At 53.8% G+C, this 56,654-nt stretch carries 57 protein-coding genes and 1 pseudogene (2 of these 58 cut by a window edge); 38 read left to right on the forward strand and 20 right to left on the reverse strand.

What is annotated here, in order from left to right; genetic code table 11:
- A protein-coding gene (locus ACSF8W_RS16410) for an AbgT family transporter (RefSeq protein ID WP_500848285.1) crosses the window boundary here: on the reverse strand, positions 1–1,362 show its 5' portion. It extends 240 nt beyond the left edge of the window; 1,362 of the gene's 1,602 nt are visible here — the first part of the coding sequence; its start codon is at positions 1,360–1,362; its stop codon lies off the left edge, out of view.
- A gap of 345 nt (positions 1,363–1,707) precedes the next feature.
- On the opposite strand from ACSF8W_RS16410, the gene ACSF8W_RS16415 reads away from it, so the two are divergent.
- Together ACSF8W_RS16415 and ACSF8W_RS16420 are read left to right on the forward strand one after the other, a co-directional pair.
- Positions 1,708–2,433, forward strand: a complete 726-nt coding sequence (locus ACSF8W_RS16415; protein ID WP_500848286.1) for an SDR family oxidoreductase — start codon at positions 1,708–1,710, stop codon at positions 2,431–2,433.
- Positions 2,434–2,584: 151 nt separating this feature from the next.
- Positions 2,585–3,589, forward strand: coding sequence for an acyltransferase (locus ACSF8W_RS16420; RefSeq protein ID WP_500848436.1), 1,005 nt, complete (start codon positions 2,585–2,587; stop codon positions 3,587–3,589).
- Positions 3,590–3,602: 13 nt separating this feature from the next.
- Here ACSF8W_RS16420 and ACSF8W_RS16425 read toward each other — a convergent pair whose 3' ends face one another.
- On the reverse strand, positions 3,603–3,935 hold the full coding sequence (locus ACSF8W_RS16425; protein WP_500848287.1) for a DUF2500 domain-containing protein: 333 nt from the start codon (positions 3,933–3,935) through the stop codon (positions 3,603–3,605).
- Positions 3,936–4,193: 258 nt separating this feature from the next.
- Here ACSF8W_RS16425 and ACSF8W_RS16430 point away from each other — a divergent pair, with 258 nt between their 5' ends.
- The 3 genes from ACSF8W_RS16430 (at position 4,194) to ACSF8W_RS16440 (ending at position 6,212) form a co-directional block, all read left to right on the forward strand.
- The gene (locus ACSF8W_RS16430) at positions 4,194–4,559 is read left to right on the forward strand and encodes a DUF4145 domain-containing protein (RefSeq protein WP_500848288.1); all 366 of its coding nucleotides are present in this window, start codon (positions 4,194–4,196) and stop codon (positions 4,557–4,559) included.
- A 953-nt stretch (positions 4,560–5,512) separates the two neighbouring features.
- A complete protein-coding gene (locus tag ACSF8W_RS16435; RefSeq protein WP_500848289.1) occupies positions 5,513–5,833 on the forward strand; it encodes a putative signal transducing protein in 321 nt (106 codons plus the stop codon).
- Positions 5,834–5,957: 124 nt separating this feature from the next.
- A complete protein-coding gene (locus ACSF8W_RS16440; RefSeq protein ID WP_500848290.1) occupies positions 5,958–6,212 on the forward strand; it encodes a YecH family metal-binding protein in 255 nt (84 codons plus the stop codon).
- Positions 6,213–6,286: 74 nt separating this feature from the next.
- Here ACSF8W_RS16440 and ACSF8W_RS16445 read toward each other — a convergent pair whose 3' ends face one another.
- Positions 6,287–6,553, reverse strand: coding sequence for a DUF1145 domain-containing protein (locus ACSF8W_RS16445; protein WP_500848291.1), 267 nt, complete (start codon positions 6,551–6,553; stop codon positions 6,287–6,289).
- A complete protein-coding gene (rsmD, locus tag ACSF8W_RS16450) occupies positions 6,550–7,155 on the reverse strand; it encodes a 16S rRNA (guanine(966)-N(2))-methyltransferase RsmD (protein WP_500848292.1) in 606 nt (201 codons plus the stop codon). Before rsmD ends, ACSF8W_RS16445 begins: the two co-directional genes overlap by 4 nt.
- A gap of 144 nt (positions 7,156–7,299) precedes the next feature.
- Here rsmD and ftsY point away from each other — a divergent pair, with 144 nt between their 5' ends.
- The 9 genes from ftsY (at position 7,300) to glpD (ending at position 17,405) form a co-directional block, all read left to right on the forward strand.
- On the forward strand, positions 7,300–8,625 hold the full coding sequence (gene ftsY / locus ACSF8W_RS16455) for a signal recognition particle-docking protein FtsY (RefSeq protein WP_500848293.1): 1,326 nt from the start codon (positions 7,300–7,302) through the stop codon (positions 8,623–8,625).
- A 3-nt stretch (positions 8,626–8,628) separates the two neighbouring features.
- A complete protein-coding gene (ftsE, locus tag ACSF8W_RS16460) occupies positions 8,629–9,297 on the forward strand; it encodes a cell division ATP-binding protein FtsE (RefSeq protein ID WP_428475877.1) in 669 nt (222 codons plus the stop codon).
- Positions 9,287–10,213 carry a permease-like cell division protein FtsX gene (gene ftsX, locus ACSF8W_RS16465; protein ID WP_500848294.1) on the forward strand — a complete coding sequence of 309 codons (927 nt, stop codon included), beginning with the start codon at positions 9,287–9,289 and terminating at the stop codon, positions 10,211–10,213. Before ftsE ends, ftsX begins: the two co-directional genes overlap by 11 nt.
- Positions 10,214–10,335: 122 nt before the next feature.
- Positions 10,336–11,196 carry an RNA polymerase sigma factor RpoH gene (rpoH, locus tag ACSF8W_RS16470; RefSeq protein WP_500848295.1) on the forward strand — a complete coding sequence of 287 codons (861 nt, stop codon included), beginning with the start codon at positions 10,336–10,338 and terminating at the stop codon, positions 11,194–11,196.
- 483 nt (positions 11,197–11,679) lie between these two features.
- Positions 11,680–12,009: a thiosulfate sulfurtransferase GlpE gene (glpE, locus tag ACSF8W_RS16475; protein WP_500848296.1), complete on the forward strand. Its 330-nt coding sequence runs from the start codon at positions 11,680–11,682 to the stop codon at positions 12,007–12,009.
- Between the two features lie 142 nt (positions 12,010–12,151).
- Complete coding sequence (gene glpG / locus ACSF8W_RS16480) at positions 12,152–12,991, forward strand: rhomboid family intramembrane serine protease GlpG (RefSeq protein WP_500848297.1); 840 nt, start codon at positions 12,152–12,154, stop codon at positions 12,989–12,991.
- Between the two features lie 290 nt (positions 12,992–13,281).
- A complete protein-coding gene (gene glpT / locus ACSF8W_RS16485) occupies positions 13,282–14,652 on the forward strand; it encodes a glycerol-3-phosphate transporter (RefSeq protein ID WP_500848298.1) in 1,371 nt (456 codons plus the stop codon).
- A 186-nt stretch (positions 14,653–14,838) separates the two neighbouring features.
- Complete coding sequence (locus ACSF8W_RS16490; protein ID WP_500848299.1) at positions 14,839–15,606, forward strand: DeoR/GlpR family transcriptional regulator; 768 nt, start codon at positions 14,839–14,841, stop codon at positions 15,604–15,606.
- Positions 15,607–15,872: 266 nt separating this feature from the next.
- Positions 15,873–17,405, forward strand: a complete 1,533-nt coding sequence (gene glpD, locus ACSF8W_RS16495; RefSeq protein WP_500848300.1) for a glycerol-3-phosphate dehydrogenase — start codon at positions 15,873–15,875, stop codon at positions 17,403–17,405.
- A gap of 139 nt (positions 17,406–17,544) precedes the next feature.
- On the opposite strand, the gene ACSF8W_RS16500 is transcribed toward glpD, so the two are convergent.
- Positions 17,545–17,958 carry a flagellar basal body-associated protein FliL gene (locus ACSF8W_RS16500; RefSeq protein ID WP_500848301.1) on the reverse strand — a complete coding sequence of 138 codons (414 nt, stop codon included), beginning with the start codon at positions 17,956–17,958 and terminating at the stop codon, positions 17,545–17,547.
- A gap of 171 nt (positions 17,959–18,129) precedes the next feature.
- Between ACSF8W_RS16500 and ACSF8W_RS16505 the strand changes: the two genes are divergently transcribed.
- Together ACSF8W_RS16505 and ubiA are read left to right on the forward strand one after the other, a co-directional pair.
- Entirely contained in the window at positions 18,130–18,675 is a 546-nt protein-coding gene (locus ACSF8W_RS16505) for a chorismate lyase (protein ID WP_500848302.1), read from the forward strand.
- Positions 18,672–19,526, forward strand: a complete 855-nt coding sequence (ubiA, locus tag ACSF8W_RS16510) for a 4-hydroxybenzoate octaprenyltransferase (RefSeq protein WP_428475886.1) — start codon at positions 18,672–18,674, stop codon at positions 19,524–19,526. Before ACSF8W_RS16505 ends, ubiA begins: the two co-directional genes overlap by 4 nt.
- A gap of 101 nt (positions 19,527–19,627) precedes the next feature.
- Here ubiA and plsB read toward each other — a convergent pair whose 3' ends face one another.
- Entirely contained in the window at positions 19,628–22,078 is a 2,451-nt protein-coding gene (plsB, locus tag ACSF8W_RS16515; protein ID WP_500848303.1) for a glycerol-3-phosphate 1-O-acyltransferase PlsB, read from the reverse strand.
- A gap of 291 nt (positions 22,079–22,369) precedes the next feature.
- Between plsB and lexA the strand changes: the two genes are divergently transcribed.
- From lexA to ACSF8W_RS16545, 6 genes are all read left to right on the forward strand, one after another.
- Positions 22,370–22,990: a transcriptional repressor LexA gene (gene lexA, locus ACSF8W_RS16520; protein WP_500848304.1), complete on the forward strand. Its 621-nt coding sequence runs from the start codon at positions 22,370–22,372 to the stop codon at positions 22,988–22,990.
- Positions 22,991–23,067: 77 nt separating this feature from the next.
- Positions 23,068–23,868, forward strand: coding sequence for a class I SAM-dependent methyltransferase (locus tag ACSF8W_RS16525; protein ID WP_500848305.1), 801 nt, complete (start codon positions 23,068–23,070; stop codon positions 23,866–23,868).
- Positions 23,869–24,273: 405 nt separating this feature from the next.
- A complete protein-coding gene (gene coxB, locus ACSF8W_RS16530) occupies positions 24,274–25,368 on the forward strand; it encodes a cytochrome c oxidase subunit II (RefSeq protein ID WP_500848306.1) in 1,095 nt (364 codons plus the stop codon).
- Between the two features lie 15 nt (positions 25,369–25,383).
- Positions 25,384–27,039, forward strand: coding sequence for a cytochrome c oxidase subunit I (gene ctaD, locus ACSF8W_RS16535; protein ID WP_500848307.1), 1,656 nt, complete (start codon positions 25,384–25,386; stop codon positions 27,037–27,039).
- A 9-nt stretch (positions 27,040–27,048) separates the two neighbouring features.
- Positions 27,049–27,633 (forward strand): cytochrome c oxidase assembly protein, encoded by a 585-nt coding sequence (locus ACSF8W_RS16540; protein WP_500848308.1) that lies wholly within the window; start codon positions 27,049–27,051, stop codon positions 27,631–27,633.
- A 9-nt stretch (positions 27,634–27,642) separates the two neighbouring features.
- Entirely contained in the window at positions 27,643–28,545 is a 903-nt protein-coding gene (locus ACSF8W_RS16545) for a cytochrome c oxidase subunit 3 (RefSeq protein WP_500848309.1), read from the forward strand.
- Positions 28,546–28,701: 156 nt separating this feature from the next.
- On the opposite strand, the gene ACSF8W_RS16550 is transcribed toward ACSF8W_RS16545, so the two are convergent.
- Complete coding sequence (locus ACSF8W_RS16550; protein ID WP_500848310.1) at positions 28,702–28,926, reverse strand: DUF2909 family protein; 225 nt, start codon at positions 28,924–28,926, stop codon at positions 28,702–28,704.
- 88 nt (positions 28,927–29,014) lie between these two features.
- On the opposite strand from ACSF8W_RS16550, the gene ACSF8W_RS16555 reads away from it, so the two are divergent.
- From ACSF8W_RS16555 to ACSF8W_RS16580, 6 genes are all read left to right on the forward strand, one after another.
- Positions 29,015–29,692, forward strand: coding sequence for an SURF1 family protein (locus ACSF8W_RS16555; RefSeq protein ID WP_500848311.1), 678 nt, complete (start codon positions 29,015–29,017; stop codon positions 29,690–29,692).
- A complete protein-coding gene (locus tag ACSF8W_RS16560) occupies positions 29,689–30,234 on the forward strand; it encodes a redox-active disulfide-containing membrane protein (RefSeq protein ID WP_500848312.1) in 546 nt (181 codons plus the stop codon). Before ACSF8W_RS16555 ends, ACSF8W_RS16560 begins: the two co-directional genes overlap by 4 nt.
- Positions 30,235–30,294: 60 nt before the next feature.
- Positions 30,295–31,368, forward strand: a complete 1,074-nt coding sequence (locus tag ACSF8W_RS16565) for a COX15/CtaA family protein (RefSeq protein ID WP_500848313.1) — start codon at positions 30,295–30,297, stop codon at positions 31,366–31,368.
- Between the two features lie 70 nt (positions 31,369–31,438).
- Entirely contained in the window at positions 31,439–32,380 is a 942-nt protein-coding gene (cyoE, locus tag ACSF8W_RS16570; RefSeq protein WP_500848437.1) for a heme o synthase, read from the forward strand.
- Between the two features lie 136 nt (positions 32,381–32,516).
- Positions 32,517–33,866, forward strand: coding sequence for an MATE family efflux transporter DinF (gene dinF, locus ACSF8W_RS16575; RefSeq protein ID WP_500848314.1), 1,350 nt, complete (start codon positions 32,517–32,519; stop codon positions 33,864–33,866).
- A 104-nt stretch (positions 33,867–33,970) separates the two neighbouring features.
- Positions 33,971–34,363 carry a 3D domain-containing protein gene (locus tag ACSF8W_RS16580; RefSeq protein WP_500848315.1) on the forward strand — a complete coding sequence of 131 codons (393 nt, stop codon included), beginning with the start codon at positions 33,971–33,973 and terminating at the stop codon, positions 34,361–34,363.
- A 168-nt stretch (positions 34,364–34,531) separates the two neighbouring features.
- On the opposite strand, the gene nfuA is transcribed toward ACSF8W_RS16580, so the two are convergent.
- Positions 34,532–35,110, reverse strand: coding sequence for a Fe-S biogenesis protein NfuA (gene nfuA, locus ACSF8W_RS16585; RefSeq protein WP_500848438.1), 579 nt, complete (start codon positions 35,108–35,110; stop codon positions 34,532–34,534).
- 95 nt (positions 35,111–35,205) lie between these two features.
- A complete protein-coding gene (locus ACSF8W_RS16590) occupies positions 35,206–35,928 on the reverse strand; it encodes a ComF family protein (protein ID WP_500848316.1) in 723 nt (240 codons plus the stop codon).
- Between the two features lie 35 nt (positions 35,929–35,963).
- On the opposite strand from ACSF8W_RS16590, the gene bioH reads away from it, so the two are divergent.
- From bioH to ACSF8W_RS16605, 3 genes are all read left to right on the forward strand, one after another.
- Positions 35,964–36,731 carry a pimeloyl-ACP methyl ester esterase BioH gene (gene bioH, locus ACSF8W_RS16595; RefSeq protein ID WP_500848317.1) on the forward strand — a complete coding sequence of 256 codons (768 nt, stop codon included), beginning with the start codon at positions 35,964–35,966 and terminating at the stop codon, positions 36,729–36,731.
- Positions 36,732–36,884: 153 nt separating this feature from the next.
- Positions 36,885–37,259, forward strand: coding sequence for a hypothetical protein (locus ACSF8W_RS16600; RefSeq protein WP_500848318.1), 375 nt, complete (start codon positions 36,885–36,887; stop codon positions 37,257–37,259).
- A 62-nt stretch (positions 37,260–37,321) separates the two neighbouring features.
- Positions 37,322–37,780 (forward strand): ATP-dependent Lon protease, encoded by a 459-nt coding sequence (locus ACSF8W_RS16605; RefSeq protein ID WP_500848319.1) that lies wholly within the window; start codon positions 37,322–37,324, stop codon positions 37,778–37,780.
- A gap of 351 nt (positions 37,781–38,131) precedes the next feature.
- Here ACSF8W_RS16605 and ACSF8W_RS16610 read toward each other — a convergent pair whose 3' ends face one another.
- Both ACSF8W_RS16610 and greB read right to left on the reverse strand, forming a co-directional pair.
- Positions 38,132–40,465, reverse strand: a complete 2,334-nt coding sequence (locus ACSF8W_RS16610) for a Tex family protein (protein ID WP_500848320.1) — start codon at positions 40,463–40,465, stop codon at positions 38,132–38,134.
- 121 nt (positions 40,466–40,586) lie between these two features.
- Positions 40,587–41,069: a transcription elongation factor GreB gene (greB, locus tag ACSF8W_RS16615; protein ID WP_500848321.1), complete on the reverse strand. Its 483-nt coding sequence runs from the start codon at positions 41,067–41,069 to the stop codon at positions 40,587–40,589.
- Positions 41,070–41,381: 312 nt separating this feature from the next.
- Between greB and ompR the strand changes: the two genes are divergently transcribed.
- Positions 41,382–42,101, forward strand: a complete 720-nt coding sequence (ompR, locus tag ACSF8W_RS16620; protein WP_047875558.1) for an osmolarity response regulator transcription factor OmpR — start codon at positions 41,382–41,384, stop codon at positions 42,099–42,101.
- 3 nt (positions 42,102–42,104) lie between these two features.
- Positions 42,105–43,454, forward strand: coding sequence for a two-component system sensor histidine kinase EnvZ (gene envZ, locus ACSF8W_RS16625; RefSeq protein WP_500848322.1), 1,350 nt, complete (start codon positions 42,105–42,107; stop codon positions 43,452–43,454).
- 145 nt (positions 43,455–43,599) lie between these two features.
- On the opposite strand, the gene ACSF8W_RS16630 is transcribed toward envZ, so the two are convergent.
- Entirely contained in the window at positions 43,600–44,970 is a 1,371-nt protein-coding gene (locus tag ACSF8W_RS16630; RefSeq protein ID WP_500848323.1) for a uracil-xanthine permease family protein, read from the reverse strand.
- Between the two features lie 122 nt (positions 44,971–45,092).
- On the opposite strand from ACSF8W_RS16630, the gene ACSF8W_RS16635 reads away from it, so the two are divergent.
- Positions 45,093–45,278, forward strand: a complete 186-nt coding sequence (locus ACSF8W_RS16635; RefSeq protein ID WP_500848324.1) for a hypothetical protein — start codon at positions 45,093–45,095, stop codon at positions 45,276–45,278.
- On the opposite strand, the gene recG is transcribed toward ACSF8W_RS16635, so the two are convergent.
- The 5 genes from recG to gmk all read right to left on the reverse strand — a co-directional run bounded on the left by recG (position 45,263) and on the right by gmk (position 51,249).
- A complete protein-coding gene (gene recG / locus ACSF8W_RS16640; protein ID WP_500848325.1) occupies positions 45,263–47,359 on the reverse strand; it encodes an ATP-dependent DNA helicase RecG in 2,097 nt (698 codons plus the stop codon). The two genes, ACSF8W_RS16635 and recG, sit on opposite strands and share 16 nt — an antisense overlap.
- An 18-nt stretch (positions 47,360–47,377) precedes the next feature.
- Positions 47,378–48,091 carry a tRNA (guanosine(18)-2'-O)-methyltransferase TrmH gene (gene trmH, locus ACSF8W_RS16645; protein ID WP_500848326.1) on the reverse strand — a complete coding sequence of 238 codons (714 nt, stop codon included), beginning with the start codon at positions 48,089–48,091 and terminating at the stop codon, positions 47,378–47,380.
- 80 nt (positions 48,092–48,171) lie between these two features.
- Positions 48,172–50,274, reverse strand: a complete 2,103-nt coding sequence (spoT, locus tag ACSF8W_RS16650) for a bifunctional GTP diphosphokinase/guanosine-3',5'-bis pyrophosphate 3'-pyrophosphohydrolase (protein ID WP_428475912.1) — start codon at positions 50,272–50,274, stop codon at positions 48,172–48,174.
- 18 nt (positions 50,275–50,292) lie between these two features.
- A complete protein-coding gene (rpoZ, locus tag ACSF8W_RS16655) occupies positions 50,293–50,571 on the reverse strand; it encodes a DNA-directed RNA polymerase subunit omega (protein WP_428475913.1) in 279 nt (92 codons plus the stop codon).
- Between the two features lie 51 nt (positions 50,572–50,622).
- Positions 50,623–51,249: a guanylate kinase gene (gmk, locus tag ACSF8W_RS16660; protein ID WP_500848327.1), complete on the reverse strand. Its 627-nt coding sequence runs from the start codon at positions 51,247–51,249 to the stop codon at positions 50,623–50,625.
- A gap of 350 nt (positions 51,250–51,599) precedes the next feature.
- Here gmk and ACSF8W_RS16665 point away from each other — a divergent pair, with 350 nt between their 5' ends.
- Positions 51,600–52,232, forward strand: coding sequence for a hypothetical protein (locus ACSF8W_RS16665; protein WP_500848328.1), 633 nt, complete (start codon positions 51,600–51,602; stop codon positions 52,230–52,232).
- 7 nt (positions 52,233–52,239) lie between these two features.
- Here the strand turns inward: ACSF8W_RS16665 and ACSF8W_RS16670 are convergent, their stop codons facing one another.
- On the reverse strand, positions 52,240–53,106 hold the full coding sequence (locus tag ACSF8W_RS16670) for a YicC/YloC family endoribonuclease (RefSeq protein WP_500848329.1): 867 nt from the start codon (positions 53,104–53,106) through the stop codon (positions 52,240–52,242).
- A gap of 239 nt (positions 53,107–53,345) precedes the next feature.
- Here ACSF8W_RS16670 and ACSF8W_RS16675 point away from each other — a divergent pair.
- The 3 genes and pseudogenes from ACSF8W_RS16675 to pyrE form a co-directional block, all read left to right on the forward strand.
- Positions 53,346–53,669, forward strand: a pseudogene (locus ACSF8W_RS16675) (DUF4156 domain-containing protein); the annotation flags it as partial.
- Positions 53,670–53,920: 251 nt separating this feature from the next.
- Positions 53,921–54,637 carry a ribonuclease PH gene (gene rph / locus ACSF8W_RS16680; protein ID WP_500848330.1) on the forward strand — a complete coding sequence of 239 codons (717 nt, stop codon included), beginning with the start codon at positions 53,921–53,923 and terminating at the stop codon, positions 54,635–54,637.
- A 107-nt stretch (positions 54,638–54,744) separates the two neighbouring features.
- Complete coding sequence (gene pyrE, locus ACSF8W_RS16685; protein ID WP_500848331.1) at positions 54,745–55,386, forward strand: orotate phosphoribosyltransferase; 642 nt, start codon at positions 54,745–54,747, stop codon at positions 55,384–55,386.
- A gap of 145 nt (positions 55,387–55,531) precedes the next feature.
- On the opposite strand, the gene slmA is transcribed toward pyrE, so the two are convergent.
- Positions 55,532–56,122 (reverse strand): nucleoid occlusion factor SlmA, encoded by a 591-nt coding sequence (slmA, locus tag ACSF8W_RS16690; protein ID WP_500848332.1) that lies wholly within the window; start codon positions 56,120–56,122, stop codon positions 55,532–55,534.
- A gap of 172 nt (positions 56,123–56,294) precedes the next feature.
- A protein-coding gene (gene coaBC, locus ACSF8W_RS16695) for a bifunctional phosphopantothenoylcysteine decarboxylase/phosphopantothenate--cysteine ligase CoaBC (protein ID WP_500848333.1) crosses the window boundary here: on the reverse strand, positions 56,295–56,654 show its final stretch. It continues 855 nt past the right edge of the window; 360 of the gene's 1,215 nt are visible here — the last part of the coding sequence; the start codon falls outside the window, past its right edge — the gene reads right to left on this strand; it ends in the stop codon at positions 56,295–56,297.

The following is a 56,654-nucleotide window of genomic DNA, read 5'->3' on the forward strand; positions in this document are numbered from 1 at the left end:
GGCCGCCTGAATGGTTTCCGGTGCGTAACCCACCAGCATCAGCATCGGCACGAAGATCGGCGCCGTGACGGCCCACTGTGCGGACGCTGAGCCAATCATCAGGTTGATAAAGCCACACATCAGGATGAAGGCGAAGAACAGCGCCGGACCGGTCAGGCCGATGGACTGCAGGAAGTCCGCGCCCCCGACAGCAAACACCTGACCGAAATTGGTCCACTTAAAGAACGCCACGAACTGCGCCGCAAAGAACACCAGCACAATGTACATGCCCATTGAAGACATCGACTTGGCCATGGCATCAATCACATCACGATCGTTGTTCATCGTGCCGACGACTTTCCCGTAGACAAAGCCCGGAATCGCAAAGAACACAAAGATGAAGGCCACAATCCCTTTCAGGAACGGTGAGCCGGCCACCAAGCCCGTGTCAGGATGACGCAGAATGCCGTTTTCCGGCACGATGGTCAGTGCCAGCAGAGCCGAGACGATCAGGGCTGCAATACCCGCGGCCTTCAGGCCTTTCTTCTCCAGTGCCGTCAGCGATCCTAACTTGTCCTGCCCCAAATCCACGCTGGCGTCGTCCGGGTTGTATTTACCCAGTTTCGGCTCCACGATTTTCTCGGTGACCAAAGCACCCATGATGGTGATGGCAAACGTTGAGGCAAACATGAAGTACCAGTTGGCTTCCGGGCCGACCGTGTAGGTCGGATCAATCATTTGTGCGGCGGTTTGGGTGATCCCAGACAACAGCGGATCGACGGTGCCCAGCAGCAGGTTGGCACTGTAGCCGCCCGAGACACCGGCAAACGCGGCCGCCAGACCGGCCAACGGGTGACGACCCAGCGAATGGAACAACATGGCCGCCAATGGTACCAAGACGACATAACCCAGTTCTGACGCCGTGTTTGAGACGATACCGGCAAACACCACCACCAAGGTCACCATGCGTTTGGACGCACCCATCACCAAGCCACGCATGGCGGAAGAAAGCATGCCGGAGTGTTCAGCAATCGCGACACCCAGCATGGCCACCAGTACCGTGCCCAGCGGGGCAAAACCGGTAAAGTTCGTCACCAGGTGTGCGACAATTTTTTGCAAGCCTTCCGCGTTCAGCAGGCTTACGACATGGATCATGCCATCGGCCGCTCGACCCGGAGCGCCTTCTGGGCGGGGGTCGATCACGGACACGCCAAAGTAGCCCGCGATCCCCGAGCTGATCAGGATGGCCAAACAGAACAAGGCGAACAGGGTGATGGGGTGAGGGAGTAAGTTACCGAGCCACTCGACGGTGTCGAGGAACCGGGTAAAGCGGGTTTTTTGTGGTTTTTGTGGGTGTTGTGTTTGCGGTGAAGCGCTATGCATCCCGACCTCCATTTATCGTTTTAATCCCATCAATGGGTACGGCTTTCGATATGTGTTTTGCGAAAGGTTACGCTATTGTTAATGCATAAAACAAGAGAAAGTTGCACATAATATTCACAACTGTTCAATTTTTGTCTCAAAAAAGTTAATTTGCCGGCTGTTTATATAGTGCGCTATCCATAACTAAAACCAATGATAAGCAGAAGAAATGCGTATTTTTCACTTATAGAAAAACGGATTATAGTGACGGACAACATCACACGGCCGTGGATGAAAGAGCTCCCCTAAGGTACAGCGATAGGCTGACGCAATGGGGACAAGGTTTTCTTTTCTGAAGGTATTACTATGTCTACTCAATCTCTTGTCGTGATCACAGGCGCCAGCTCTGGCATTGGCGAAGCCACCGCGCGTACCTTGTCTGCGGCCGGTCATCCTTTGTTGTTGTTGGCACGCCGTTTAGACCGTTTGGAAGCGTTGGGCCTGCCCAATACCCTGTGCCGTCAGGTGGATGTGACCGATGGTGCGGCGGTGTCTGCGGCGATTGCTGAAGCAGAAGCTCAGTATGGTCCGGTGGATTGCTTGGTGAACAATGCCGGTGTCATGCTGCTTGGCTTGGCGCACGAGCAAGATCCGACAGAATGGAAAACCATGTTTGATGTGAACGTGATGGGCTTGCTGAACGGCATTCACGCGGTGCTGGCACCGATGAAAGCCCGCAAGCACGGTACCGTGATTAACATCAGCTCAGTGGCGGGCCGTAAAACGTTCCCGAACCACGCGGCCTACTGCGGCACCAAGTTTGCGGTGCATGCCATCACGGAAAATATCCGAGAAGAAGTGGCGGATGATAATGTCCGTTTCATTACGATTGCTCCTGGCGCAGTCGACACCGAATTGCTGAGCCACACTACCAGTGACGCGATCAAAGACGGTTACGAAGAGTGGAAAGAAGGCATGGGCGGTGTGATTGCACCCCAAGATATCGCCAATGCGATCAGCTACGCCTACCATCAGCCACAAAACCTGTGTATTCGTGAGATCGTCTTGGCGGCAACGCGTCAGCAGCCGTAATCACGACAGGCGGTTTCTCTTCTGGCATCAGTTACTTCATGGTGACTGGCTGCTATAGTCAAAACGGTGTCTTCCTTGGCGGGGAGGCGCCGTTTTGGCGTTTTTGGCGCAGTCTGGCAGTAAGTTGGTTGAAGAGAGGCGGAGTAAACCGGTGAGAGAAAAGATCCTGTTTTTTGATGTGCTACGGTGCATGGCGGCCGTGGCCGTAGTGGCCATTCATGTGCTGGGGCCCTACCGCGATCAGCTGGGAGTAATTCCAGATGCCGAGTGGATCACCGCCGTGAGTATCAATAGCGCCAGTCGCTGGGCGGTACCGGTGTTCATCATGATCACCGGGGCGCTCATGCTGTCCGATCAGCGGCCGTTTGAGCTCGGTTATTACCTGAAACGCCGGCTGGGCAAAGTGTTGGTGCCGTTTTTAGTCTGGTCATGTTTTTACGCCGTGTTGTCAGGCGTGACCCTCGGTGGGTTTGACGGTCAGGTGGTGTGGGAGAAACTGCGCGATCTGCCCGTGCATGAAACCTATTACCACCTTGGTTTTTTCTATTATTTCCTGCCGCTGTATCTGGTGGTGCCATTTTTGCGCTACGCCGTTCAACACGGGGATCGCACCGCCGTGACAGCCATGACTGCCGTGTGGTTGGGGCTGACGACGCTGTTTTTATGCCACATTGACGGGCCGTGGAGCCATGAGCTGGTGCTCTACAGTGGCTATTTATTGCTGGGGTATGGCTTATTTCAGTATCAATGGCCGCGGGCGGGCTGGTTATGGGGGCTGGGTGCCTTGGCGTTGGTGGTGACCGATTACATGGTTCTGAGTCGCAGCTTTGCCATGGGGGAATACACCGTCGGCCGCTGGTTATCGTATAAAACCCTCAACACCGCGTTGATTGCCGCCGCCGTGTTTGCCTTGGGGCGCTATCTGGCGACACGGTGTTCATCCCGGTTGATGACCGGCATGGCCTTTATGAGTCGCTACAGTTTGGGGATTTACCTGCTGCATCCGCTGTTTTTGTGGCCGGTACGGGCGTTTGATGGCGATGTGTGGCCACCGGCGGTGATGATCCCACTGCTGACAGTGGTGATCACCGCGGTGTCATTGGCCGCCAGTTGGCTATTGGCGAAAAGCGCTAAAACGGCCTGGCTGGTGCCATAATGGAAGCTTGGGGTTAGTCACGCTGCAAGGCAAAGTGTAAAAATTTCACGCCTTGATAGGTCATGGTGCCACAGTCACCCGGTTGCAGGTGGTGGTAGTAGTGGATCCCCACCATGAACTCGCGCTTGGGACCGCCTTTCGTCGGTTGCACGTAAATCCAGTACTCTTCGTTGTCCTCGCCCGGTTGTGCGCCAATGATGGCGTTACTTTGCTTATCGAGAATTTGGACCTCAATCGTGCGTTCCGGTGCGTTTTCGCCCAGCATATGACGGCGATAGAAACGAATAAATAAAATCACCGCAACGGTGAGCATGGCCACCACGGCCACAATGATCCAAGTTGGCATGAGTCCTCCTAACTGCTTGTATGACGCATTTTGCCGCTATTATTCCGGATGACAGCCAGTGAGAGTATGGGCGAGAGAGCAAAGCGTGATCCGGATACGGTAATCCACTCGAAACACGTAGGGGAAGGGTGAAAAACGTGAAGGCTCAATGGGGGCATCCTGGCCGGTGAGCGAGGGGAGCGGAGAAGCCATTCCCCCTTTGTTTTCTGGCCAACTCGCGGTAAGTTACAGTGAGCGATTAAAAAGGAACCATGGATTATGGCGAATATTGAGTTAGTGGTGACACGGTCAAGGCGAATAGAGCGCTTACTGCGTGAGCATTACCATGCAGAGGGAAAGGGCTTGCATCAGCTGATCAACAGTTGTGAAGAGCGTTTACCCCATGACGTGATAGCCAAACTGCGTTTCATTGCCTCAGTGCGTAATAAAACAGTCCACGAGGACGGCTATCGGCTAGACGATAAAAAAGGATTCATTGCCGCGTGTAAGGTGTGTGAAAAAGAACTGACACCGCGCAGTGGGCGTTTTGTCTGGACGGCCGCCATTTTGCTGGTGTTAGGCGTAACGGCGATGGCGTTATGGTTTTATTCTGTGCATTGGCACCGTATCGACCTCATGCCTTGATCGCCGAGGTCTTAAAACGGATAGCCAACGCTTATCGCTAACAAACACGCATAAAAAAAGGTGCCTTTAGGGCACCTTTTTTTATGCAAATTCAGACTTAATAAATCACAGGCAGCGTCATCAGACCGACAACGACGGCGATCATAACTAGGCCTTGTTTTTGAGAAGATGTGAACATAGAAGGCTCCTTGGCGTGCTACTGGATAATTGATGTGACTAGAATAGCATCATTTTCACTGCTTTCTCAAGTCTCAATGTCATTTTGCGGTAATAAAAACATTTTATAGGGCGTTGATGGGGCGAAAATGGCACAGTAAACGTGATTATTTGTGTTGGTTAAAAGCTGTTCATTGGTGATTTATGGTGCGCATATTTAATTAAGATGTTGTTTTTGATGTTTATTTTGCTGTTTATTTTGTCGGCAATGTGCATTTTTACCATATGGTGAGAATAAACATGTAAAAACGGGGTTTTTGTCAGTGTAGCGTCAGGTATTCGTGTGTTCTGCTTTTTGCTTGCCGTTATGAGAGGCGAATAAAACAAGACGCTCTATTTTTGTCTGACAAAATAGTGATTCATCGCCTATTTTTCTAGGCGTGAAGCCACTTTTTTTTGTTTGAGTGCGGGCTAGCGTCTTTTCTGTTTATTTGCATCGCACTTCTGTTTATGTCATTGATAATAAAGATTGTTGTTGGCGTTTTGATACCTTGTTTTGGCGAGTTATGCCTGCCATGACAGCCCGGTTTAGATCGCCCGTTACCCGGTTAGGGCTCTGTTGGATAGGGTAATCGTTTGCACGTTGGGTTATTGGCGCTTCATGCCGCTGTAGCAGGGGGATGTGTCGCCGACGAGGAACAATCAGTGAAACCGATGACGCGCGCCGTGATGCGGCGACGGACTAACGGTGAATAGGCGCTCTGGTCTGTACCGACTAGGCTAGATAAAGGAGGTCGATGATGGATGAATCTTGGTGCAAGGTGTATAGCGCCGCTAATATGCTGGAGGCGCACAGCCTGAAAGGGTTACTGCTGGCCCACAATATTGACGCACAGACCCGGGGAGATGGGCTCAGTGCTGCCGCGGGTGAGTTACCGGCCAATGTGGTCGAAGTGAGTGTGTGGGTGCGTCAATCCCGTCAAGGCCAAGCACGCACGGTGCTGCAAGCGTACGAAGAGGCTACGCACACCTTGTGGCAGTGTGGGCAATGTGGGGAAGAGAACGCAGGGACGTTTGAGATCTGCTGGCAGTGTGGGAGCGAGTGCCCCGCGAAGTGAGGCTATTGCCTCTTTAAACATGCATTATAAATACATTAAATTGTTTTGGGTCAACGTGCGTGCGTGGTCACTGCGCTATGCTAAGGGCCATGACTGAATACACCGATTGCTTGAGAGGCTCCTTATGACGCAGAACCTTACACCTAATGTCCATGCCCACAATGTGCTGAATATGCTGTTGGCGGCAGACACGCCGTATACGACAGCCACGTTGACGCAAGCGGTTGAGGCGGAATACGGGGAAGATGTGCGTTTTCATACCTGCAGCCAAGAAGGCCTGACCCTTGAGGCGCTGCTGACCTTCTTGCTGGACCGCCGTAAAGTGGTACAGGACGGCGAGACCTTGCTGGCCAACCCAGAGCGCATGTGTAACCACTGATGCTAAGCGCTCGATGCTCAGTGAGAGCAGGGCAGCGACGCTGAAAAAAAGCGAGGCACCGTGGCCTCGCTTTTTTATACCATGTGTTTGCGTCGAATATCGAGCAACGCAAAAATGCCGAAGATCAAGATTGACCATTTTTCCCAGCGCGTCAGGGTGAGTTTGTCACCAAAGGCACCGAGGAAGATCAGCATTTGCAAGCCGTGCATCATCAGCAAAAAGCCGGTCATGATGTACAGCGCCATCGCCGCCACGCCCGGGAAGGGGTGAAAAATATTCAATAGTAGTACCAGCCAGACGAAACCAATCGCGCCCTTGGCCAGCAGAATCAGTGCTTTCATGCTCCCTCTCTTTCAAACAGACGGTAACAGACTTGCCCCGCTGTTTTTTCCTTGTGTAAGTGCCAGTGACTCGGTGTCGGTAAGTCACCCAGCTCTTTTTCTGTTTCAATATAAATAATCGCGTGCGGGGTCAGCCAGTTATTTTGCTCAAGCTGCGTGATCACTTCCGGTAATAGCCCTTTGCGGAACGGCGGATCGATGAACACCACGTCAAAAGGCGTGCCCGGCTGCTTGAGGTACGTTAAGCTATCGGTATGACGCACCGTGGCATTGTCTGCCCCAAGGGTTTGACGGTTTTTCTCAAGCTGTTCAGCGGCTTTTTTATCCAGCTCCAGCATGGTGACGTGTTCGGCGCCACGAGAGAGCGCTTCAAAGCCCAAGCTGCCACTGCCGGTGAACAGATCCAAGCAGTTCGCTTCAATCATATCTTGCGCCAGCCAGTTGAAGACGGTTTCTTTGACGCGATCGGTGGTCGGACGGAGTCCTTCAACGTCATGGACGGGAAGTTTACGGCCACGCCAGCGTCCGCTGATGATCCGTACGAATCCTTCGCGGCTAGAGGGGGAAAGGTTTTTCCCGGATTGTTGTCTGCGTCTCGTCATAGATTTCTTCGACCGTTGAGAAAATGATAGTATACCCAAACCCTTGTGTTAAGTGCGATGAGAAGCACGGCCAAAAGGGACGTTGGGTATTATTAACCTGTATTTAAGCCGCAAATTGTACCAATCAAGCTCTAGGATTTGCCAATGGCAGAAAAAAAGAAACGTGGATTATTTTCGTGGTTGGGTTTTGGCTCTGATGAGTCAACCGAGCAAACGAAGCAACAGGATGACGCACACGCATCCGTAGACAGTGATGTTGAGGCGAAAGCCGCGGCAGACGCACAAGCAGAGGTTGAAGCACAAGCTGCCGCGGACGCGCAGGCAAAAGCACAAGCAGAAGCCGCTGAAGCGATAGCCCTGGCGGAGGCTCAAGCGGCCGCAGAGGCACTTGCAGAAGAACAAGCGAAAGCCGAAGCGCAAGCGTTGGCAGAAGCAGAAGCTGAAGCACAGGCGAAGGCATTAGCCGATGCCGAAGCTGCGGCCCAAGCCCAGGCGAATGCAGAGGCAGCGGCCATGGCCGTGACAGTCGAGCAAGAAAAACCGAAAAGTGAAGGTTTCTTTGCGCGCTTGATGCGCGGCTTGAAAAAGACCAAAACCCACTTTGGTTCAGGGTTCCTTGGCTTGTTCCGTGGCAAGAAAATCGATGATGAGCTGTTTGAAGAATTAGAAGAACAGCTGTTGGTGGCCGATGTTGGTATGGACACCACGCTAAAAATCATCGAAAACCTGACCGAAAAAGCCAGCCGTAAAGATTTGCAGGACGGTGAAGCGCTATACGGTCTGCTCAAAGACGAATTGAGCGAGATGCTGGCCAAGGTCGAGCAACCGCTGGTGGTGGATACCACTTGCAAGCCGTATGTAATTTTGATGGTTGGCGTGAATGGTGTGGGGAAAACCACCACCATTGGTAAGTTGGCCAAGCAATTCCAGAGCGAAGGCAAATCTGTGATGCTCGCGGCCGGTGATACCTTCCGTGCGGCGGCGGTTGAGCAGCTGCAAGTCTGGGGTGAACGTAACAATGTGCCGGTCGTGGCGCAGCATACCGGTGCCGACAGTGCCTCGGTGATCTTTGATGCGATTGAATCGGCCAAAGCGAAAAATGTGGACGTTGTGATTGCCGATACCGCGGGTCGCCTGCAAAACAAAGGCCACCTGATGGAAGAGCTTCGCAAAATTGTCCGCGTGATGAAGAAAATTGATCCGGCCGCGCCGCATGAAATTATGCTAACGGTGGATGCGGGAACCGGACAAAACGCCATTAGCCAAGCCAAACTGTTCAGTGATGTGGCACCGGTCACCGGGATCACCATCACTAAGTTAGATGGCACGGCAAAAGGCGGCGTGATCTTTGCGATTGCGGATCAGTTCAGCATCCCGATCCGCTACATCGGTATCGGCGAAGGGATTGAAGATCTGCGTCCTTTCGCGGCGGATGAGTTTATTGAAGCACTCTTTAGTGACGAGGAATAAGGTGTGATCCGGTTTCAGCAGGTAAGTAAAGCTTATCGCGGTGGGCGTCAGGCCCTGCAAAAGGTGGATTTCCATTTGCAGCCCGCCGATATGGCATTTTTAACGGGCCATTCTGGGGCAGGTAAGAGTACCCTGCTGAAACTGATTTGTGCGCTGGAGCGTCCGAGTGATGGTCAGGTATGGTTTAACGGCCATGACATCAGCCGTATCGACAGTAAGCAGATCCCCTTCTTGCGCCGCAACATCGGCATGATTTTCCAAGATCATAAGCTGTTGATGCGGCACACCATCTTCGACAACGTGGCGATGCCGCTACGGGTCGAGTTGGCGAACGAAAAAGACGTGAAGCGTCGCGTTTCGGCGGCGTTGGATAAAGTGGGCTTGCTCGACAAAGCCCGCTGTTTACCGATCCAATTGTCGGGCGGTGAACAACAGCGGGTGGGCATTGCCCGCGCCATTGTGAATAAACCTTTGTTGCTGTTGGCCGATGAGCCAACCGGTAACTTGGATGCGGAGCTGTCACACCAAATCATGGCCCTGTTTGCGGAATTTAACCGCGTTGGGGTGACGGTGCTGATGGCCACGCACGACACGTCATTGTTGTCGACCTACAACTACCGCCGTCTGGATTTGCATCAGGGCCAACTGAGGGAGATCGCTTGTGGCGCGTAATAAAACCGGCTTTTTCAGCGTGCATTGGCAGCAATGTAAGCAAGCACTGACGGATCTAAAGCGCCGTCCCATGGGCAATGTGCTCACACTGGCGGTGCTGGCATTTGCTTTGACGTTACCGACCACGTTTTACTTGTTTGCCAAGAACATGGCGTTGGTGGCACAGACATGGCATTCCCCGACACAACTGACGTTGTATCTGGAAGACGGGATCAGTGCCGCGGAAGCCGAGCAAGTCCGTGACACGCTGGCCGGTTGGCCAGAGATCAGTGACGTGCAGTATATCTCGCCCGATCAAGGGTTAGCCGAATTTCGTCAGCAAGCGGGGTTTGAGCATGCACTTAGCCTGCTGGATGACAACCCGCTGCCCGCGGTGGTGATTGTACAACCGGGTGAGCAGTGGCAAGGCGCGAATGCCGCCAGCCAGCTTGCCGCGCAGTTGCGTACCCAGCCGGAAGTGGCGGAAGTGCGTCTCGACAGCGATTGGTTGAAACGCCTGTCGGCGATCAAACAACTGGTGGTGACCTTGGCTGCCATTGTGTCAGGGCTGATGCTGTTTGCGGTCTTTTTGATTGTCGGTAATACCTTGCGTTTGCAAGTGCTCAATCAGCGCGATGAAATTCAAGTCATGAAGCTGGTGGGGGCAACCGACAGCTTTATTCTGCGTCCGTATTTATATACCGGCATGTGGTACGGCGTGATTGGCGGCACGATCGCGTGGTTGTTGACCGTGGTGATCACCGTGTTGCTTGAACAGGCCGTGGCCCAGTTGGCCAACTTATACGACAGCTCATTCCGCTTAGTTGGGCTGTATTGGGATGAAACCCTGATCCTTGTGATGGTCGCGGCGTTCCTCGGCCTGCTGGCTGCCCGCTTATCCGCCGGTCGTCACCTGAAAGAAATTGAACCTATCTGACGTTTTTTCTTTTTCAAATGGGGTAAATTACGCGCCCCGCTTGCAATAGTGCCCACTTTCTGGGCATTATTGCGGGTTCAAGCAATTTCCAATTGGTACAAAAAACACACGAGGTTTGTTGAATGGCACAAGAGATGACATCAATGGCTTTAGTTTCTGCTGACAGTCTGGACAGTTACGTTCAGAGTGTGAACCACTATCCGATGTTATCGGCAGAGCAGGAACGCGAGTTGGCTGAGCGTCTTCATTTTGATGGCGACATTAATGCGGCAAAGGCATTGGTTATGTCACATCTTCGCTTTGTCGTTCATATCGCTCGTGGGTATTCTGGCTACGGTTTACCGATGGCGGATTTGGTGCAAGAAGGCAATATTGGCCTGATGAAGGCGGTCAAGCGTTTCAACCCGGAAGTGGGCGTGCGTTTGGTGTCGTTTGCGGTGCACTGGATCAAAGCGGAAATCCACGAATACGTCCTGCGTAACTGGCGTATTGTGAAAGTGGCCACTACCAAGGCGCAACGTAAATTGTTCTTCAATTTGCGTAAATCGAAAAAGCGCTTGGGCTGGTTCAATAATGACGAAGTGGCCATGGTCGCGGAGCAGCTTGGGGTGGATGCGAGCGAAGTGCGGGAAATGGAGTCGCGATTGGCGGCGCAAGATCCGGCCTTTGAATTGCAAGCAGAAGATGACGATCGCGAATCCAGCTACAGTGCGCCGGTGTATTACCTGGAAGACAAATCGTCAGATTTGGCACTGAAGTACGAAGAAAATAACTGGGAAAGCCATGCGAACAATCGCCTGTCGAATGCCCTGGCGAGCTTAGATGCGCGCAGCCAGCACATTGTGCGTTCCCGTTGGTTAGATGACAACAAGGCGACCTTGCAAGAGTTGGCGGATCACTATGACGTGTCGGCTGAAAGGATCCGTCAGTTAGAAAAAAACGCGATGAAAAAGCTGAAAGAGTCGGTCGGCGACTTCGCCTGAGGATCATCAGTATCGCGTGAAAAACTATCCACAAAGTTAGATCCGTAAAAACCAGCCGAGGGCTGGTTTTTTTGTGCCTGAAATCTGGGAGATAGCTCACAGTCAGGCACGGGAAGGGGCGTCTGTAACACTTTTATCCACAGCTTTTGATCGGATCCGATCTACATATAGTGGATCCTTTTTTTGAAAAACACATTATCAACGCAATTCACAGCTTTTTCCACAGGTGGTGGCTTTTTGTACATTGTGGTGTGGGCGGCGGAAGCGCAGTGATCGCCAAGCCTTGCCAGATCTGGGCTGCGGGGCGTTATTGCCGGGCCGGATAACCCATACTTTTTGCATGGGGTTGTGAGTAACTTGCTGGGGTACAATGGGGAACCGCCTCTACTGATAGTATGACGATCAGGAAGCGGACGATCATCACATTTTCTTGGTCAGCAGCGATCCTGCTGGCCGATCTTACGGTCAGAGAGTTGCGAGTTTATGGATCAGTTTGAACAGATTTCCGCCGAGCAAGCCCAGCAGTTATTAACCCAACCCGACAGCGGTGCCATCTTGGTGGACATTCGCGATCCCCAGTCGTTTGCGTTGTCCCACCCGCAAGGGGCATTTCACCTCACCAATGACACCATGGTGGAACTGATGAATACGGTGGAGTTTGAGCAACCGGTGATCGTGATGTGTTACCACGGTATCAGCAGCCAAGGCGCCGCCCAGTATTTGATCCACCAAGGATACGACAGTGTGTACAGTTTAGAAGGTGGCTTTGAGGCGTGGAAGCGACAGGCGTTGCCGTGCGAGAACATGGCGTGATCGCCTGAGTAATGGCTGCAGGATGGGCTTGCTGACGGCGGCGACAAACCGTCTCGACAAATTCTCTCGCTAAAGGCATGCTGATAACAGTATACGCTCCCAAAATGAAGCGGAGCGTGGCTGGCGACCTTGGAGAGTGAATATGTACCGCTTAGCAGGATTAACCAACCCGCGTCAGGCGCAGGCGTTTATTGATTACATGGCATCGCGCGGTATTGCGTTGTCATTGGCCCCTGAGCCGGAAGGGATGTTTGCCATTTGGCTGCAAGACGGGCAGTACTTGGTGGAAGCCGAAGCCGAGCTGAACCACTTTTTGGCTAACCCGTCAGATAAAAAATACCAAGCCGCCTCATGGACGGTTGCAGAATCGCGTACCGCGACATTTTTCTACCGCAGCCCCAGTTTGATCAAGATGGTCAAACAGCAAGCCGGCCCCTTTACGTTAACGGTGCTGGTGGCAGCGCTCGGGATCGCGGTGTTGTGGTTCTTGGGGTTTAGCCAGACATTGTTTAATTGGCTGCATTTTCCGTTCATGGACGGGGATCAGTGGCAGGTGTGGCGTTTCTTCACCCATGCGCTACTGCATTTTTCGGTGTTACACGTCGTGTTTAACTGCCTGTGGTGGTGGTTGCTGGGCGGACAACTGGAACAACACAGCGGTAGCGGTAAGTTAGTGCAGGTGTTCTTGCTCTCGGCATTGATCTCCGGGTTTGCCCAGTTTTGGTTTGTTGGCCCGAACTTTGGTGGCTTATCGGGCGTAGTCTACGCCCTAATGGGGTACATCTGGTGGATGGGCTGGCTGGCCCCTGAGCGTAACTTGTCACTGCCCAATTCCTATGCCGCGTTCATGTTGGTGTGGCTCGTGCTCGGGTTTGCCGATGTCGTGGGCATGTCAGTGGCTAATATGGCCCACTTATTCGGTTTGTTGACCGGCTGTGGCTTGTCTTGGATCGATGCCACGTTTGGACGGGCGAAAGCCTAACACGGCCTGTTATTACGCCGTATAAAAGGCGGCGAAACATGAGAAAGGTGAACATCTTGGCGGGTGTTCACCTTTTTTGTTGATAGGCCAACCGACCTCTTGTTTCCAGTAAAAAATCACGTGTTTTGACGCCGATCTGGAAATTATCCCTATCAAATCGATTACATTCACATTTTGTTACGTGAATTGGCGCAATAATGTGCGAACTATGCGCGAAATGGATTATTTCGCGCGTGTTGTGCTCGTTTGTACCCATGCCTCGTTAACGATAACGCAAAAAGGAATGTGATATGTTCGGTCTGTTTAAACCTGCCCCTCACCGTGATCCCTTGCCCGACGGGCAGGTCGACAATGTTTATCAACGTCTGCGCTGGCAACTGTTTGCCGGTATCTTTATTGGCTACGCTGGCTACTACCTTGTTCGTAAAAATTTCAGCTTGGCGATGCCTTACTTGATAGAAGAGTATGGCTATAGCCGCGGGGATCTTGGGGTGGCACTGGCTGCCGTGTCCATTGCTTACGGGCTGTCGAAGTTTTTGATGGGGAACGTCTCTGACCGTTCCAATCCTCGCTATTTCCTCGCGGCCGGCTTGAGTATGTCAGCGATTGTGATGCTGTGTTTTGGCTTCATGCCGTGGGCAACGGGCAGTATTGCGGCCATGTTTATTCTGTTGTTCCTTAACGGTTGGTTCCAAGGCATGGGCTGGCCGGCGTGCGGGCGGACCATGGTGCACTGGTGGTCGCGCAAAGAGCGTGGCGGATTGGTGTCGGTCTGGAATGTGGCACACAACGTGGGTGGCGGTTTGATTGGTCCGCTGTTCCTGTTGGGGCTATGGGCGTTTAACGATGATTGGCGCGCCGCGTTTTATGTGCCGGCTTTCTTTGCCTTGTTGGTGGCGGCTTTTACCTTATTGGTGATGCGAGATACGCCACAATCGTGCGGGTTGCCTTCGATTGAAGCGCACAAAAATGATTATCCGGATACGTACGACAACACCCAAGAGCAGGAGATGAGCGCCAAAGAAATCTTCTTCAAGTACGTCTTTAACAACAAAATGCTCTGGTTCATCGCGGTGGCGAACGCCTTCGTCTATCTGATCCGCTATGGCGTATTGGACTGGGCACCGGTGTATCTGAGTGAAGTGAAGCATTTTACGGTGGATAAATCCTCATGGGCGTACTTCCTGTATGAGTGGGCGGGGATCCCCGGCACCCTGCTATGTGGTTGGATGTCGGATAAATTCTTCAAAGGCCGTCGTGCTCCGGCTGGCATTTTGTTCATGGCACTGGTGACGGTGGCCGTGCTGGTGTACTGGTTTAACCCTGCCGGTAACCCGACCGTGGACATGGCTGCCTTGGTGGCGATCGGTTTCTTGATTTACGGTCCGGTGATGCTGATTGGTCTGTATGCGTTGGAATTGGCGCCGAAAAAAGCCGCGGGAACGGCGGCGGGCTTGACCGGCCTGTTCGGTTATCTGGGCGGTGCCGTCGCGGCGAATGCGATTTTGGGTTACACCGTTGACCACTTCGGCTGGGACGGTGGCTTCATGGTGCTGATCGCGGCGTGTGGCTTGTCCATTTTCTTCTTGCTGCTGGCGTTGCTGGGTGAGAATAAATTGCACCGCGAGCGGATGGCGCAAAAGCCCCTACAAACGTCATGAGTGGGATCGCCATCATTGGCTTATTCCCCTGACACTAGGTAAGATGACAAGGCTTCGCATTACGCGAAGCCTTGTTGTTTTCAGCCCGTCAGTTGATGATCATTGAGTGCTTGTGATGCCTAATGGCATGACACACCGGGCTTGTTAAAAGTGCCTGGCAAGGTTGATAAAGGAGCTGCGACCGCCGTGAAGCAAAGCAAACGACATCAGGAAATCATAGATCTTGTTCAAAGCCAGGGGTACGTCAGTACCGATGATCTGGTCGCTCGGTTTAATGTCAGTCCTCAAACGATTCGGCGTGATCTCAACGAATTGGCCGCCGATAATCATATCCGTCGCCACCATGGCGGCGCGACCCTGCCATCCAGCTCCGTGAATACCTCCTACAGCACCCGTAAAGTGATGCAGTTGGCAGAAAAAGACGCCATTGCGATGGCCATGGTGCAGCATATTCCTGACGGGGCGACCTTATTTATTGATATCGGCACCACGCCAGAAGCCGTGGCACGTGCGTTGCTGGATCACCATGATCTGCGCATCGTGACCAATAACCTCAATGTGGCGAGCATTTTGACCGGGAAAGATGATTTCCGGGTGATTTTGGCCGGTGGGGAAGTGCGTAACCGCGATGGGGGCATCGTCGGTGAAGCGACGGTGGATTTCATTTCCCAATTCCGGTTGGACTTTGGCATTCTCGGTATCAGCGGGATTGATCTTGATGGCTCGTTGCTCGACTTTGATTACCATGAAGTGCGGGTGAAACAGGCCATTATTGAAAACAGCCGTTGCGTCATGCTGGGTGTCGATCACACCAAATTTGGCCGTGGTGCGATGGTGAATCTGGGTAATATCAGTCAGGTTGATATGCTGTTTACTGATCAGTCGCCCCCTGCGGAATTGACCCACTGTTTGACTGAGCACGACATCGCCGTGGAGATTGTCGCTCACGCCTAACATGTAACGTCTAGCGTCTAGCGGATCACCTTGCCGATCGGGCAAGCGATGTGCCGATCGGCAATGAAAGGGTACCCAATCCGGGTGCCCTTTTTTTACAAATGCCATGTCGATCAAAATAACACCAATGCGATCTTTTATTAGGATGATATTGCGCATTTTATTCGCTATTATTTTCGTTATCGAACATTTAAGGCTCGGTATTGAGCGTTTATGTGAAGGCAGACCGCGATCGTACAACGCCGATCGCTAACGGAGAGCGCAGAATGACAGTAGCAAACGGTGAGGCAACGCGAGCTGCACACGAGATATTGGATGTGATTGTGGTCGGTGGCGGGATCAATGGGGCCGGTATCGCTGCCGATGCGGCGGGGCGCGGGTTGCGGGTCGGGTTGTATGAAGGACAAGATTTTGCCTCTGCGACCTCGTCAGCCAGTTCGAAGTTACTGCACGGCGGTTTGCGCTATTTGGAACATTATGAATTTCGCTTGGTCGCTGAAGCGTTGGCTGAGCGGGAAGTGCTCCTGAAAAAAATGCCGCACATTGCCCGCCCGATGCGTTTTCGTCTGCCGCATCGCCCGCACCTGCGTCCGGCATGGATGATCCGTGCCGGGCTGTTTTTGTATGACCACCTCGGCAAACGCACCACATTGCCTGCCAGCGAAGGGATCCGATTTGGTGATACCTCAGTGTTGCACCCGCACATGACGCACGGTTTTGAATACTCAGATTGTTGGGTGGATGATGCCCGTTTGGTGATCCTCAATGTGATGGAAGTGGCCGAGCGCGGCGGCGAAGTCCGTAACCGGTGCCGGGTTGAACAGGCGGTACAAGAGAATGATCTGTGGCGGGTCACGGTGCGTGACATGTTGACCGGTGAGCGTTTTGAACGGTATGCCCATGCGTTGGTGAATGCCGCCGGACCGTGGGTCTCCGCGTTTTATGATCAAGGGTTAACGTTGCCTTCGCCGTACGGTATTCGCCTCATCAAAGGGTCGCACATTGTGGTGCCGCGGGTGCATGACGAGCCGCAGGCGTACATTTTGCAAAATGATGATCAGCGGATTGTGTTTGTCATTCCGTATCTGGATAAGTTTTCAATGATTGGCACCACGGATGTGGAATATCACGGCGATCCGCGTGAAGTGGCCATCGATCAGAACGAAATTCGTTACTTGCTCGATGTCTACAATGCCCATTTTACCCATCCGTTGACGGAAGCCGATGTGGTGTGGACGTGCAGCGGGGTGCGACCGTTGTGTGATGACGAGTCGGACTCACCGCAGGCGATCACCCGTGATTACACCTTAACCTTGCAGCAAGACGGTGAGCAGGCGCCATTGTTGTCGATTTTTGGCGGCAAGCTGACCACGTACCGCAAACTGGCCGAATCCGCCATGACCAAACTGGCGCCGTTTTTTCCGGCCATGGGACAACCGTGGACAGCACAGTCAACCCTGCCGGGCGGGGAAATAGCCGGTGATTTGATGGCGTACCGTGCGCAACTCGCCCTGCGCTATCCATGGGTGGATGCCACAACGTTGCAGCGTTGGGTGAGCAGTTATGGTTGCCGGGTTGAACGTCTGCTGGCTGATATCAGCAGTGAAGCGGCGATGGGGCAGCACTTTGGTGCGGGTTTATACGCGTGCGAGTTGGACTATTTGATGGCGGAAGAGTTTGTGCAGCAGGCTGACGATGCGCTATGGCGACGCAGTAAGTTGGGGTTGTATTTGGATGCGACGCAGCAGCAAGCGGTCGCGGAATACATCACCCAATGTCAGGCCCGTGATGCGGCGTGATCGTGCAGTGCGACAGTATGTCCAGCTACATTCTACTCGAAGCTCGAAGCTCGAAGCTCGAAACCTAGAACCTAGAACCTAAAACCGAAAAAGCGCCGAAAGGCGCTTTTTTTGTTATCAGGCGCAGGGTGAAACCCGCTTACTGATACAGGTATTTGGTGAACAACAACTCGGTAAGGAGCTTCTTGTTGGTTTCCATGATCAGCAGCTCATTGACCGTTTCCAGACAGGCTTGGCGAATTTCTTCGCGTCCCGCCAGTGACTTCACCCGGGCTTCCGGCTGTTCGCCAATGATGCTGATAATGGCATCGCGGATCAGCGGGGCATGGTGCTCGACTTCTGGGATGAGTGACGGATCGGCCACCATGAGATCAACTTGCAAACGCAGGTAGCCAATTTTTTTGCCTTGGGTTACATAATTGGTCGTAATGTCTGGGGCCAAGGTGTAATACGTGTATTGTGGAGACACTGCCGGCACATTCTCAGCATGGACTGCCAGAGGAAAAAGGAGGCTGGCAAGCAATAAAAAGAAGCCGGATAGTTGTGCTTTCATCTTTGTACTCATTGGGTTACGTAGTTTTGATGCTGCGAATAACTATCTTTCGACGGTAACGATATTCCTACCGGTGACAGCTTGCTACAATAGTGTTTCTTCATGGTAATAAATTAACCGGGATCTACCAAGCCCCTTCGCGGTGGTTAGGGGGATTTTTTTGTTGGAAAAATGTCGGAAATCAAGCAGTTGTACAATTCCTTGTTGGGCAGTGCCCAGTGGGTCGCGGCCGATGAAACCCCCGTCGCAGGGACTGATTTTGGGCATTGGTTGCTAGAGCAACATTCACTGTCGCGCCGTTTTGAGCAGCATTGCCGCCAGTTCACGGTCTCCTTGACGGAGCAAGTGACGATAGGATCGGAGCACCTCGCGCGGGATGAACGCCAGTTACTCGGGGCGTCTGCGTGTTTGCTGCGCAAGGTTGTGCTCAAGGGGGATGGGGTGCCGTGGGTGTTTGCCCGCACGCTGATCCCTGACACCACGTTAACCGGGAAAGAGCAGGATCTCGCGCAACTTGGGGATATGCCGCTGGGCTTTCGGGTGTTTACCGATCGCAGTGCACGCCGCGATGCCTTAATGATTGCCAATGTGGGGACCGTTGAGGCACCGATATGGGCGCGCCGTTCCCGATTGTGGATCAATAATAAGCCACTGCTGGTGGCAGAACTTTTTTTGCAGGATGCACCGATTTATAAGGAGACCGAACGTTGGAAATGACCAAGGCAAAAGCCTTTTGGCAGCTAGCCCGCTTTGATCGCCCCATTGGCAGTTTGTTATTGCTGTGGCCAACGTTATGGGCCCTGTTTTTAGCCGCCGATGGTCTGCCTGACCCTCATGTCACGGCCGTGTTTGTACTTGGCGTGATTTTCATGCGTGCGGCCGGCTGTGTGATCAATGATTATGCCGATCGCCATTTCGATGGGCACGTGAAACGCACCGCTGAGCGCCCGATGCCATCGGGTCGGGTTTCGGAGCGGGAAGCCTTGGGCTTATTTGGCCTGTTAGTGCTGATCTCTTTCTTGCTGGTACTGACCATGAATACCCTGACCATTATGTTGTCCGTGGTGGGGGTGATTCTGGCGGCGATGTATCCATTCATGAAACGCTACACCCACTTGCCACAGTTAGTGCTGGGCATGGCGTTTGGTTGGTCAATCCCGATGGCGTATGCGGCACAGGCCGGCACCTTGCCGCCCGTGGCGTGGTTGCTGTTTGTGGCCAATATTTTGTGGACCATTGCTTATGACACGCAGTACGCCATGGTCGATCGCGATGACGATGTGAACATCGGGATCAAGTCGACGGCTATCCTGTTTGGCCGTTTTGATAAAATGATTGTCGGGCTGTTGCAGTTAACCACTTTGGTGTTGTTGATTGTGGTGGGCGCGGTGCAGGGGCTGTCGGCGGTGTACTACTGGTGCTTGCTGCTGGCCTCGACCTTGTTTGTGTATCAGCAGCATTTGATCCGTGGCCGCGAGCGAGCGCCGTGTTTCAAAGCGTTTTTGAACAACAACTATGTCGGTATGTTGGTGTGTCTCGGACTGGCGATCAGCCTGTGCTGGCCATAAAAGCACGCCAGACTAGGCAACAGAGTTACACTCTGAGACAGAGCATTGAGACATAAAAAAAGCGCCGTTACGGCGCTTTTTTTATGGGCGTTGCAGAGCGATTAGGCATCCGCATCCGTGGTGTCTAACCGCTCTTCGCGGTTCATGACCGCTTGAATGGTTAGCTTCACTTCTGGGGACACCAAAGCCGCCAATTGCTCGGCCAGTTCTTCCACGGGCTGCGATACCGCATGGCAGTCCTCGTTGAGGTAGCCTTCTTTGCGCAGCGTACTGACCAGAATCGCAAACACACCTTTGTCGAAGAACTCCGGCGCATTGATCCCGTGCAGACGGCTCAAGCGCTGGGCCAACATCTGGCTCTGCTGCTCAAGATCGCTCTTCATCAGCTGCGGCTCAGAGTTGAGCAAGGTCAACGTGATCGCGTAGCGTTGCAGGGTTTCAGTGATGGTGCGCGCCAGTAAATGCAGTGGTCCGATACGGGCATTATTCAGGCTCACCATGTCGCCATCACGTTGTACCAGACGCTGACGCGCCAGTTCATTAACTTGTGCTTCAATCACGCCCGCCAAGTCGTCGGTTTGGTAACGCAAGAACAATTCAGCCTGCAAGAACGGATACAGACGGGTGATTTGCGCGACAATGTCAGCCATTGACAGACGTTCATGGCAGATCACAATGCTGGCGATCAACGATGGCAGCGCAAACAAGTGAATGATGTTGTTGCGGTAGTAGGTCATCAAGATCGCTTGCTGGCGATCCAGCGACACCATTTCACCCATGCTGTCACGTTCGATCACGAACTTATCCATTTCCAGCGCATGCGCCACCATGGTTTTCGCGTCTTCGTTCGGCACGGTGAACTGCGAGGAATACGGCACGTTGCGCAGCAACTGCAAGTAGCAGTCGATTTGCTGTTCCAGATCCTCACGACTCAAGGCACGTTGACGGGCCGCCAACAGCGCGACACCCGCGAGGGTCAGGGCGTTGGTCGCCGCGGCATCGTTGATGTGCGTCATCATTTTCACCGCCAGATCGTTCACCACCGGGTTCAACCATTGTGGACGCTGTGGCTCGATTGGATCGATGTCTTTGTGCCACTCAGGCACGTGCTCGTTCAGGTAATGGTTCAGCGGGATAGGCTCACCGAAGTTCACATAACCTTGGCCAAAATTACGCAGCTTACGCAAGGTACGCAGCACTTGGCCGACGTTCTCTTTCTCTTTGCGCTTGCCTTGCAGCTCTTTGGCGTAGGTGCCCACTTCCATTACGTGCTCGTAACCGATGTACACCGGTACCAGTGTGACGGGGCGATTCAGACCACGCAGCATCGCTTGAATGGTCATCGACAGCATGCCGGTTTTCGCGGGTAGCAATCGACCGGTACGGGAGCGGCCCCCTTCACTGAAGTATTCCACCGAATAGCCTTTGGCGAACAGTTCAGCCAAGTATTCACGGAACACCGTGGAGTATAAGCGGTTGCCTTTGAAGCTACGGCGAATGAAGAACGCGCCGCCACGACGGAAAATCGGACCCGCCGGGAAGAAGTTCAGGTTAATACCGGCCGCGATGTGTGGCGGTACCATGCCTTCACGGAACAGCACATACGACAGCAGCAGGTAATCCATGTGGCTACGGTGACACGGCACATAGACAATTTCATGGCCGTCTTGTGCCAGCTTACGCACTTGCTTGGCATTGTGGATATTCAGGCCTTGGTACAGGCGGTTCCACAACCAGCCCAAAAAGCGTTGACCGTGTCGGATCAAAGAGTAGGAAAAATCGGTCGCAATTTCTTCCATCATGTCGATGGCTTCTTTGCGCACTTTTTCGATCGGCACGTCTCGGCTGGCCGCTTCTTCGGCCACGACTTTTTCAATCGCTTTTGATTCGAGCAGACGCTTGAACAACGCTTGGCGATCCGGCAACTTTGGCCCCGACGCCGCTAATTGCTGACGGGAAAAGTGGATGCGTGCCACACGAGCCAATTTGTTGGCAATGGAGTCATCCGTGCCGTGGTGATCGGCCATGTAGCGCAGCGATACCGCCGGGCTCAGACGCACCATACAGTCACGGCCATGGCCGAGAATGGTGAAGAATTTTTCCGGACCGTTTAACGCGCGTAGCACCGGTTTTTGATTGTCTTCTTTACCCGGTTTACGGCCCCACAAAATCGATGCCGGCACCACTTGCACATCCAGCGTTGGATCTTGGTTGTGCTGCTCAAGCAGGGCGGTGAACAGATCAATCGATGCTTGTGGCAGTTCGCCATCAGAGCCAAAAACACTCGGTGCTGACGCGATGTACACGTAACGGCAATACGATTGGTCGCCTATTTCCAGTGGCGACAGGGGATCCGGCAGACCCAATTGTTGGGTACTGCTGCGCAGCGTCAGTAGATCCGTGACCGAGCGGAACGGCAGGATGTAGACGATCGGCCGTTCAAGGTCGAGTTCCAGATCCGCAACCGGATCGGAAGGAATAGAATGGGTTTTAACCAGCAGAGAAAGCGGCAAATCCAGTATTTTTTGGTAGATTTTCTGCCAACTTGACATATCTTTTTACTAGCCTCGAATTCTTAATGCGTCGCAAGTCTAGCAGAAAACACGTAGCGATAAGCAGCGAAATACCGCATTGGCGCGGTTATATGCAGATTTGTTGAGATTGCACCCTGTAAATTAGGATTGCGACAGTGGCCGAGTTGCGAAGCGGCGCCCATCATGGCGTCAGAATGGGGGAAGTGGCGAATTCACAGCAAAACTGCTGATTTCCTAAACAATGGCCTTTCCAAGCGTGTTAACACTGGATATACTCACAGTGAACTGTATAAAAAGACAGGGTGAGTCATGAAGCCGTTAACGCCGCGTCAACAAGAAGTCTTTGATTTAATCAAAGCAAAAATTGAAGATTCTGGAATGCCGCCTACACGTGCTGAAATAGCCCGTGAACTCGGTTTCCGCTCCGCCAATGCGGCGGAAGAACACCTTAAAGCCTTGGCCCGTAAAGGGGTGATTGAAATCATTCCGGGGGCTTCTCGTGGTCTCCGTTTATTGGTCGACACCGAGAGCAATGAAGAGCGCGGATTACCGCTGATCGGCCAAGTGGCCGCCGGTGAACCGATCTTGGCCCAAGAGCACGTCGAAACCCATTATGAAGTCGATCCTGCGATGTTTAAACCGCGTGCGGATTTTCTGCTACGCGTCAATGGCATGAGCATGAAAGACATTGGGATCATGGACGGCGATTTACTGGCTGTGCATAAAACGCAAGATGTGCGCAATGGTCAAGTTGTCGTTGCTCGGGTAGAAGACGATGTCACCGTGAAACGCTTGGAGCGTAAAGGTTCGCAAGTGTTATTGCATGCTGAGAATGAAGAATTCGCCCCAATTGTGGTGGATCTCAATACCCAGCACCTGTCGATTGAAGGGATTGCCGTAGGCGTGATCCGTAACTGCGACTGGATGTAATCGGTACGCGTCGTGCGAAACCTTTGCAATTAATAATGAGAGTCATTATCATTCCGTGGTGAGCCATGGAGGTGATAATGACTGACTCTTCACGTTATGATGTCCCATCCGACTTGCTACAGCCGTTGTGGCTGCGCAGTCGTGAAAGCCTTGCTGACGATCGTTTACTGTACGATCCCGTCGCGGCGGCGGCTTGCCGTCAGTGTCGCCTCCAACCTACTTGCCTTTCCGGCAATATTACCGAACAGCAACTTTTGCATGCCATGCTCGCTATGCAGTGCGACCGTCAAGCTCAACACTTTCTTCGTCGTTACCCTAATGGCCATATTCTCAATATTGGTGGGGGATTGGATACCCGCTTTTATCGGGTTGATAATGGCTTGTGCCGTTGGTTTGATATTGATGTGAATGAGCACCTGCTTTGGCGTCAGCGTCTGTTTCATCGCAGCGAACGTTATCGCATGTTGCCTGGCTCGATTGATGATCTCGCGTGGTTACACCTGTTGCCGCCCATGAAAAACACCCCCGTGATGCTGGTGTGTGATCAGGCGTTGCTCGCGCACGATGCCGCCGCGTTATCCCGTTTTTTCCAAGCCGTGGCCTGCCATTTTGGTCAGTTATCCTTGAATGTGGTCGTGGCGGGGGATCGCTGCCATTGGCCGTTGTCACGTCGATTCGGCGTCGCGGGGACGTATGCCCATGGGTTTCGCAATGCCAAGCAACAGGTGCGGCAGTGGTTGCCGTGGGCGGTGGATGTGACATGTCATAGCCCGTTAGACACCCCCTGTGCCCGTTGGCGGCAGGGACACCGTTGGGTGACTTGTATCCCCGGGTTGAAATATCGGTTATTGCCGGTGCAATTGTCGATTCAGCTGTAGTCGCCGGTTTGTCGCCGCGTTGGCTTCGCGATCTCTCATTTTTCCTGCCTGCGTTTCTCTCTTTTTCCCCACTTTTCTCGTTCACCGTACTGGAGCAAGACCGGACTTTTTCGGGGCAATTTATTGCACATTGCGCTGATCCTTTCTAAGTTAATTGTAAATAAAGTGTTAACCGTCTCGCATTTTATTGTCCTGTTCATGTCGGTGAATGGGCGCTAAGACGGTGAAATCACTGCATCTTACCGGTTGTTCAAACCGATACTCATTAGTGCGTGATGTGCCTGAACGGATCTCATAACAACGGACGAGCAGGCCGTTATGGATAGAAAAAGGAATAGGGAGGGAGCCTTGGTGATATTTCGCCTTTTGACGTGCTGTCTCGGCGCATGGCTGACAGGATCTGCCATGGCCGCGAGTGAATCCATGCCATTGAACATGACGAAAGGGGTGACAGACGTCAGCCAGCGCGTGTTCGAGCTCCATATGATCATCTTCTACATTTGCGTGGCCATTGGACTGGTGGTGTTCGGCGCGATGTTCTGGGCCATTTGGCACCATCGCCAATCCAAAGGGGCCAAGCCCGCTGACTTTCACGAAAGTACCAAAGTGGAAATCCTCTGGACGCTGATCCCGTTCGTGATCCTCATTGTGATGGCCGTACCCGCGACCCAAACCTTGCTGGCGATGGAAGACACGTCCAAGCCGGATATGACGGTGCAAGTGACCGGCTCGCAGTGGAAATGGCATTACCGCTATTTCGATCAAGACGTTGAGTTCTATTCGTTACTTGCCACCAGTCCTGCCCAAATTACCAATCAACGGCCAAAGCGGGACAACTACCTGTTAGAAGTCGATCGCCCATTGGTGTTGCCGGTTGGGCAGAAAGTGCGGTTTTTGATCACCTCGCAAGATGTCATCCACTCATGGTGGGTGCCTGATTTTGCGGTGAAGAAAGACGCCAACCCCGGGTTTATTAACGAAGCGTGGACGCTCATCGACAAGCCCGGTATTTACCGGGGCCAGTGTGCCGAGTTGTGTGGTAAAGACCACGGTTTCATGCCGATTGTGGTGATCGCCAAAGAGCAGGCTGACTACGACGAATGGCTGTCGACCACCCGCATTGCCCAGCAGCAAGCCCGTGAAGAAGAGCAGCGTTTACTGGACATGGAAATGGGCATGGATGAACTGATGACGCTCGGTGAATCGGTATACAACACCCGTTGTGCGATGTGTCATCAGGTGAACGGGCAAGGGTTGCCGGGGGCCTTTCCGGGGCTGGCCGGAGTGGGGGTCTCTATCGATCCGGCGGCCAAGTTAGAGCATGTCAGTATTGTGGTTCATGGCCGTACCGGCACCGCGATGCAGGCGTTTGGGCCACAACTGAGCTTGAAAGAGTTGGCCGCGGTGATCACCTATGAGCGTAATGCGTGGGGCAATAATACCGGTGAAACGGTACAGGCCGCAGAAGTGCAAGCGGTATTGGACGGTCAGGATCTGTAAAGGGAGAGTGTGACAATGACGGACATGTTGCGTGAATCAACGGACATCGACGACGCAAAAAACGCGCAAAATCAACAGAGCCACGTACTGGCTGATGACATCGCGCACCCCGACCATCATGGCCACGACCCGCATCCAACGGGCATTAAGCGCTGGTTATTGACCACCAACCACAAAGACATTGGCTCGCTGTATTTGATGTTCAGCTTTGCCATGTTCTTGATCGGTGGCGCAATGGCGATGGTGATCCGCGCGGAGTTATTTCAGCCGGGGTTGCAGCTGGTTGAGCCCAATTTCTTTAATCAGATGACCACGGTACACGGCCTGATCATGGTATTCGGGGCGGTCATGCCGGCCTTTACGGGGTTGGCCAACTGGATGATCCCGTTGATGATTGGGGCGCCAGACATGGCACTGCCGCGCATGAATAACTGGAGTTTTTGGATCCTGCCGTTCGCCTTTAGCTTGTTATTGGCCTCGTTGTTTATGGAAGGGGGCGGCCCGAACTTTGGTTGGACCTTCTACGCGCCGTTATCGACCACCTACAGCCCGCAAAGTACCGGTTTGTTTGTGTTTGCGATTCACATTATGGGGATCAGCTCCATCATGGGCGCCATCAATGTGATCGTCACCATCATGAACATGCGCGCGCCGGGTATGACGTACATGAAGATGCCGTTGTTTGTGTGGACGTGGCTGATCACGGCGTTTTTGCTGATTGCGGTTATGCCCGTACTGGCGGGGGCGGTCACCATGGTGTTGACCGACAAATACTTCGGCACCAGCTTTTTTGATGCCGCCGGCGGGGGCGATCCGGTGATGTTCCAGCACATTTTCTGGTTCTTCGGACACCCGGAAGTGTACATCATGATTTTGCCCAGCTTCGGCATCATTTCGGCCATTATTCCTGCGTTTTCCCGTAAGAAATTGTTTGGTTATAGCTCGATGGTGTACGCCACGGCGTCCATTGCCGGCCTGAGTTTTTTGGTGTGGGCGCACCACATGTTCACCACGGGGATGCCGGTTGCCGCCGAGCTGTTCTTTATGTACTGCACCATGCTGATCTCGGTGCCGACCGGGGTGAAAGTGTTTAACTGGGTGGCGACCATGTGGCGCGGGTCGATGACCTTTGAAGTGCCGATGCTGTTTGCCATTGCCTTCATTGTGCTGTTCACCATTGGGGGCTTTTCTGGCCTGATGCTGGCCATTACCCCGGCGGATTTCCAGTACCACGACACCTATTTTGTGGTGGCACATTTCCATTACGTGCTGGTGTCAGGGGCGATTTTCTCCATCATGGCGGCAGCGTATTACTGGCTGCCGAAGTGGACCGGCTACATGTTCAATGAAACGCTGGCCAAGTGGCATTTCTGGTGCTCCATCATTTCGGTCAACATTCTGTTCTTCCCGATGCACTTCTTGGGACTGGCCGGTATGCCGCGTCGTATCCCAGATTACGCCTTACAGTTTGCCGACATCAATGCGGTGGTCAGTATCGGCGGGTTCTTGTTTGGGTTGTCACAGCTGATTTTCTTGGCCGTGGTGATCCAATGTGTGCGCGGCGGGGAAAAAGCTGCAGCGAAACCGTGGGATGGGGCGGAAGGATTGGAGTGGAGTGTGCCATCACCGGCGCCGCACCATACCTTCTCAACGCCACCGAAAGTGGACTAAGGAGGCGGCATGACACAGACGCCCAACCCGAATGACAAGCCATCGGCATCGGATCAGCAACACCAGCAAAAGCAGCGATCAATCTGGTCGTTGGTGGGCATGTCGGTCGCGATGTTCGGTTTTGCCTTTGCCTTAGTGCCCTTGTATGACGTGTTTTGCGACATCACGGGGATCAATGGCAAAACCGCCGATACCCCGACCACGTCCTCGGCCCGTGTCGATACCTCGCGGGAAGTGACGGTGGAGTTTGTCGCCTACATCACTCCCGGCGTGCGCTGGACCTTTGAGCCGGAAGTGAGAACCTTGGTGGTGCACCCAGGGCAAACCCACACGGTGAACTACCAAGCCCATAATTTGGGGACGCAAGATACCATTGGCCAAGCCGTGCCGTCGGTCAGTCCCGGATTGGGCGCGCAGTATTTCAATAAAATCGAGTGTTTCTGTTTTAACCACCAGCCGTTAGGGGCCGGGGAAAACGCAGCACTGCCGTTGGTGTTTTATGTCGATCCTGATCTGCCAGCAGACATTCATACCCTGACGCTGGCCTATACCCTGTTTCACGCCAAGCCGGCCACGCTGGCGCAAACGCAATGAGGTTGAAGAATGGCGAATCCCTATTCAGAACATGAACAATCCGTGACGCCCCCGCATGACAATTACTATGTACCCGCCGCTAGTGGGTGGCCCATTGTGGGGGCGGTGGCGTTATTTCTCATTGCGCTGGGCGCCGGTGCCACGGTCGGTGATTTGTTCAACGGGCAAGGACCGTGGTTCTTGCTGTCGGGCGTCGGTTTACTGCTGATCATGCTGGTGGGGTGGTTTCGGGATGTGATCCGTGAATCCATGCAAGGCTTGTACAGTCAGCAAATGGATCGATCGTTTCGCCAAGGCATGAGCTGGTTTATTTTTTCGGAAGTGATGTTCTTTGCCGCGTTCTTTGGGGCGCTATTTTATGCCCGCATGATTGCCGTGCCATGGTTGGGTGGGGCAGGCAATAATGCCATGACCAACGCCGTGTTGTGGCCGGAATTTATCGCCCAGTGGCCCTTAATCATGACACCGGACGGGAGCGAAACCCAGGCGATGGGACCGCTTGGTTTGCCCCTTTATAACACCCTGATCCTGCTGACTTCCTCCATCACCATTCATATTGCGCATGTCGCACTTGAGCAAAATAACCGTCCGCGCCTGACCCTGTTCTTGCTGCTGACGGTGCTACTTGGCAGCCTGTTTATCTATCTGCAAGGGGTCGAGTACATCCACGCCTATGAAGAGATGGGGCTGACGCTGGATGCCGGGGTGTACGGTAATACCTTCTTTATGCTGACCGGTTTCCATGGTCTGCATGTGACGCTCGGCACCCTTATGCTGTTCATTGTTTGGCTGCGGGTACTGTGTGGGCATTTCACCCCCGAGAAGCATTTCGCCTTTCAGGCGGGCGCTTGGTATTGGCATTTTGTCGATGTGGTGTGGCTCGGGTTGTTTATGTTTGTGTACATATTTTAGAACCGAGAATCGAGTATTTAGGGACGAGAAACGAGGGACTAGGTTCTAGGAGCGAGGATCTAGGGGCGAGTAATGAGCGTTTAGGAACGAGAGACTAGAAACAAGGGGCAAGAAACAAGAGATCGTCATCTCACCCCGCTCTCGTTGCGCTTGCCACTAGTAGGGACGCGGGTTCGGTTCGATATAGCCCGTGGCGACTGCGATCAGCAGTAACACAAACAATAAAACGGAAAACAGAATGCGCCGCCCGAGATAGTGAGACAGGGGTTTATTGGAGGACGACGACGGATTGGCGTTCCCTTTCAGCATCACGGGTAAAGCGCGAAACAGATTGAACAGGATGAAGATCAGTAAGCCGATGAGTAAGGCGTTGAGCAGCATAGCGTACCTCCCGATAGGGGCAGAATAGGGAAAGCCGTGTGGCCTTAGCGTGTTACTCGCACACAGAGCACTCGCTCGAAGGAGACACATGCGACGGATCGGTTTCATACTTTTTACTGTGGCGGTGCTGGTGACATTGGTCAAGTTGGGTTTCTGGCAAATGTCGCGGGCACAGGAAAAAGAAAGCTTGAGTTATGCGCTCAAGTTCCGCAGCGAACAAATGTATTACAGCTTAGCCAGTTTGCCCGCCGACCCGCGCTGGTACAGCGTGACCTTGCGCGGCACCTTTGATCACAGCCGTGCAGTGCTGTTGGATAACCAAACCTACCGCGGCCAAGTGGGTTATCACGTGTTGTACCCCTTCGTGGTGGATAACCGCTGGTTGCTGGTGAATCTGGGCTGGATTGCTGCGCCGGCCTACCGCGAACAAATCCCCGTTTTACCTGAGCACCATGGTGAACTGACCGTGCGTGGCATGATTGCCCCGCCGTCGACGTTAATTGCGCTTGCCCCGGAACAGTGGGATGCCGCGTACCCACTTCGGGTGCAAAACCTCAATATAGATGCCTTGAGCCAGCTGATGGGGGTCAACTTGGCTCCGTGGATTGTACAGATTGATCCTGACAGTCCGTTGGCCTTGGAGCAAACCTGGATCCCGGTCGTGATGGGACCACAGAAACATTATGCCTACGCCCTGCAGTGGTTTTTATTGGCGCTGGCCGTGTCGGGATTGGCTTTGTGGTGGCTTAAAAGGAGGAAAGCATGAAGAAGAAAGGAACCTTACTGCTATTGCTGGGGGCGTTTGTTTTACCGGTGGTGTTGGCGAAATTGGTGCTCGATCTCAATTGGTATCAAGGGGGCGTGACCAACCGCGGCAAGTTGCTCGCGGCACCGGCGACGTCAGCGTGGTTGGGGGACTCCCCGCAGTGGCAGTTGATTTACTTATTGCCTGAGGACTGCGATGACAAATGCCAGGGCGCCTTGTTTAATCTGCATCAGATCCCCTTGGCCGTTGGGGCGGAAAAAGATCGGGTCCACAGTGTGTTGCTCCGTGCCGATCCGGTCGCCGATTATCCGGCTCCGGTGCAAAAGCAGCTGAATGCCCTGTCGCAACAAGCCGTGTCGGCGCAGGTGGTGACGCAAATGCACACGCTGGAGTACGGCGCACACGCGATTTATCTGGCTGATCCTTTGGGCAATGTGATGTTGGCCTACCCGTTAGTAACGGGAAAGGCCGCGATTTTGGCGCAAGGGAAAGACGTGTTGCGGGATCTCAAACGTTTATTGAAGATCTCTAAAATCGGCTGACCGAGGCCGTTACTGATTCGATAAGTCGCTTGCTTGATACCAGGAAGAAAGGAGAAAGGGATGCACCGTGACCGTTTTCGTTATCTCGTGGGGTTCACCTTTGCGCTGGCACTGTGCGTGATTGCGCTCGGGGCGTATACCCGTTTAACCGAAGCCGGGCTAGGTTGTCCGGACTGGCCGGGTTGCTATGGCTTTGCCGGGGTGCCGCAGACCGCTGTACAGCAGGCGGAAGCCGCCGCGCGTTTTCCTGATGCCCCACTAGAACACAGCAAAGCGTGGAATGAAATGTTGCACCGCTATGTGGCAGGCTCGTTGGGCGTGCTGATTTTACTCATCAATATCTTGGCATGGCGCCGACCGGCTCATCCTCTCCCGCCACGCCCCAAGTGGCTACCGGCGTTACTGTTGGTGGTGGTGACCTTTCAGGCGGCACTGGGTATGTGGACCGTCACACTCTCATTGATGCCAGTGGTGGTGATGGGGCATTTGCTCGGGGGCTTCATGACGGCCGCGTTGCTGTTTGCGTTGTGCCTGTCCGTGTTTGCTTCCCCTGTGCCCGTTCATGCCCTTTCATCTCGGGGGGAGGCCTTTAGGGGGAATGGCAGGCACATCGGTAAAGGGCTGACGGTGTTGGCAGGGATCGGGTTACTGACGGTGATCGGCCAAATCGCCTTGGGCGGATGGACCGCCGCGAACTATGCGGCGCTGGTGTGTACCCAGTTGCCGCTGTGTGAAGTGGATTGGCAGCAGCAGTTTGATACCTCCGCCTTCGCCTTGATCCAACCGACGCATGACACCTACCAATACGGGGTGCTCGATTTTGCCCAGCGGGTGTCCATTCATGTGACACACCGCATTGGTGCCATGGTGACGTGTGGGGTGCTGTTATTGCTGGCATGGCGCGCATGGCGGATACCGACATTACGATCGGGGGTCGGGTGGATGCTGTTGGCCTTGCTCGTGCAAGTGGGACTGGGGATCACCAACGTGGTGGCGAGTCTGCCACTGACCGTGGCCGTGGCACACAATGTCACGGGTGTCTTGCTGTTGCTCAGTGTGGTGGCGGTGAATGTGCAGATGTACCGTCAGCGTCAAATCGCGAACGGGTGGGGACAGCGTGGATGCTTGTCGTGATCCGAACTATTTTTCATCGCCAAGGAGGGAACAGACCATGGCAAAAATGCAGTCAATCAAGCTGTCGTCCATGAAGGCAGCATCTATCCAGCCAACGTCCATTCAACCTGCGTCACTCACGGCCGTGTCGCGCACACCTGTCTGGCAAGATTACCTCACCATGACCAAACCCAAAGTGGTGGCGATGCTATTGTTGACCGCGTTGGTCGGCATGTGTTTGGCCGTTCCGGGGATCCCACCGATGAAGGCCGTGTTGTTGGGCTTGATCGGGATTGGCTTACAGTCAGCGGCGGCGGCCGCATTTAACCATGTGCTGGATCGGCGTTTTGATGCCAAGATGGCGCGCACCTATCACCGGCCTTTGGCCAAAGGCCGTGTCGCCACGCATCATGCGGTGGTGTTTGCGACCAGTTTGATGGTGGCGGGCTTTGGGGTGTTGTGGCAGCTCAATCCACTGACGGCGTGGCTGACGTTTGCCAGTTTGATTGGCTATGCGGTGGTGTATACCGTGTGGCTAAAACACGCGACACCGCAAAATATCGTCATCGGTGGCTTGGCCGGTGCCGCGCCCCCGTTGCTGGGTTGGACCGCGGTGACCGGGCAGTTAGATCCGCATGCGTTACTGCTGGTGATGTTGGTGTTCACCTGGACGCCCCCGCATTTTTGGGCGCTGGCGATCCATCGTCGTGATGATTATGCCAACGCGGGGATCCCGATGTTGCCCGTCACGCATGGCATCGCGTTTACCCAAACCATGGTGCTGCTCTATACCGTCATGTTGGCGATCGTAGGCTTATTACCGTGGCTGACGGGGATGAGTGGCATGGTGTACCTGATCGGCAGTAGCGCCTTAAACCTCGCCTTTATTGGCTATGCGTGCCGGTTGAAATTTGCCGATAAGGCAGTGAAAAAAGGGTATGCCTGGTCGACGTTCACCTTTTCGATTTGGCACTTGTTAGCCTTATTTGTGGTGCTGTTAGCGGATCATTGGGTGCGGGTTGCCTTTAGTTAAAACTGCTTTATCTCAATACGTTAGCGCTACGTCGAATGAAGAACCGTTAGCCCCTTGCTATTTTATGCTGGGGGCTTTCTATTTGGGGGTAATGCCTTGATAATCGCCGCTTCAATTATTCAGGGTCGAGGTTGTTGTGTTCAAAGCGTTACGGGATATGTCGTTGCACCGTCAGGTGTTTGCGTTAGCGTTACCCATGGTACTGTCCAATATTACGGTACCCTTACTGGGGTTGGTGGATGCGGCCGTGATTGGTCACCTCGATTATGCCTGGTATTTAGGTGGTGTAGCGGTCGGCGGCACCATGATCAACGTGACCTTCTGGCTGCTGGGCTTTTTGCGCATGGCCACCACGGGCCTGAGTGCGCAGGCTTACGGCGCAGCGAATAAAGACGCCCAAGCTACCGTGTTCCTGCAGGGCATTGCGATGGCGTGGGTCTTGGCGTTGGCGCTGATTGTGCTGCATCAGCCCGTCGCATCAGTGATTTTTCAGTTCAGTAGCGCCAGTGCGGAAGTGAAGATCTATGCTGAGCAATATTTCTCGATCCGTATTTGGGGCGCGCCGGCGGCCTTGGCCAACTTTGTGATCATGGGCTGGCTGTTGGGGACCCAAAACGCCCGCCAACCGATGTGGTTGTTGATCATCACGAACGTGGTGAATATCGCGCTGGATGTGCTGTTTGTGCTCGGCTTTGGCTGGAAAGTACAAGGCGCGGCGGCAGCGTCGGTGTTAGCGGAATACAGCGGCTTGATGTTGGGTTTGTGGTTCGTTTCTCGTCAGTGGTTGGCGGCGGCGTTACCGCCGTTGCGGGAGAAAATCGGCATGGTGCGCGCGGGCATGGGGCGATTACTGAAACTCAATCGAGACATTTTCTTGCGCAGTTTGTGCTTGCAGCTGTCGTTTACCTTCATGACGTTTCAGGGCGCGACACTGGGCGACAACGTCGTGGCCGCCAATGCGGTGTTGATGAGCTTTTTGATGCTGGTGTCGTACGCGATGGACGGCTTTGCGTATGCGATGGAAGCCATGGTCGGCAAGGCGATCGGCGCACGTAATCGTGAAGAGTTGGGGCGTACCTTGATTGGCACCACGTTCTGGAGTTTGATGATTTCTCTGGTGATCATGATTGCGTTTGCCGGGTTTGGGCGAGACATCATCGGGTTGATCTCCGACATTCCGGCTGTGCAGCATGAGGCCTTCAAATACTTGCCGTGGTTGGCTGCCGTTCCCTTGGTGGCGATGTGGTGTTTCTTGCTGGACGGGATCTTCATTGGCGCCACCCGTGGGCGTGAAATGCGTAACAGCATGTTTGTGGCGATCAGCGTGTTCTTTGCCGTGTGGTGGTGTTTGTCTGATTACGGCAACCATGCACTGTGGGCGGCAATGCTGTGCTTTATGGGCATGCGCGGCTTGGGGCTGGCTGTCATATTTGCTTACCAATGGAAGAAGGATATTTTCCTTGAACCGGCTAATGCAAACAACTAGTTAGAATTTATCGCCTATTTTTGTTCATTTTTGCAGCAAAAAAGCCTGTTAAAGCGCGTACTGTTCTGTTTAAATTGCGACCAATTATGCAAGGTGGAAGAGTAATGAAAAAAGCAATCTTTGGTATTTTATTCGCAATCATGACACTCAGTTGGGTCACCCCCTCGCTGGCAGCGACACCGGGTAAGTCCTATAAAGTGACGGCGACCGCGTATAATTCGTTACACGGGCAAACGGATGGAAACCCATCGATTGCGGCTTGGGGCGATCGCTTAAAGCCGGGTATGAAAGCCATTGCCATTTCTCGTGACTTCCTTGGGCGTGGTTTTAAGCGCGGCACCAAAGTGAAGATCTCCGGCTTGCCGGGGGAGTACGTGGTGCTGGATAAAATGAATAAGCGCTGGCGTAATAAGATTGATATTTACATGGGGAAAGATGTGAGAGCGGCCCGCAATTGGGGTCGACGCCACGTCACCATCACGGTAGTAAAATCCTAACGCGCGTGTCGGACAACGGTTCGCAAGGCATAAAAAAAGTCAGCTTCGGCTGACTTTTTTGTTGTCTGTCTGTGCGGTTTCTGGGGCGATGAGGCGCGTGTTACACGTGAAACACCGTCCAGAAGGGCGGCAACGCAGGGGCTGCCGCAGGCTGTTGTTGTCTCAGCCTTAGTAGTAAGAGTGTTCACCACGGGCGTGTTCCGTGATATCACGCACGCCAGTCAGTTCACCGACAAATTGTGCCAGTAGCTCTTTTTCGATGCCTTCTTTCAGGGTCACATCGACCATTGAACAACCGTTACAACCGCCACCAAACTGCAGGATAGCCACGCCATCTTCGGTGATTTCAGCCAGTGACACGTTACCGCCGTGACCTGCAAGCTGTGGGTTCACTTGGGTTTGGATCACGTAATCCACGCGTTCCATCAGTGTGGCATCATCCGACACTTTACGCACTTTGGCGTTCGGGGCTTTCAGGGTTAGCTGTGAGCCCATTTTGTCGGTGACAAAATCGATTTCTGCATCGTCAAGGAACGGCAGGCTAAGCTCGTCAACGTAAGCCGAAAACAGATCAAATTTAATTTCAGTATCTGTGGCTTCAACAGCTTCAGGCGGGCAGTAGGATACGCCGCATTCTGCGCTTTGTGTACCTGGGTTAACCACGAACACGCGGATGTGAGTGCCTTCTGGCTGTTGCGCCAGAAGCTTGCCGAAGTGCTGTTGAGCATTTTCAGTAATAGTAATCATAGACACGACGTAATACCTGACTTATTTAGTAAGATTAATTCTATTCTACTCTGTGATGCTCTTTCTATCATCCCTTAATCGTTCCATCTATGATTTCATCCCAAATCTGCCCTTTTTTTGTGATTTTTCTCAATCGGCGTATAGCCCAAGCAATACACATCAACCTGCTTCACTCCCTGTTGTTGCAATAAATGCGTGAGGGCAGATAGCGTGCTGCCGGTGGTGATCACATCATCGACGAGGGCGACATGGTCCGGCAAGGCGCAGTCACGTAAGTGAAAGGCGTCACGGAGATTGTGCTGGCGTTGTGCTTTGCTCAAGGTGTGTTGGCTGGGCGTATGGCGGGTGCGGCGCAGTACGTGTGACCAGCATTGGCTGTCGGTTCGCCGGGCAATGGCGGCGGCCAGCAAGGTGCTTTGGTTAAACCCGCGGGTCAGGCGGCGTATTGGGTGAAGCGGCACCGGCAATAAGACCGAGGCGGGGGTATCGATGTGGGGCACCAGTAGCGCGGCCAAGGGATCCGCCAGCCAGAACTGGCGTTGGAATTTGAATTGATGCACCCACTGGCGTAATGGGAAGCGAAATTCCCCCAACCGGTATACCCGCTGCCACGGAGGTGGGGAAGGTAAGCAGTGTCCGCAGTGAGGGGTATCGGTCAGTTGGGTGTGGCCACAGCGGTGGCAATACGGACGATGGGGGATGTGCGACAGGCAATGTGTACACCAATACTGATCACGCGAGGCGGTGGGAAGTTGGCAGTGCGGGCAGTGGTGAGACGCCCGCAGGCAGTTGGTGATTGACTGAAATAGGGATACCATCGTCGTTTCCAAAAGGGCTGATAAAGGAAATATAGATGACAACCACACTGTACTGGCAAACGGAAGGCCAAGGGGATGATCTGGTTCTCATTCACGGGTGGGGCATGAACGGTGCGGTGTGGCAGCATCTGTTACCGCAATTGACCGCGCACTACCGGGTGCACGTGGTGGATCTGCCCGGTTACGGCTTCAGCCACGGCCTGTCAGCCCACAGCCTTGATGAAATGGCACAGTTGTTGCTTGAAAATTCACCGACAACTGCCTCGTGGATAGGGTGGTCATTAGGCGGATTGGTTGCGACCCGTGCGGCTTTGCTCGCGCCGGAAAAAGTGCGGCAGCTCGTCACGGTGGCCAGTTCGCCGTGTTTTGCGGCACAAGGGGCATGGCGAGGGATCAAACCGACGGTATTGGCGGATTTTCGTCAGCAGTTGGATCAGGATTTTGATGCTACCGTGGCGCGCTTCATGGCGTTACAGGCGATGGGCAGCCCGACGGCACGGCAAGATGTGCGCGCATTGAAAGAAGCGGTCTTATCGCGTCCGGCGCCACAACCGGCCGCACTCGCGGCTGGGTTACAGATGCTGGCGGAGATCGATTTACGCCCGCAACTGGCGGAGGTGACGACGCCTTGGTTGCGTTTGTACGGTCGCTTAGATGGGTTAGTGCCGGTAAAAGTGGCCGATTCTCTGGATGCGCTCGCGCCGCAGTCACAGCGGCAAGTGTTTGCCTCTGCTTCCCATGCACCGTTCATTTCGCACCCTGACGAGTTTGTGGCGACGTTACTGCCGTTTCTTGCTCGCTAGGGGGCGATGACCGCGCACAATGCGCCCATCTGGTCGGTGCAGATCGGATTAAATGTTTATCCACGTTGGCCGATAACGATATACCCAAGCCGCTTATAGAGAGAGGGGCGGGTATGACCATTGCGTGGCTGAGTAAAAGCAGGAGCCTTCATCATGATCGGAAAGTTAACCAATACCGTGATTTATACGCCAGCCAGTCTGAAAGCGGCGACCGCACCGAATGCGAATACGGCCACAGAAAGTGTGGCGCGTGCGCCACAAGCGGCGAGCGATTCCTCGGTCTCTATTTCTGCGGCCGCGCGCCAGCAGCAGGCGGCTGATGCGGCATTAACCTCTGCGACGGACACTGACGCGACACCGAGCGACAGCACCGAGAGCACCCAAGAGAAAGCCGAGTCATTTGCCTACGGGGCATTGGGGATGGATCACCCGGACGATGTCAGCACCAACAGCGATGAATTTTATACTGCCGGGCAGGTGTTGTCGGCTTTAGGCACGGTAGCGACAGTATTGTTGGCCATTGCTTAGTGAATGACGTAGTGAATGCGCCCGCTGCGTGTTGACAGTAAGAGACAAAGGATAATTCTGGCATGCTCGTATCACCGGTTCAGGTCGGGGCGTCCACGATAGCCCCCTCGATTAACCCGCCGACAGAACAAGCGGCACGGGATAATCGCGTGCGTGATAAAATCGTACCGCCGACAGAATCGACGGCCGCGCAGCCGGAAAAACGCCTGACCAGTGACGAGAAGCAATTCAAGAAGCCAGCGTGGGATCCCAGTGAACACCCAGATTATCACGATGCTATCGCGGCGAAACGCTATGGGTATCAGCAAGAGTTAGAGCAACTGGTCACGGCCTTGTCGGCGGATCGCTATATGGCGGCAGATAGCGAGTTAGGCTATAGCATGCACATCAAATTACCCCGCGCATTACTGGAAGAGTTGGCCGCGTTCAACGAGGCCGATCGTACCCGTGGCGTGGTGGCGCACAAATATGCGCAGGCTACTGTCCCTAATCCGCCGACTGAGTATTTGGTGGTGTTGTAGAAGAGTAGGGGCTAGTGGCTAGTAAGAGCGGGACGAGTCTGAAGGTACGAGTAAGAGCGGGTTAAGTGCGGTTCTAAGATCCTATGGCCCAATGGAAAAATCGAGAGCGGAAGAGCTTGCATATAGAATTTTCAACGGCATCCTGACCACAGGACCACAGGACCACAGGACCACAGGACCACAGGACCACAGGACCACAGGACCACAGGACCACAGGACCACAGGACCCTTTCAGGCACTCGTATCTCATCGCTATCAAACACGCATAAAAAAAGCGGAGAACTGATGTTCTCCGCTTTTTGCTTTTTGTCTCGTCCCTTCAGACTCGACACTCGTCCCTAATAGACGCTTTTATTTCTTCTTCGCGTTAGCAAAGGCGGCGGCAAAGGCACCACCCATCGCAGCATTGCCTTGTGGGGCACTATTGCGTGGGGTGTGGCTGTGTTGCTGCTGACGCGGTGTGTTGTGTGAACGGTTTTCTTGTGGCTTACGGGCCGGTTTTTCTTGGCCCGGTTCGTCGTTCAAACGCATCGACATGCCGATACGGTTACGCTTCACGTCCACTTCCATTACTTTCACTTTCACCACGTCACCGGCTTTCACCACTTCACGCGGATCTGACACGAACTTGTCAGACAGGGCGGAGATGTGGATCAAACCGTCTTGGTGTACGCCGACATCCACGAACGCACCGAAGTTGGTCACGTTAGTGATCACGCCTTCCAGCACCATGCCTGGGATCAAGTCTTTCACTTCATTCACGCCTTCAGCGAAGGTCGCGGTTTTGAATTCAGGACGGGGATCGCGGCCCGGTTTATCCAGCTCACTGATGATGTCAGTCACGGTCGGCAAACCGAACTTGTCATCGGTGTACTCGGTGGCTTTCAGGCTACGTAAGAAATCACTGTTACCGATGATGGCATCCAACGCTTTGCCGTTGGCCGCGGCAATGTTTTTCACCACTGCGTACGATTCTGGGTGCACTGCAGAGCCGTCCAGCGGGTTCTTGCCGTTCATGATACGCAAGAAACCGGCACACTGTTCAAACGCTTTTGGCCCCAAACGCGCCACTTTTTTCAGTGTGGTACGGGCATCAAAGCGGCCATTTTCATCACGGTAGTTGACGATGTTCTGGGCGATGGTGGTGTTCAAACCGGCCACGCGGGTCAGCAGTGCTACCGAAGCGGTGTTCACATCGACACCCACGGCGTTTACACAGTCTTCCACCACCGCATCCAGACGCTTGGCCAGCATGCTTTGGCTGACATCGTGCTGGTATTGGCCCACCCCGATGGATTTCGGATCAATCTTCACCAGCTCGGCCAATGGATCTTGCAGGCGGCGACCAATCGACACCGCACCACGCAGTGACACGTCCAGATTCGGGAATTCGTTTGCGGCTAATTCTGATGCCGAGTACACCGAGGCACCGGCTTCACTCACCATCACGGTTTGGACTTTCAGGTTGTTGTCTTTGAGCAGCGCGGCGACAAAGCTGTCTGTTTCACGTGAAGCAGTGCCGTTACCGATCGCGATCAAATTGACATTGTGCTTGTGGATCAGTGCCAGCGTGGTGGCTTCGGCTTCCGCCACTCGGGCACGGGCGGTGTGCGGATAGATGGTCGCGGTATCCAACAGTTTACCCGTCGCATCGACCACCGCGGCTTTACAGCCGGTACGCAAACCGGGATCCAGCGCCAGCGTGACACGTGGGCCGGCCGGGGCGGCCATCAGCAAATCTTTCAGGTTATCGGCAAATACTTGCATCGCGCCGTCTTCGGCTTTTTCGCGCAGGGCGCCCATCAGCTCGGTTTCCAGGTGCATCAAAATTTTGATCCGCCATGCCCAACTGATCACTTGCTTACGCCAGGCGTCAGCCGGTTGGGTACCCAGTGTCACGCCGTAGTGATCAGCAATCATCACTTCACAGTAGGAGCCGCGCACGCCCGCTTCCTGATTGGGATCGGCATTCAATGACAGCTGCAAAATGCCTTCGTTACGGCCACGGAACAGGGCCAAGGCGCGGTGTGACGGTACGTTTTTCAGCGCTTCACTGTAGTCGAAGTAGTCTTTGAATTTTTCGCCTTCTTCCTCTTTGCCGTCGATCACGCGGGCGGTGAGTTCGGCTTGTTGCAGCAGATGGCGACGTACTTTTTCCAGTAGTGCGGCATCTTCAGCAAAACGCTCCATCAAAATGGCACGGGCACCGTCAAGCACCGCTTTGCTGTCAGCAAAGCCTTTGTCGGCATCGGCAAAGGCCAGTGCGGTGGTATCCGGGGTTTGGCTTGGGTCCGTCCACAGGCTATTGGCCAACGGTTCAAGGCCAGCTTCAATCGCGATTTGGCCTTTGGTGCGGCGCTTTTGTTTGTACGGGAGATAGAGATCTTCCAGACGGGTTTTGCTGTCGGCCGCGACAATCTCTGCGTGCAGGGCGGGCGTCAGTTTGCCTTGCTCATTGATGGCTTTGAGGATCACCTGACGGCGGTCGTCCATATCACGCAGGTAGCCGAGGCGGGATTCCAGGTTACGCAGTTGGGTATCGTCCAATCCGCCAGTCACTTCTTTACGGTAACGGGCGATAAAAGGAACGGTGTTACCGTCATCAATCAGGGTAACGGCGGCAGTCACTTGCTCGGGGCGAACGTTGAGTTCCTGAGCAATCAAATGACAGATAGCTTGGCTCATCCGTGGGGTCTCTATAGATAGTATCGATGGGTTATATATAAGGGCAGATTATGAAAAATCCAGTTGTTTACCCAGATTGCTCACCCTCTGTCGTCACACTCTGGCACATTTGTGCGGGGATTCAGGACGTCGCGGCGTCATAACGTATTGAATTAATGAACCACTCTTTTTTACCGAGCGGGGTATTCACTTCAAATTCGTCATCCACTTCTTTTTTTAACATGGCGCGGGCCATCGGGGAGTCGATGGAAATGTAGTCATTGCGGCCGTAGATCTCATCCGGGCCGACAATGCGAAACGCTTTGGTGTCGCCGTCATCATTTTCAATTTCCACCCACGCGCCAAAGAACACTTTGCCGTCTTGCTGGGGGGAGTAATCGACCACTTGGATCACCTCAAGGCGTTTGCGCAGGTAGCGCACGCGACGGTCGATTTCACGCAGACGTTTCTTGTTGTACTGGTAATCGGCGTTCTCGGAACGATCGCCGAGGCTGGCTGCCCAGGTGACTTTCTTGGTCACTTCCGGGCGGTCTTCGCGCCACAAAAAATCGAGTTCGGTTTTGAGTTTGATGTATCCCTCACGGGTGATGAGGTTGGTTTTCATGGTCGCTGGTGGCTCCTTGCTGTCACAAACCCAGTGGTGTGCAATACGCGTGGCGCGCAGGGTATCGCGTGTCAGCCTCGTATTGTGGGTATAATTTTGGATAGTTGTTTGAATTTAGGTTAGTTTAAAAGGCCAGTAAACGGTTATCCGTCTTTTTTGCTGGCGGACAGCGGCGCGAAAACGCCGCGGAGTGGACATAAACCGTAACAATTTATCCCGTATTTTAGCGGCAAAATTCAGCGAGGCGCTGGATGGGTCGCGTAAACTACGCACAAAGCACGATAATGTTGATCGATGCAAGTAAGGTGACTTATGCAGGAAAATTATAAGATTCTGGTTGTTGATGATGATATGCGCCTGCGCGCGCTTTTGGAACGTTATTTGTCTGAACAAGGGTTTCAGGTGCGTAGCGTGGCGAACAGTGAACAGATGGATCGCTTGCTTTCACGTGAAACATTCCACCTGATGGTGCTGGATCTGATGCTGCCGGGAGAAGATGGCCTGTCGATTTGTCGTCGCCTGCGTAACGCCAACAACATGCTGCCGATTTTGATGCTGACCGCCAAAGGCGATGAGGTTGATCGCATTGTTGGGTTGGAAGTCGGTGCGGATGATTACCTGCCAAAACCGTTTAACCCGCGTGAACTGTTGGCCCGTATCCGTGCGGTACTGCGTCGTCAGACCGTGGAAGCCCCAGGCGCGCCAAGCGTGGACAGCAAAGTGATTGAGTTCGGCGAATTCCGTTTGAACTTGGGCACCCGTGAAATGTTCCGTGGTGATGAAGCGATGCCACTGACCTCGGGTGAATTTGCGGTATTGAAGGCGTTGGTCACCAATGCCCGCGAGCCGATGTCACGCGATAAGTTGATGAACATGGCCCGTGGCCGTGAATATTCAGCGATGGAGCGTTCCATTGACGTGCAGATCTCGCGCTTACGTCGCATGATTGAAGAAGATCCAAGCCGCCCGCGCTATATCCAAACGGTGTGGGGTCTGGGCTATGTGTTTGTACCGGACGGTAGCGAGGCGTAAGCCATGCGGTTATCCCCACGCAGTACGTTCACCCGTACGTTGATTTTGCTCGCTGGCTTGCTGATCGCAAGCCAGATTTTTTCCTACCTTGCGGTGCTCAATTACGCCTTGCTGCCCAGTTTGCAGCAGTTCAATCGTATTCTCGCCTATGAAGTGCGGTTGATGCTCAAAGAAGACGTTGAGATGGCCGATGGCAACACCTTCCATTTAGACACCCCGTTACGTCGCCAATTGCTGGAACAGCTTGGGGTGACGTTGCACGCCGTGGATGGCAGCGATGCGATTCATGGTGAAGACTTGAAAGAGTATGAAAAAGCGACGGTGGTGGAATATCTCAGCGAAGAGATGAGCCGTGAACTGGAGTCGCCGACGGAAGTGCGGTTGGTGTTGGGCGCAGACAGTTATGTGTTGTGGTTGCGCAGTGATGCGATCCCTCATTACTTGATGCGTATTCCGTTGTCGGAGTTGCAGGAAGATGACTTCTCGCCGCTGTTCCATTACAGCCTGATCATTGCCTTTATGGCGATTGCCGGTGGTTGGTTATTCATTCGGATCCAGAACCGGCCGTTGGTGGCACTGGAGAAAGCCGCGTTGCAGGTGGCGAAGGGGGAAACCCCACCGGTGTTACCGGAGCGGGGGGCATCGGAAATCCGTGCGGTGACCAAGGCGTTTAACCGGATGTCGGCGGGGATCAAGCAGTTGGAAGATGACCGGGCCTTGTTATTGGCCGGAGTCAGCCATGACTTGCGTACGCCGTTGACCCGTATTCGCTTAGCGACGGAGATGATGTCGCCGGAAAACGGCTATTTGGCTGAGAGTATGATCAAAGACACCGAAGAGTGTAACGCGATCATCAGTCAGTTCATGGATTACTTGAAATCAACCAAGAAGCAGGACGAGGAAGATCTCGATCTGAATGTGGTGTTGAGTGAAGTGGCCGAATCCGAAGGCGGTTACGAGCGCCGGATTGAACAGGACTTGGCTGAGATCCCAGGTGTCGTCAGTGCCAACGGGGTGTCGATTAAACGCTCGGTCGCGAACTTGGTGGTCAATGCGCTGCGTTACGGTAACGGCTGGGTGAAGATTTCCAGCGGCGTCACGGCCGATCGCAAGCATGTCTGGTTCTGTGTGGAAGATGACGGGCCGGGGATTGAGCCGGATCAGGTGGCGAGGATGTTCCAGCCATTGACGCGGGGCGATACCGCGCGTGGCACGGACACCGAAGGGACCGGTTTAGGACTGGCGATTGTGAAGCGCATTATTGATCAGCATGAAGGGTCGATTCAGGTGTCGAACCGTCACGAGGGCGGCCTGAAAGTGCAGATCAGTTTGCCGTTGATTGTGCGTAAGTAATCCCAACTTGTTATTGCTACAACGAAAAAGCGCGTGCCATGGGCACGCGCTTTTTTTTATGCTCTTTGCTAGAACCTAGAACCTAGAACCTAGAACCTAGAACCTAGAACCTAGAACCTAGAACCTAGAACCTAGAACCTAGAACTTAGTCACGGTCTTCCGGTAAGACCAGGTTCAAGATGATGGCCGTGATACCGCCCGCGGCCATGCCGGATGACAGAATGCTTTTCACAATGTCAGGCAGGAACTGCAGAATTTCCGGTTTCTGCGCGATACCCAGACCCATTGAGAACGACAGTGCCATGATCAAAATGGCACGGCGGTCGAGCTTACAGCGTGAGATAATACGCACACCGGATGCCGCAATCGTACCGAACATCACGATGGTCGCGCCGCCCAGTACCGGCTCAGGAATAAGCTGCACCAAGTTCGCCACGCCCGGGAACAGACCCAGTAGCACCAACATGCCCGCGACGAAGAAACCGATGTAACGGCTGGCGACGCCAGTGAGCTGAATGATGCCGTTGTTCTGGCTGAAGGTGGAGTTCGGGAAGCTGTTCAACAGCGCTGCCACGGCGGAGTTGATGCCGTCAGCCAGTACGCCGCCTTTGATGCGTTTCATGTACACCGGGCCTGCCACAGGCTGCTCTGAGGTTTCAGAGGTCGCAGTAATGTCACCGATCGCTTCCAGTGAGGTGATGGCAAACACAATCATCAAGGGGATCAATAAGCCCCAGTCAAAACCAATACCGTACTGCATCGGGATTGGAATGGCGATGAACTCGCTCTCAGTCATGCGGCTGGTATCCACCATGCCCATGATCCACGCCAACAAGGTGCCGGCTGCCATTGCAATCACAATGGAAGACACGCGCAGGTACGGGTTTTTCATGCGGTTGAGCAGCACGATAAAGCCCAATACGGTACCGGCCAGCATCAGGTTATCCAAGCTACCAAAGGTGCCGCTTTCAATGGCGGCGTAGCCACCGCCGATGGAGGTCAGGCCGATGTTGATCAGCGTCAGGCCGATCAAGGTCACCACAATGCCAGAGACCAGCGGGGTGATCACTCGTTGGGCATGTTGCAGCACGCGCGAGATAAACACTTCGGTCAGGGAGGCAAACAGAATGGTACCGAAGATAGCCGCCATCATGGTTGGGATGTCGGCACCACCGGCTTTGAGTGCCAAGCCCGCGCCAATGATAGGGCCTAAGAAGTTAAAGCTGGTGCCTTGGATCGACAGCAGGCCAGAGCCGACCGGACCAAAGGTACGAATTTGAATAAAAGAGGCAATGCCCGATGCAAACAGTGACATGCTGACAATGGTGTTGGTGTCACTGGCAGGGAGACCCAGCGCTTGGCAGATGATCAGTGAAGGGGTGATCACGGCAACGAACATCGCCAGCAAATGCTGGGCAGCAGCAAACAGGGTTTGCGGCAGCGGTGGACGATCGTCAAGACGGTAGATCAAATCCGATTTTTGCGGTGTTTCAACGGTGCTGTGCTGGCGAGTCATGGCCAATGCTTCCTTGTGTTTCTCTTTATCCTGTTTACTGCGCTGAATGGGCGGTAAACCTGTGGGCCTGAATAGCTCTGTGATTGCTGTTACTCAGATCAGAACGCCACCGGAGAGAAAAGGTGGATAGAATTTGGCGCTATTTTAGTGATCCATCAGCAAAAGGCAATCGTTTGCGTGTGGGTTTTGCTGCGATTGAATTTGCGTATTTACAATCTTATATTGCGAAAATAAAAACAGGCCGCAAGGCGGCCTGTTCTGGGGGCTTTTATACGCAGAGGCGATGCGAGGATCAGGCGTTGGAATAATTTTCGCGTTGGCCGAGCCAGCGGTCAATAATGGCCTGTGCGTTATCAGGGTAGTGGTCAAACAGGTAGCGCGCCAGCTTTTGGACCTGTGGGATCAGGTGTTGGTCGCGTACTAAGTCGGCCACTTTGAACTCGGCGATACCGGTTTGTTTGGTGCCGAGTAGCTCACCGGGGCCCCGGATCTCCAAATCGCGCTGGGCAATCACAAAGCCATCGCTGCTTTCGCGCAATACGCCGAGGCGTTTTTGGGCGGTTTTTGACAGTGGCGCATGGTAGAGCAGCACACAGTGACTGGCCACTTGGCCTCGTCCGACACGGCCCCGTAACTGATGGAGCTGCGCCAAGCCGAGGCGCTCGGGGTTTTCGATCACCATCAGGCTGGCATTGGGCACATCCACGCCCACTTCAATCACCGTGGTGGCGACCAGCAGGTGCAGCTCGCCGGCTTTGAAGCGTTGCATCACCGCCTGTTTTTCGGCCGGTTTCATGCGGCCATGCACCAACCCGATGTTCAATTCGGGCAGTTGCGCGGTCAGTTCATCGGCGGTATCCGAGGCCGCTTGGGCTTCCAGTACTTCCGATTCATCAATCAGGGTACACACCCAGTAGGCTTGGCGACCTTCGTTCATGCAGGCGGCACGAATACGCGCGATGATATCGGGCCGGCGTGAATCGGGCAGCGCCACGGTCTGGATCGGCGTACGACCCGGCGGCAGTTCGTCGATCACCGAGGTTTCCAGATCAGCGTAGGCGGTCATCGCCAGTGTCCGAGGGATCGGGGTGGCGGTCATGATCAGCTGGTGCGGGTAGCGGCCGTCGTTCGCGCCTTTCTCACGCAACTCCAACCGCTGGTGGACACCAAAGCGGTGTTGTTCATCAATGATCACCAATGCCAGATTCTGGAACACGACCTGATCTTGGAACAAGGCGTGGGTACCGACCACCATTTTGGCTTCGCCACTGGCAATTTTAGCGAGTTCGCTCTCGCGGGCTTTGCCTTTGAGTTTACCGGCCAGCCAGCCGACGTTAATGCCGAGCGGGTTAAGCCATTGGGCAAAATTGAGGGCGTGCTGTTCGGCCAGCAGTTCGGTTGGTGCCATCAACGCGACTTGGTAGCCGTGTTCAATGGCGCGTAGGGCGGCTAATGCTGCCACCAGCGTTTTACCGGAGCCTACGTCCCCTTGCACTAAACGCATCATCGGGTGAGGCTGGGTCAGATCCTGCTCGATGTCCGCTACCACGCGCTGTTGTGCGCCCGTCGGACTGAACGGCAGGCTGGCTAACAGTTGTTGCTTGAGGCTGTCCTGTTTCAGCGAGTCCGGTGCCACTAAGGGCCACGCTGCGTGTTGCTGGCTGTTATTACGCACCGCCAGCATTGACAGGTTTTGTGCCAACAGCTCTTCCATGATCAGGCGTTGTTGCGCCGGGTGTTTACCTTCTTCCAGCTGATCGAGCGAGACATCCGGCGTGGGACGGTGCATCAGGTGCAGTGCTTGTGCCAATGTCATTTGACGGTCGTACAGGCCTTCAGGCAGCAGTTCACGCACCGCGGCTTTGTCGAGCAAGGTCATGGCCTGATCGGTCAGGTTACGCAGGGTCAGCTGGCGTAGGCCATCGGTGGTTGGGTAAACCGGCGTCAGGGTCTCTTCCACGCTTAATTCGGTGGGTTCAGAGAACAGGCGGTAGTCGGGGTGGATGATTTCCAGTCCGTACTGGCCGCGTTTTATTTCCCCGTAGGCTTTGACTTGTTTGCCTTCGCTGAAGCTGTTTTTCATCGCGGCGGTAAAGTTGAAAAAGCGCAGGGTGGCAGTGCCAGTGTGATCGCTGATCTTCACTGTCATCATACGGCGTTTGCCAAAGGTGATGTTACAGCTCAGCACCTCGCCTTGAACGGTCAGGTGCTGGCCGGGCATCACTTGTGCCATTGGCCAGATCCGCGTGCGGTCTTCATAGCGGAGCGGTAAATGGAACAGTAAGTCCTGCACCGTGCGCAGGCCAATCTTATCCAGTTTGTCGGCCATTTTGGCCCCGACCCCTGACAGTTCCGTCAGGGCGATGGTATCAAGGAGTTGTCCGCTCATGAGTCAGTCCGTTTACCCTCAAGGTAGCATTTTTTTCTTTTTCGGTTCGATGGCCTGCATGGTATTCCACCAGCTTTCATCGGCGGCGATCTGGCCGTGTTCATCCAGCGGCGGGTAAGGCAGGCCTTTGCGGCGTGCGACTTTGGCCAATACCGGATGACCGCGTTCAAACAAAATGCGGTTGACGACGTCATCGGGCAGCTGGGTGAGCGTGCGATCGTACATGCCGGCGTTTTGGCGCTGACGCTGTGCTTCGTACAGGATCAAGGCGCTGGCCACGGAGACATTCAATGACTGTACCATGCCGACCATCGGAATGATGATATCTTGATCAGCCATGGCTAAGGCTTGTGGGGAGATCCCGTTTTTCTCGCCACCCAGAATAATCGCAGTTGGTTTGGTGTAGTCGATCTCACGGAAATCCACCGCCGTGTCTGACAGGTTGGTCGCCAGCACTTGCATGCCTTGGGCTTTCATCACTGCCATCGCGTCGATCATCGAATCGTGGGTCTCTAACTCGACCCAGTTACGGGCACCGGCGGACGTATGCGTGTGCAGCTTCATCGCTTTGGTCGGCCAGACCGCGTGGACTTTGTGCACGCCAACGGCATCCGCGGTACGGATGATGGCAGAGACATTGTTCGGTTTGTGGACTTCTTCCATGCACACCGTCAGATCCGGCTGGCGAGTGGCGAGAACAGAGTGAATACGTTGGAAACGATCAGGTGTCATGTACTGGTTTACCTAAAGAAAACGCCCGAAGACGGGCGTTTAGAGTATGAGTTGATAGCGGGAATGCCCCGTTATCGGGATCAGTTTTTCTGGCGCGAGACGCGAACCACGTTGGGCATCACACGAATACGGCGCATGATGTTAGCCAGATGAATACGGCCTTTGGTGGTCAGGCGTACCGTGATGGTGTACAAACGGCCATCTTTTTCTTCGGTCGCCAAGCCCTGAATGTTCGAGCCCGTTGCCGCGATGGTGTTGGTCAGATCGGCCAGTGCGCCTTGGTGGTTTTGCATGTCCACCTTGAGACTGGTGACGAATTCTTGCTCGAAGTCTTCGCTCCACTCGACCGCCATGTACTTGTCCGGTTCACGTTGGTAACCACGGATGTTGGCACATTCTTCGCGGTGGATCACCAAGCCTTTGCCCGGGCTGACATGGGCCATGATCGGGTCACCGTGGATCGGGTGACAACAATTGGCGAAGGTCAGCAAAATGCCATCAGCGCCACGGATCGGCAGACGACGGTCATTTTCTTTCTCGGTCAGTTCATCGGCTCGGCCCAGCAGACGGCGGGCGATCACCACGCTCATCAGCTCACCCAAGCCAATTTCAGCCAGCAAATCTTCCAAATCCACCAAACGCAGATCGGTCAGCACTTGTTGCAGGTTGCCCGGATCGACCTGGTCGATATTGAGCGCACCCAGTGCATGATTAAGCAGGCGACGTCCCAGTGTGATGGACTCTTCACGGCGCATGGTTTTCAGCACCTGACGGATCTTGGTGCGGGCGCGTGAGGTTACGACATAGTTCAGCCAAGCGGCGTTAGGACGCGCACCCGGTGCACTGATGATCTCAATGGTCTGGCCGTTTTTCAGTGGCTTGCTCAGCGGGTAAGGCTGGCGTTCCACACGGGCGCCGACACAGGCATTCCCCACATCGGTGTGCACCGCGTAGGCAAAGTCGACTGCTGTCGCCCCGACCGGCAATTCAACAATGCGGCCTTTCGGGGTGAATACGTAAATCTCATCCGGGAACAGATCGGATTTTACGTTCTCGATAAATTCAAACGAGCTGCCGGCACTTTGCTGCAGTTCGAGCAGACTTTGCATCCAGCGCTGCGCTTTCACCTGTGCCGTGGTACTCGAGCTTTCGCCGTCTTTGTAGGCCCAATGTGCCGCAACGCCTTTATCGGCCATTTGATCCATGTCTTCGGTACGGATCTGCACTTCAACCGGGACGCCATGCGGGCCGACGAGGGAAGTGTGTAATGACTGATAGCCGTTGGCTTTCGGGATCGCGATGTAGTCTTTCATCTTGCTTGGGCGCGGCTTATACAAGTTATGCACTTGGCCGAGAATGCGGTAGCAAGTATCGAGGTCATGAACCAGTACGCGGAAGGCGTAGATATCCATGATGGTGTGGAAGCGCTGCTCTTTGTTCTTCATCTTGTTATAGATGGAGTAGAGGTTTTTCTCGCGTCCCAGTACCGTACCTTCAATCCCCGCGTCATTAAGGCGACCCTCAATTTCAGCGTGGATTTTATTGATCATTTCTTTGCGGTTTCCACGGGCAGCAGCCACTACGTTTTTCAGTACGCGGTAGCGGTTCGGATAGAGGGCTTCAAAGCCGAGCTCTTCCAACTCTGTCTTAATATTGTGGATACCCAAACGGTGGGCTAAAGGAGAGAAGATTTCCAGCGTTTCGCGGGCGATCCGACGGCGTTTGTCCGGGCGCAGGGCACCCAACGTGCGCATGTTGTGCGTACGGTCAGCCAGTTTGATGAGGATCACGCGAATATCATGGGCCATGGCCATGATCATTTTGCGGAAGTTTTCAGCTTGCGCTTCTTTGCGATCGCGGAATTTGAGTTTGTCTAGCTTCGAGACACCATCGACCAGTTCAGCCACGGTGGAGCCAAAGCGGCTATCGAGATCGTCTTTGGTGACCTCGGTATCTTCAATGACATCGTGGAGCAGGGCTGCCATGAGGGTTTCGTAATCCAGGCGCATTTCCGCCAGAATACGAGCAACAGCAATGGGGTGGATGATGTAGGGTTCGCCGCTAGAGCGTGTCTGCCCTTCGTGTGCGTCGCGCGCAACCAAATAAGCCTGCCTGAGCGCCTCGATTTGAGACTCAGGCAGGTATTGTGTTGCGACTTCTTTCAGGCTATCAAAAAGATACAATGCGCCCGGTTCCCTGAATTAACGGTGGTTGTCGCCAGCAATAGCGCTAACAGCGGCTAGTTCTGCTGCTTCTTGCTCTTGAACTTCCTGACGCTCACGTGCATCAAGAATTTCTTTTGTGATCAGACCTTCTTCGATTTCACGAAGGGCGATAACAGTGTATTTGTCGTTTTCTTCAGGAACCAATGGATCCTTACCGCCTGTTTGCATCTGACGAGCGCGGCGTGAAGCAATTTGGATCAGATCGAAACGGTTGCCAATTTTATCAACTGCGTCTTGAACGGTTACGCGTGCCATGGAGGGCTCCAGTGGTTATATAAATAAAGATGGAAAATTGTACAAAAATACTTACTGATCTGCCAGCAGGGCATTCAGCATGCTGTTATATTTAGCAGTTTGCTTATCTTGCTTCAATCGTTCTGCGCGGATAATGGCTTTAAAGTCCATTAGTGCCACATCAAAATCATCATTAACGATCACATAATCGTATTCGTTGTAATGAGAGATCTCTGAACGGGCTTCTTGCATACGACGGGCAATGACAACATCGCTGTCTTGACCACGGGCATTCAGTCGGCGTTCCAGCTCTTCTTTTGAAGGTGGCAAGATAAACAAGCTTTTGGCTTGTGGCATTTGCTTGCGAATTTGACGCGCGCCCTGCCAGTCGATATCCAAGAAGACATCGATGCCTTTATTCAGCTGCTGTTCGATCCAAGGACGTGACGTACCGTAGTAGTTACCGAATACTTCAGCGTGCTCAAGGAAAGCGCCTTGCTCAGCAAGGTCCGTAAATTCTTCTACGCTAACGAAATTGTAATGAACGCCGTGCTCTTCGCCTGGACGCATACCGCGCGTGGTGTGAGAGACGGATACTTTCATGTCATAGGTCGGATTGGTTTCCAACAGGGCGTTGATCAGACTTGATTTACCAGCACCGCTTGGGGCCGACACGATGTATAGAGTACCTTTGCTCATTGCCTATTTTCACTCAGTGATAGAAGGGCGCGCAGATTATCATGAACTGCGCGTAATTGAAATTAGCTGATTGCTTGAAAATTCATCTTTTTCTGATGCGTATTGTTAACTATACGCCGTGGGCTGCTTTTTTGCGTAATCCGGGATCCGTGGCCCACTTTGCGGGCGTGATAACAATTGTGATGAAAGGGATGCACCGAGTCTGTTCATCGCGCGGTGTGCCTTCAGAATATGGGCGTAAACCCGCGGTACGCTCTGGTCATGCCCATCGCCTTGCGTTAGACACCCTGCGGTAGGCCGTGATGTTGGCATCGCGGTGAGGGAAAGGCAGCGATGCCGGGGAGAAGCAAATGGCCGCGACGGTAGCTGGCGTAGGAAAAAAACGGGGCAGCGTGTGGCGGATGTTGGTGGTACTGGCTATCACGGCTGGCGCCGTGGCGATGTCGACCGTTATGGTATCGACTGTCGTGGTATCGGCAGTCGTTGTTTCGGTCGCACAGGCCTCCGTTGCCGGACTGGCCGCCGACTCGGTGCCAAAAACGACATTGTCTGACGCCGCGATAGATTCAAGGCTATCGGTGCGGGCATTGTCTAATTACCACTTGTTAGTGGCCGCCCTGCAGGCGGTGGTGATACAGCAGCGGAATGTGACCGAACCTCAGACCTTTTATATTACGACCTATTCCCCCGACGAGATGGTGGCGTACTTGGTGTGGCCGCAACAAAAACGATTATGGATTGTCCCTGTGTCGGAGCACCCGGATTATGCGTGGCAGCAACTGATCCTTTCCAGTAGTGGGATGCTCATCGAGCTTGATTCAAGTGTGGTGGATACGCAGGAAGAAATTGGTACGAGTACTTATTTGGTGGATAAGCCATGGGCGGCAGAGAAGCTGTTTGACGCGGTGGTAGAGGGAGAGGCGATAGTGATACCGCCGCCAATCAAGGATTCGCGGCGGGTTCCCGAACAAGCGGGTGAATAAGGCGACCTTATTCGATGTTCTGGATTTGCTCGCGCATTTGCTCGATCAACACTTTCAGTTCTACCGCAGACGCGGTGATGTCGGTGTTGATGGATTTCGATGCCAGCGTGTTCGACTCACGGTTGAACTCTTGCATCATGAAGTCCAGACGACGGCCACAGGCGCCGCCTTTCTTCATCACTTTGTGCGTTTCTTTTACGTGTGAGTCCAAACGGTCTAGTTCTTCCGCCACATCGCTCTTTTGTGCCAGCACGATCAGCTCTTGCTCGACGCGGGTCGCATCCAGCTCAATCTTCGCTTCTTCAAAACGGCTGAGCAGACGTTCACGCTGCCATGCCATCACTTCTGGCATGTGAGCGCGCACTTTCGCCGCTTCTTCGCTGATGGCATCCAAACGCTGCACGATCAGATCTTTCATGTTGGCGCCTTCGCTGGCACGTGCGGCCAAGAAGTCTTCAATCGCGGCATCAAAGCCAGTCAGGAGATCTTTGTTGATGGCATCCAAATCTTGCTCAGACGCTTCCATCACACCCGGCCACTGCATGACTTGGAACGGGTTAAGGCGGCTTTTCTCGCCGGTCAGCGCCATGATTTGCTCTGCGGCGTTGATCACTTGGCTGGCCAAGGTTTGGTTGATGTTCAGCGCAGCGTTAGCAGCAGGGTTCGCTTCAAAACGCAGGTTACACTCGACTTTACCGCGCGCAAGACGCTGACGGAAACGCTCGCGCAGTACCGGCTCAAGGCCACGGAACTGCTCAGGCATACGCAGGTAAGTTTCAAGGTAGCGTTGGTTAACCGAACGGATTTCCCAAACAGCGGTGCCCCAGTCAGCTTTTACTTCGCGACGGGCATAGGCGGTCATGCTATGGATCATTGGCGGAGGGCCCTTATGTAGAAAGAAGATAACTGCTTACGGGCTGTTAACGCGGGGCGCTAAAAGCCGTGCAATACAGGATACGGCGCAGTTGTCGTAGTGCATTGATTATAACGTAGCCTGCCCAAGAAAAGATAGGTGATGGCATGCCTGTGAACAGTGTGCATTTTTTGAGTGCACTTCGTGTCACTTACGATTACACTCCGCCGTCATTTTTTACTTTGTGAACCCTTTATTCCATGAAAAAGTACGTTGCATTAGCGCTATTAGGCCTGTCTTTGACGGGGTGTGTGACCTTCCCAACCGCGGATTCTCGCCATGTGCAGGTGATCTGGGATGATACGCAGGCGATCCAAGACTGTGAGCTAAAAGGCACGGTATTGGGTTCGCAAGGCCACTTCTACGATTACTGGATGCACGCCGATCGCGACATGGTGTGGGGCACGCTCAATGAAATGCGTATCAAAGCGCATGAGCTGCAAGCAGATACCCTGTACTTGTACCAGCCATTGGGCTTCCTAAGCTCAGTGACCATGATGGCGAACGCGTACGACTGTCAGCGTCCGGCGGCGGTCGCGGTGACGGAACCTGCGATGGCAGACATGTCTGCACCGGTTGCTGCACCTGCGGCAACGAACGCAACTGCGCCCGTGAGTACTGACACAGCAGCGCAATAAGAGTCTCGCGTGCGTTCCTTTGTTTCGACACCGCGGCGATCGTTCGCGTACGTGTCACGCAAAGGGTTTCGCGTGCACTGATCGGCGGTTATCGCTATAATCGCCGGTTAATATCAGCCAGCCAAAGGGAATCCCCGATGCGTCCAAGCGGAAGAAATGCTAACCAGGTACGTCCAATCACTATTACTCGTCAATTCACAGCCCATGCTGAAGGCTCCGTGTTGGTGGAGTTTGGTGATACTAAAGTGATCTGTACGGCAAGTGTGGAAGAGTCAGTACCACGCTGGCTGAAAGGCAAAGGCCAAGGCTGGGTGACAGCAGAATACGGCATGTTGCCGCGCGCGACCCATTCGCGTAACCGCCGTGAAGCGGCAAGCGGTAAACAAGGCGGTCGTACCATGGAAATTCAGCGCCTGATCGCGCGTAGCTTACGTGCTGCGGTGGATCTAGAGGTGCTGGGTGAGCAGATGATCACGATTGACTGTGATGTGATTCAGGCGGATGGCGGCACACGCACCGCGTCGATCACCGGTGCAATGGTGGCGTTGGTGGATGCGATCAACTACATGCTGGCAAAAGGCATGATCAAGAAAAACCCACTGAAAGGCATGGTGGCGGCGGTGTCTGTTGGTATCTACAACGGCGAGCCGATCTGTGATTTAGAGTACCTTGAAGATTCAGCGGCAGAAACCGACATGAATGTGGTCATGACCGAAGACGGTAAGATGATCGAAATTCAAGGGACGGCCGAAGGGGAAGCCTTCAGTCACGACGAATTACTGGCCATGCTGGCGCTAGCCAAGCAGGGAATTGAAGACATTATCAACGTGCAGAAGCAAGCGTTGATGGATTGATTTTGAAGCGGTTCCTATTGGAGCCGCTTTTTTTTGGCTGTCGGGGCGGATGTCGCCTGTCTGATAGCCCGAGTATGACTATACGTTTCATAAAATAAGGAAAAACCATGAAAGCATATCAGCGTCAGTTCATTGAATTCGCCCTTGAAAAAGGCGTATTGAAATTTGGTGAGTTCACACTGAAATCTGGCCGTAAGAGCCCGTATTTTTTCAATGCCGGGTTGTTTAATACAGGTCGTGATTTAGCACGTCTGGGTCGTTTTTACGCTGAAGCTTTAGTGGACGCGGGCATTGAGTACGATGTGCTATTTGGCCCTGCGTACAAAGGGATCCCAATTGCGACGACCACCGCGGTGGCGTTGGCGGATCAGCACGACATCGACACCCCTTACTGTTTCAACCGTAAGGAAGCCAAAGATCACGGTGAAGGCGGCAACTTGGTGGGTAGCCCACTGGAAGGTCGCATCATGTTGGTGGACGACGTGATCACTGCCGGTACGGCAATCCGTGAATCAATGGAAATCATCCAAGCGAATGGCGCGGATTTGGCGGGCGTGTTGGTGGCGATTGACCGTCAGGAAAAAGGCAAGAGCGAGCTGTCTGCGATTCAGGAAGTGGAGCGCGACTTTGGCTGTGCGGTGATCTCGATTGTGTCGTTGGGTGACGTGGTACGTTACCTGGAAGAGCAAACGGGGATGGACGCACACCTAGAGGCCGTAAAAGCCTACCGTGCAGAGTATGGGGTGTAAGTCTTTAGGGACGCGTACCGAGTCGGCGAGGAAGAGCGGGTCTTTTCCTCTGCTTTAGAAACAACAAAAGCGAGTGTCATTGACGCTCGCTTTTTGTTTTTTATTCTACTCGAACCTCGAACCTCGAACCTCGAACCTCGAACCTTTAGCCTAACTCAGCGCTCAGTAAGCGCCAGTAATCGTCAAAGTTGGCGGTAGGCTTGTATTTGAAGTTAGAGCGAACGAAACGGTTCAGGCTGCCTTCGACCTGCCCCAGCAACTGTGCGGCCAGAATAGATTCATCCACCGGGAAGCCTTTGCCTTCACGCAGTTTGCGCTCACGCAGTACCTGACGGATCTGGGTTTCAATGCGCTCGAACAGTTGGTTGATACGCGATTGCAGACGGTCTTGTTCAAACATCAGAGCATGGCCGGTCATAATGCGGGTCAGGCCCGGGTTACGTTCGGCAAAGGTCAAGATCAGTTGCAGTACCATGCGCAGACGATTCAGGGTGTCTTTTTCATCATCCAGAATGCGATTAATGCGGGTGGTAATGGTGTCTTCAATAAACTCGATCAACCCTTCAAACATTCTCGCCTTGCTTGGAAAGTGACGGTAAAGCGCGGCTTCCGAGACGCCCACTTGTGCGGCCAGTTTCGCGGTGGTAATACGTTGGCTACCTTGGGCCGATTCCAGCATTTGAGCTAATGCTTGTAAAATTTCTTCGCGGCGGTTGTTTTTCTTGTTGCCAGCCATGAATAACCGTTCCTTTTCAAAATAAGACTGTCTCTGACAGCGTGAAACCCGCCTATCTTAGCGGTGGAGCCTGACGGTGAAAAGCACTCTCGGGCGATACTGAGTGCTTTATCGGCCAAAAAAGCCCAACCTGAAGGGAAGGGCTTCTATTTAAACAGCAGAGTGAAGACGATTACGCCTGACGGGCGTGAAAGCGTGCGATGATTTCATCCATTAATTGCTGACCCAGCTGGGTTTTGCTGGCTTGTGGCAGCGCTTTGTCACCCTGTGGCCAATACAAGTGCAGGGCATTGTTATCGCTGTTAAAGCCCAGATCTTGCTGCGAGACGTCATTGGCGCAGATCAGATCCAAGTTTTTACGCTGCAGTTTGTCTTGGGCGTATTGCGCCACGTCTTGGGTTTCGGCAGCAAACCCGACCGTGAACGGACGTTGTTCGGTCAGTTGCGCGATGCTGGCAATGATATCGGGGTTTTTCACCAGCGTAATTACCATCTCATCCTGATCGCTTTGCTTTTTCATCTTCTGCGTGGC

Source organism: Photobacterium sp. 270122K, from assembly GCF_059941365.1.

Bases quoted from the DNA above. Each gene is read 5' to 3' on its own strand.
- slmA (WP_500848332.1), bottom strand. From the start codon at position 56,122: ATGGCTGGCAACAAGAAAAACAACCGCCGCGAAGAAATTTTACAAGCA.
- glpT (WP_500848298.1), top strand. From the start codon at position 13,282: ATGTTCGGTCTGTTTAAACCTGCCCCTCACCGTGATCCCTTGCCCGAC.
- nfuA (WP_500848438.1), bottom strand. From the start codon at position 35,110: ATGATTACTATTACTGAAAATGCTCAACAGCACTTCGGCAAGCTTCTG.
- glpG (WP_500848297.1), top strand. From the start codon at position 12,152: ATGTACCGCTTAGCAGGATTAACCAACCCGCGTCAGGCGCAGGCGTTT.
- ftsY (WP_500848293.1), top strand. From the start codon at position 7,300: ATGGCAGAAAAAAAGAAACGTGGATTATTTTCGTGGTTGGGTTTTGGC.
- coxB (WP_500848306.1), top strand. From the start codon at position 24,274: ATGGCCGCGAGTGAATCCATGCCATTGAACATGACGAAAGGGGTGACA.
- pyrE (WP_500848331.1), top strand. From the start codon at position 54,745: ATGAAAGCATATCAGCGTCAGTTCATTGAATTCGCCCTTGAAAAAGGC.
- ACSF8W_RS16610 (WP_500848320.1), bottom strand. From the start codon at position 40,465: ATGAGCCAAGCTATCTGTCATTTGATTGCTCAGGAACTCAACGTTCGC.
- trmH (WP_500848326.1), bottom strand. From the start codon at position 48,091: ATGACACCTGATCGTTTCCAACGTATTCACTCTGTTCTCGCCACTCGC.
- ACSF8W_RS16415 (WP_500848286.1), top strand. From the start codon at position 1,708: ATGTCTACTCAATCTCTTGTCGTGATCACAGGCGCCAGCTCTGGCATT.
- plsB (WP_500848303.1), bottom strand. From the start codon at position 22,078: ATGTCAAGTTGGCAGAAAATCTACCAAAAAATACTGGATTTGCCGCTT.
- ubiA (WP_428475886.1), top strand. From the start codon at position 18,672: ATGACCAAGGCAAAAGCCTTTTGGCAGCTAGCCCGCTTTGATCGCCCC.
- rsmD (WP_500848292.1), bottom strand. From the start codon at position 7,155: ATGACGAGACGCAGACAACAATCCGGGAAAAACCTTTCCCCCTCTAGC.
- ACSF8W_RS16425 (WP_500848287.1), bottom strand. From the start codon at position 3,935: ATGCCAACTTGGATCATTGTGGCCGTGGTGGCCATGCTCACCGTTGCG.
- ACSF8W_RS16550 (WP_500848310.1), bottom strand. From the start codon at position 28,926: ATGCTGCTCAACGCCTTACTCATCGGCTTACTGATCTTCATCCTGTTC.
- lexA (WP_500848304.1), top strand. From the start codon at position 22,370: ATGAAGCCGTTAACGCCGCGTCAACAAGAAGTCTTTGATTTAATCAAA.
- ACSF8W_RS16605 (WP_500848319.1), top strand. From the start codon at position 37,322: ATGCTCGTATCACCGGTTCAGGTCGGGGCGTCCACGATAGCCCCCTCG.
- rpoH (WP_500848295.1), top strand. From the start codon at position 10,336: ATGGCACAAGAGATGACATCAATGGCTTTAGTTTCTGCTGACAGTCTG.
- ACSF8W_RS16560 (WP_500848312.1), top strand. From the start codon at position 29,689: ATGAAGAAGAAAGGAACCTTACTGCTATTGCTGGGGGCGTTTGTTTTA.
- ACSF8W_RS16525 (WP_500848305.1), top strand. From the start codon at position 23,068: ATGACTGACTCTTCACGTTATGATGTCCCATCCGACTTGCTACAGCCG.
- ACSF8W_RS16670 (WP_500848329.1), bottom strand. From the start codon at position 53,106: ATGATCCATAGCATGACCGCCTATGCCCGTCGCGAAGTAAAAGCTGAC.
- ACSF8W_RS16580 (WP_500848315.1), top strand. From the start codon at position 33,971: ATGAAAAAAGCAATCTTTGGTATTTTATTCGCAATCATGACACTCAGT.
- ACSF8W_RS16500 (WP_500848301.1), bottom strand. From the start codon at position 17,958: ATGAAAGCACAACTATCCGGCTTCTTTTTATTGCTTGCCAGCCTCCTT.
- ACSF8W_RS16545 (WP_500848309.1), top strand. From the start codon at position 27,643: ATGGCGAATCCCTATTCAGAACATGAACAATCCGTGACGCCCCCGCAT.
- ACSF8W_RS16600 (WP_500848318.1), top strand. From the start codon at position 36,885: ATGATCGGAAAGTTAACCAATACCGTGATTTATACGCCAGCCAGTCTG.
- ACSF8W_RS16540 (WP_500848308.1), top strand. From the start codon at position 27,049: ATGACACAGACGCCCAACCCGAATGACAAGCCATCGGCATCGGATCAG.
- envZ (WP_500848322.1), top strand. From the start codon at position 42,105: ATGCGGTTATCCCCACGCAGTACGTTCACCCGTACGTTGATTTTGCTC.
- ACSF8W_RS16435 (WP_500848289.1), top strand. From the start codon at position 5,513: ATGATGGATGAATCTTGGTGCAAGGTGTATAGCGCCGCTAATATGCTG.
- ACSF8W_RS16630 (WP_500848323.1), bottom strand. From the start codon at position 44,970: ATGACTCGCCAGCACAGCACCGTTGAAACACCGCAAAAATCGGATTTG.
- glpD (WP_500848300.1), top strand. From the start codon at position 15,873: ATGACAGTAGCAAACGGTGAGGCAACGCGAGCTGCACACGAGATATTG.
- bioH (WP_500848317.1), top strand. From the start codon at position 35,964: ATGACAACCACACTGTACTGGCAAACGGAAGGCCAAGGGGATGATCTG.
- ompR (WP_047875558.1), top strand. From the start codon at position 41,382: ATGCAGGAAAATTATAAGATTCTGGTTGTTGATGATGATATGCGCCTG.
- ACSF8W_RS16590 (WP_500848316.1), bottom strand. From the start codon at position 35,928: ATGGTATCCCTATTTCAGTCAATCACCAACTGCCTGCGGGCGTCTCAC.
- rpoZ (WP_428475913.1), bottom strand. From the start codon at position 50,571: ATGGCACGCGTAACCGTTCAAGACGCAGTTGATAAAATTGGCAACCGT.
- gmk (WP_500848327.1), bottom strand. From the start codon at position 51,249: ATGAGCAAAGGTACTCTATACATCGTGTCGGCCCCAAGCGGTGCTGGT.
- ACSF8W_RS16555 (WP_500848311.1), top strand. From the start codon at position 29,015: ATGCGACGGATCGGTTTCATACTTTTTACTGTGGCGGTGCTGGTGACA.
- glpE (WP_500848296.1), top strand. From the start codon at position 11,680: ATGGATCAGTTTGAACAGATTTCCGCCGAGCAAGCCCAGCAGTTATTA.
- ACSF8W_RS16445 (WP_500848291.1), bottom strand. From the start codon at position 6,553: ATGAAAGCACTGATTCTGCTGGCCAAGGGCGCGATTGGTTTCGTCTGG.
- cyoE (WP_500848437.1), top strand. From the start codon at position 31,439: ATGAAGGCAGCATCTATCCAGCCAACGTCCATTCAACCTGCGTCACTC.
- ACSF8W_RS16430 (WP_500848288.1), top strand. From the start codon at position 4,194: ATGGCGAATATTGAGTTAGTGGTGACACGGTCAAGGCGAATAGAGCGC.
- ACSF8W_RS16565 (WP_500848313.1), top strand. From the start codon at position 30,295: ATGCACCGTGACCGTTTTCGTTATCTCGTGGGGTTCACCTTTGCGCTG.
- ACSF8W_RS16665 (WP_500848328.1), top strand. From the start codon at position 51,600: ATGGCCGCGACGGTAGCTGGCGTAGGAAAAAAACGGGGCAGCGTGTGG.
- ACSF8W_RS16440 (WP_500848290.1), top strand. From the start codon at position 5,958: ATGACGCAGAACCTTACACCTAATGTCCATGCCCACAATGTGCTGAAT.
- ctaD (WP_500848307.1), top strand. From the start codon at position 25,384: ATGACGGACATGTTGCGTGAATCAACGGACATCGACGACGCAAAAAAC.
- rph (WP_500848330.1), top strand. From the start codon at position 53,921: ATGCGTCCAAGCGGAAGAAATGCTAACCAGGTACGTCCAATCACTATT.
- greB (WP_500848321.1), bottom strand. From the start codon at position 41,069: ATGAAAACCAACCTCATCACCCGTGAGGGATACATCAAACTCAAAACC.
- recG (WP_500848325.1), bottom strand. From the start codon at position 47,359: ATGAGCGGACAACTCCTTGATACCATCGCCCTGACGGAACTGTCAGGG.
- ACSF8W_RS16505 (WP_500848302.1), top strand. From the start codon at position 18,130: ATGTCGGAAATCAAGCAGTTGTACAATTCCTTGTTGGGCAGTGCCCAG.